A 49,942-nucleotide genomic window follows, 5' to 3' on the forward strand; every position below is an offset into this window, starting at 1 on the left:
CCCACCCCCCCCCCCCCCCCCCACAAGCTTTTTCTTAGTACTGCTCGGTCTCGACGAAACCGGCGTCCGCGTCGTCGTCGGCGCCGAAGGCGTCGGCGGCGGCGGTCGGGTCGAATCCGGGCGGGCTGTCCTTGAGGGCCAGGCCCATGCCGGCCAGCTTCGCCTTGACCTCGTCGATCGACTTCGCACCGAAGTTGCGGATGTCGAGCAGGTCGGCCTCGGAGCGGGCGACGAGCTCACCCACGGAGTGGATGCCCTCGCGCTTGAGGCAGTTGTACGAGCGGACCGTGAGCTCGAGCTCCTCGATCGGCAGCGCCAGATCGGCGGCCAGGGCCGCGTCCGTCGGCGAGGGGCCCATGTCGATGCCCTCGGCGTCGATGTTGAGCTCGCGGGCCAGACCGAACAGCTCGACCAGGGTCTTACCGGCGGACGCCATGGCGTCGCGCGGGCGCATGGCCTGCTTGGTCTCGACGTCGACGATCAGCTTGTCGAAGTCGGTGCGCTGCTCGACTCGGGTCGCCTCGACCTTGTAGGTGACCTTGAGGACCGGGCTGTAGATGGAGTCGATCGGGATGCGACCGATCTCCTGGCCCAGCTGCTTGTTCTGGACGGCGGAGACGTAGCCGCGACCGCGCTCGACGGTCAGCTCCATCTCCAGCTTGCCCTTGCCGTTGAGCGTGGCGAGGACCAGGTCCGGGTTGTGCACCTCGACACCGGCCGGGGGCGCGATGTCGGCAGCGGTGACCAGGCCGGGACCCTGCTTGCGCAGGTACATCACGACCGGCTCGTCGTGCTCCGAGGAGACGACCAGCTGCTTGATGTTGAGGATGATGTCGGTGACGTCTTCCTTGACACCCGGCACGGTGGTGAACTCGTGCAGGACGCCGTCCACGCGGATGCTGGTGACAGCGGCACCCGGGATCGAGGACAGGAGCGTGCGGCGGAGCGAGTTGCCGAGGGTGTAGCCGAAGCCCGGCTCCAGCGGCTCGATCACGAACCGCGAGCGGTACTCGTCGACGACCTCTTCGGTCAGCGAAGGACGCTGAGCGATAAGCATGTCTGTGTTCCTTCATTCGTGGACGCCCACTATTTGACGCCCGACGGGTGCAGCTTGCGCTGCGGACTACAAGGGTACGGGCGGTACGTCCCCCGCGAGGGGTTCGTACCGCCCGGACACTCAAAGACGCACAAGTGCGTCCGCTGCGCATACGCGGCGGCGCGGTTCAGCCCCGCGGTGGCGGGGAGGGGCGCCGCCCCGGATCAGACGCGGCGGCGCTTCGGCGGACGGCAGCCGTTGTGCGGGGTGGGGGTGACGTCCTGGATCGAGCCGACCTCAAGGCCAGTGGCCTGGAGGGAGCGGATCGCGGTCTCACGGCCGGAGCCGGGACCCTTGACGAAGACGTCGACCTTGCGCATGCCGTGCTCCTGCGCGCGACGGGCGGCCGACTCGGCGGCCATCTGCGCGGCGAAGGGGGTGGACTTGCGCGAGCCCTTGAAGCCGACGTGGCCGGCGGAGGCCCAGGAGATCACGTTGCCCGCGGGGTCCGTGATCGAGACGATCGTGTTGTTGAACGTGCTCTTGATGTGGGCGTGCCCATGAGCGACGTTCTTCTTTTCCTTGCGGCGCACCTTCTTGGCAGCGCCCTGACGACCCTTGGGGGGCATCTAAATCTCCTACGGGAGGTGGTCGGTCCTACAGCGCAAGACCGCTGAACAGGACTACTTCTTGCCCGGCTTCTTCTTACCGGCGATCGCGCGACGCGGACCCTTGCGGGTACGGGCGTTCGTGCTGGTGCGCTGACCGTGCACGGGCAGGCCGCGACGGTGACGGACACCCTGGTAGCACTGGATCTCGACCTTGCGGCGGATGTCGGCCTGGATCTCGCGGCGGAGGTCACCCTCGGTGCGGAGGTTGGCGTCCACGTACTCGCGGATCTTGACCAGGTCCTCTTCGGCCAGGTCACGAACGCGGGTGTCCGGGTTCACACCGGTGGCCGCAAGGATTTCCTTGGACCGGGTGCGACCGACACCGAAGACGTAGGTAAGTGCGATCTCCACACGCTTTTCGCGCGGGATGTCAACACCGGAAACGCGTGCCATTCAATGGCTCCTGTGTGTTCGGGGGTCTTCAGCAGAACCGAACCCCGGCCGCCGACCACACCTGATGGGTGGTGGTACGTCCGGGTCCCCGGCCCCCGCCGGAGGTGCCGCCGGCCCTGGTCGGGGCTAGGCGGGTTCTGCGTATGTACGTTTTCTTACGTCGCGCGAAGAACTGCGTAGTGCAGGTCGGTCGGCGTGCGTCAGCCCTGGCGCTGCTTGTGGCGCAGGTTGTCGCAGATGACCATGACCCGACCGTGACGGCGGATCACCTTGCACTTGTCGCAGATCTTCTTGACGCTCGGCTTGACCTTCATGTTGGTGAGGTTCTCCGGGTCAGTGCCACCACCCGCGCCGGGACAAGACGTCCGGACGGGAGTGAAGACAAGATCTACTTGTATCGGTAGACGATCCGGCCACGCGTCAGGTCGTACGGAGACAGCTCCACGACGACCCGGTCATCAGGGAGGATGCGGATGTAGTGCATGCGCATCTTGCCGCTGATGTGCGCGAGGACCTTGTGACCGTTCTGGAGTTCCACCTTGAACATCGCGTTCGGGAGGGACTCGATCACGGTGCCCTCGATTTCGATGGCACCTTGCTTCTTGGCCACGCTTCGCCTTTCGAATCGGCTACCTTGATCAGCTCCCCGCCTTCGCATGAGGACATGCGGGTGCAAAGGAGCCGACGAGTCAGTCTACGTCAGGGCCCACCGAAAGACGAATCCGGAAAGTGTGCCCTACAGGATAGATCATCAATCCTGGTCAGCGGGGTCGACCGGCCGGGCCCACCGGCCGCCCGGCTCAGCCCAGCGGGTCGGGCGCGGTGGTGATGCCGTACTCCGCCAGCTTCGCCTTGCCGCAGTCCGGGGAGGTCAGCACGATCGGGCCCTCCTCGGTCAGGGCGATGGAGTGCTCCCAGTGCGAGGACCAGGTGCCGTCCGTGGTGATGACCGTCCAGTCGTCGGCCAGGACCTCCGTCTGGGCGGTGCCCAGGGAGACCATCGGCTCGATCGCCAGGCACAGGCCCGGGACCAGCTTGATCCCCTTGCCGCGCTTGCGGGAGACGTAGTTCAGCAGGTGGGGGTCCATGTGCATCTCGGAACCGATGCCGTGGCCGCCGTAGTCCTCGATGATCCCGAACTTGCCGAGGCTGTGCTCGCCCGTGCTGGGGCGGGGCTGGCGCTTGATGTACGTCTCGATCGCCTTCGAGATGTCCACGAGGCGGTTGCCGAGCTTCATGGCGGCGATCCCGGCCCACATGGACTCCTCGGTCACCCGGGAGAGCTCCAGCAGCTCAGGCGCGTGCCCAGTGCCCACGAAGGCGGTGTACGCGGCGTCGCCGTGCCAGCCGTCGACGATCGCGCCGGCGTCGATCGAGATGATGTCGCCGTCCTTGAGGACGGTCTTGTCGTCCGGGATGCCGTGGACGACGACCTCGTTGGCCGAGGTGCAGATGGTCGCGGGGAAGCCCCCGTAGCCGAGGAAGTTCGACTTGGCGCCGGCGTCCGCGATGACCTTGCGGGCCACCATGTCCAGATCCCGCGTCGTGGCGCCGGGCACGGCCGCCTCACGGGTCGCCGCGTGGATCGCGGCGACGACCAGTCCCGCCTCGCGCATCTTCGCGATCTGCTCGGGGGTCTTGATCTGGACCATGGGAATTGCCTTCCACCTTCGGTTCGACGGTCGCGTCAACAGTACGGCCGCGGCGTCCTGAGGACACCGCGGCCGTGGCTGCACTACTGGGGAACTACTTCTTGAGGGCGTCCATCGCGCGCTGCGTGACGTCCTTGACCTCGCCCAGCGCCGGGATCGTCGACACGAGGCCCTGGGCCTTGTAGTAGTCGATGATCGGCTCGGTCTGGGTGTGGTAGACCTCGAGGCGGTTGCGGACCGCGTCCTCGGACTGGTCCTCACGGACGTACAGCTCGCCGCCGCAGATGTCGCAGACACCCTCGGTCTTCGGCGGGGCGTACGCGACGTGGAACACGTGCGAGCCGTCGTTGCGGCAGGTGCGCCGCCCGGCGAGACGCTTGACGACCTCGTCCTCCTCGACCTCCAGGTCGAGTACGGCGTCGAGGTTCATGCCCTCGGCCTTCAGCATCACGTCGAGGGCCTCGGCCTGCGACACGTTGCGCGGGAAGCCGTCGAGCAGGAAACCGCCGGCGGCGTCCGCCTGCTCCATGCGGTCCTTGGCCATGCCGATGGTGATCTCGTCCGGGACGAGGTCGCCGGCGTCCATGAACGCCTTCGCACGGCGGCCCAGCTCGGTGCCCTGGCTGATGTTGGCCCGGAACAGGTCACCCGTGGAGATGTGCGGGATCGACAGGGTCTTGGCAAGCACGGCCGCCTGCGTTCCCTTGCCCGCACCGGGCGGTCCGACGAGAACGATTCGCATCAGCGGAGGAACCCTTCGTAATTGCGCTGCTGGAGCTGGCTCTCGATCTGCTTCACGGTTTCCAGACCCACACCCACGATGATCAGGATGCTCGTCCCGCCGAACGGGAAGTTCTGGTTCGCTCCGAAGCCCGCCAACGCCATCGTCGGCACGAGAGCAATGAGACCCAGGTACAGCGACCCCGGCCAGGTGATCCGGTTGAGTACGTAGCTCAGGTACTCGGCGGTCGGTCGACCGGCGCGGATGCCCGGGATGAAGCCACCATACTTCTTCATGTTGTCGGCGACTTCCTCGGGGTTGAACGAGATCGCCACGTAGAAGAACGCGAAGAAGACGATCAGGAGGAAGTAGGCGGCGATGTAGTACGGGTGGTCGCCCTTGACGAAGTGCTTCTGGATCCACGTGGCCCAGCCGGCGGTGGAACCGCTGAACTGGACGATCAGTGCCGGGATGTACAGCAGCGACGAGGCGAAGATGACCGGGATGACACCGGCCTGGTTCACCTTGAGCGGGATGTACGTCGAGGTACCGCCGTAGGCGCGGCGGCCGATCATGCGCTTCGCGTACTGGACCGGGATCCGGCGCTGCGCCTGTTCGACGAAGACCACCAGGGCCACCATCGCGAGGCCGACCAGGATGACCACGCCGAACTCGACCCAGCCGTCCGCGATCTTGCCCTGGAGCTTGATCTGCCAGAGGGCGCCGACGAAGCCCGCGGCGATCGAGATGAACATCAGGATCGACATGCCGTTGCCGATACCGCGGTCGGTGATGAGCTCACCGAGCCACATGACGAGGCAGGTACCGGCGGTCATGGTGAGCACCATGACGACGGTGGTGAAGATCGACCGGTCGGGGACGATCTGGTCCTTGACCGCGCAGCCCTGGAAAAGGGCGCCGCTGCGGGCGGTGGCGACGAGGCCGGTGCCCTGCAGGATCGCGAGCGCGACCGTCAGATAGCGCGTGTACTGAGTGATCTTCGACGTGCCGGCCTGACCCTCTTTTTTGAGGTTCTCCAGCTTCGGGATGACCACGGTCAGCAGCTGCAGAATGATGCTCGCCGTGATGTAGGGCATGATGCCGAGCGCGAAGATCGTGATCTGCAGCAGCGCACCGCCGCTGAACATGTTGACGAGACCGAAGAGGCTGTTGCTGCTCCCGGCCGAGTCGACACAGATCTGAACGTTCTTGTAGCTCACACCAGGTACGGGGATATGCGACCCGAGCCGATACAGCACGATGATGCCGAGCGTGAAAAGCAGCTTCTTGCGCAGGTCGGGCGTCTTGAACGCCCGGGCGAACGCGGTGAGCACGGTGCCTCCTGCGACCCCCGCGCTACTGCGTCAGAGGTGACGGTCTGAGGGATCGACGAATACGTACAAGCAAAGGTGCAGGCCACCATACCGGCGTCTGCGCCCCCCGTGGAACGACCAACCGGGGATGCCCCATATGTGAGGCATCCCCGGTCGGGTTTCTAGCTATTTGTCACTGAGTTCGTCTTAGACGAGCTCGGTCACGGTGCCACCAGCGGCGGCAATCTTCTCCTTGGCGGAGCCGGAGACGGCGTCAACCGAAACCTGCAGCGCCACGGAGATCTCGCCCTGGCCCAGGACCTTGACGAGGCTGTTCTTGCGAACCGCGCCCTTGGCGACCAGGTCGGCCACCGTGACCTCTCCACCCTCGGGGTAGAGAGCGCCGAGCTTGTCCAGGTTCACGACCTGGAACTCGGTGCGGAACGGGTTCTTGAAGCCCTTGAGCTTCGGCAGACGCATGTGGAGGGGCATCTGCCCACCCTCGAAGCGCTGCGGGATCTGGTAACGGGCCTTCTGGCCCTTCGTACCACGACCAGCCGTCTTACCCTTCGACGCCTCACCACGACCGACACGGGTCTTCGCGGTCTTGGCACCGGGGGCGGGACGGAGGTTGTGGGCCTTCAGCGGGCTGCTTTCAGCCATGTTAGTCAACCTCCTCAACCGTCACGAGGTGGCGGACGGTGTGAACCATTCCGCGGAACTCGGGGCGGTCCTCCTTGACGACGACGTCGTTCAGGCGCTTGAGCCCGAGCGAACGCAGCGTGTCGCGGTGGTTCTGCTTGCTGCCGATGTACGACTTGATCTGCGTGACCTTGAGGCGAGCCATTACGCACCCGCCCCAGCACGCGCACGGAGCAGAGCCGCGGGGGCGACGTCCTCGAGGGGCAGACCACGGCGAGCCGCGATCTCCTCGGGACGCTGCAGGCCCTTGAGGGCCGCCACGGTCGCGTGCACGATGTTGATCGCGTTGGAAGAGCCGAGCGACTTCGACAGGATGTCGTGAACGCCGGCGCACTCCAGAACGGCGCGCACCGGGCCACCGGCGATAACACCGGTACCAGGGGCGGCCGGCTTCAGCAGCACGACGCCCGCGGCGCGCTCGCCCGTGATCGGGTGAGGAATGGTGCCCTGGATGCGCGGAACCTTGAAGAAGGACTTCTTGGCTTCCTCGACACCCTTGGCGATGGCCGCGGGAACTTCCTTGGCCTTGCCGTAACCGACACCTACAGTGCCGTCACCGTCGCCCACCACGACCAGCGCGGTGAAGCTGAAGCGGCGACCACCCTTGACAACCTTGGCGACGCGGTTGATCGCGACAACGCGCTCAACGTAAGCGGTCTTCTCGGCGGCAGGGCCACCGTCGCGACCCTTCCGGTCCCGCCGCTCGCCGCCACCGGCACCGCTTCCGCGGCGCTGGGGTCCAGCCATTGGATTACCTCTCTCTGTTACGTCCGTGAGTCCCGGAAAACGGGGCTTAGAACTTCAGCCCGGCTTCGCGGGCGGCGTCAGCCAGAGCGGCAATGCGCCCGGCGTATCGGTTGCCACCGCGGTCGAACACGACGGTCTCGACACCCGCGGCCTTGGCGCGCTCGGCGACGAGCGCGCCGACAGCCTGGGCCTGCGAGCTCTTGTCGCCTTCGCCACCACGGATCGAAGCGTCCAGGGTCGACGCCGACGCCAGGGTGTGACCCTGGAGGTCGTCGATGACCTGAGCAACGATGTTGCGGTTGGAACGCGTCACGACGAGGCGCGGACGCTCCGCCGTACCCGAGACGTTCTTGCGGATGCGGATGTGGCGGCGGGCCTTGGCGGCACGCTTGTACGCGTCGCCCTTGGCGATCTTTACACCGTATGCCATGGCTACTTACCAGCCTTTCCGACCTTGCGGCGGATGACTTCGCCGGCGTACTTGACACCCTTGGCCTTGTACGGGTCGGGCTTCCGCAGCTTGCGGATGTTGGCGGCGACCTCGCCGACCTTCTGCTTGTCGATGCCCTCGACCGTGAACTTGGTGGGCGACTCGACCTTGAAGGAGATGCCCTCGGGCGCCTCGATCAGGATCGGGTGGCTGTAACCAAGCTGGAACTCCAGGTTGGAGCCCTTCGCGGCGACGCGGTAACCGACACCGCTGATCTCAAGAGCCTTCACGTAACCCGCGGTCACGCCGGTGATCATGTTCGCCACCAGCGTGCGGGACAGGCCGTGGAGGGCCTTGTTCTGACGCTCGTCGTTGGGGCGGATGACGTTCAGAACGCCGTCCTCACCCTTGACGATCTCGATCGGCGCCTTGACGGTGAGCGCGAGGGAACCCTTGGGGCCCTTCACAGCCACCGACTGGCCGTCGATGGTGACGTCCACACCGGCGGGAACCTGGATGGGGAGCTTGCCGATTCGCGACATTGCTTTTCCTCCGTTCCCGACTACCAGACGTAGGCGAGGACTTCCCCACCTACGCCCTTCTTGCCTGCCTGCTGGCCGGTGAGCAGACCGTGGGACGTGGAGATGATCGCCACGCCCAGGCCGCCGAGCACCTTCGGCAGGTTGGTGGACTTTGCGTACACACGCAGACCGGGCTTCGAGATCCGCTTGATGCCCGCAATGGAGCGCTCACGGTTCGGCCCGAACTTCAGCTCGAGGACGAGGTTCTTGCCGACCTCGGCGTCCTCGACCTTCCAGCCGGTGATGAAACCCTCCTGCTTGAGGATCTCTGCGATGTGCGACTTGATCTTGCTGTGCGGCATCACCACGGTGTCGTGGTACGCCGAGTTAGCGTTACGCAGACGCGTGAGCATGTCTGCGATCGGGTCAGTCATGGTCATGAAGTGGCCTTCGGCCTCTCTCGCCGGGGTTTCCTGTATGCGCCATCCCTCTCCCCGCTCAGTGGCGGGACGGGTGCGGTGCGGGGACCTACGGCGTAGTAAGTCGTTATGGGCGGCGGACGCCCAACCACACAAGCCTAAGGCATGCGCGGCCGGGCATCCGCCGTCCAGATGCTTACCGAGAGTGCCTGGTACCGCTCAAGTCCTTGCGGACGAGAGGGAATTACCAGGAGCTCTTGGTCACGCCCGGCAGCTCGCCACGGTGAGCCATCTCACGAAGGCACACGCGGCACAGGCCGAACTTGCGGTACACGGAGTGGGGGCGACCGCAGCGCTGGCAGCGGGTGTACGCACGCACACCGAACTTGGGCTTGCGGGCAGCCTTCGCGATGAGAGCCTTCTTCGCCATCTCGCTTACGCCTCCTTGAAGGGGAAGCCGAGGTGACGAAGGAGGGCGCGGCCCTCGTCGTCGTTGGTCGCCGTGGTGACCACGGTGATGTCCATACCCCGGGTACGGTCGATCTTGTCCTGGTCGATCTCGTGGAACATGACCTGCTCCGTGAGACCGAAGGTGTAGTTGCCACGGCCGTCGAACTGCTTCGGCGACAGACCACGGAAGTCACGGATACGCGGCAGCGCGAGCGACAGCGTACGGTCCAGGAACTCCCACATGCGGTCACCGCGGAGGGTGACGTGGCAGCCGATCGGCTGACCCTCGCGCAGCTTGAACTGCGCGATGGACTTGCGGGCCTTCGTGACGGCCGGCTTCTGACCGGTGATCGTCGTCAGGTCCTTGATGGCGCCGTCGATCAGCTTGGAGTCGCGGGCGGCGTCGCCCACACCCATGTTGACCACGATCTTCACGAGGCCGGGGATCTGCATGACGTTCTCGTAGGAGAACTCTTCACGCAGCTTGCCCGCGATGTCCTCGCGGTACTTCGTCTTGAGACGCGGAGTGGTAGCCATCAGATGTCCTCACCCGTCCGCTTGGCAACGCGGATCTTGTTGCCCTCGTCGTCGAAGCGGAAGCCGACGCGGGTAACGACCTTCTGGCCGTCCTTCTCCACAACCAGCTGAACGTTGCTGACGTGGATCGGCGCCTCGGTGATCACGATGCCACCGGTCTGCGAACCACCAGCGGTCTGACCGGCCTTGGTGTGCTTCTTGACCCGGTTGACACCCTCGACCAGAACGCGGTTCTCAGTAGGGATGGCCAGAATGACCTTGCCCTGCTTGCCCTTGTCCTTACCGGTGATGACCTGAACCAGGTCGCCCTTCTTGATCTTCATGCTTACAGCACCTCCGGCGCGAGCGAGATGATCTTCATGAACTTCTTCTCGCGCAGCTCACGGCCCACCGGGCCGAAGATACGGGTGCCACGAGGGTCGCCGTCGTTCTTCAGAATGACGGCGGCGTTCTCGTCGAAGCGGATGTACGAGCCGTCCTGGCGGCGGCGTTCCTTCACGGTGCGAACGATGACCGCCTTGACGACGTCACCCTTCTTCACGTTGCCACCGGGGATCGCGTCCTTGACGGTGGCAACGATGACGTCACCGATGCCCGCGTAGCGGCGACCGGAGCCACCGAGAACACGGATGCAAAGGATCTCCTTGGCACCAGTGTTGTCGGCGACACGCAGTCGCGACTCCTGCTGGATCACGTCTATCTCCTGTTTGTCTGCCGGTTCCCGGCGGGGGCATCACTCCGAAGAGCTACCGCCCCCACCGAGCCTGGCGGAACGAACCTGAGGGGCCCCCGGGCTTGATGCCCGGGGCCTCAGATAATTACTTGGCCTTCTCGAGGATCTCGACGATGCGCCAGCGCTTGCTCGCCGACAGCGGACGCGTCTCCATGATGAGGACGCGGTCGCCGACGCCGGCAGCGTTCTGCTCGTCGTGAGCCTTGAGCTTGTTCGTACGGCGGATGACCTTGCCGTACAGGGCGTGCTTCACGCGGTCCTCGACGGCGACGACGACGGTCTTGTCCATCTTGTCGCTGACGACGAGGCCCTCACGGGTCTTGCGGAAGCCGCGGTCCTGGGTCTCAGTCACATTCTTCTCGCTCATCAGGCGCTCTCCACCGTCTCGATGCCGAGCTCGCGCTCGTGCATCAGGGTGTAGATCCGGGCGATGTCCTTGCGGACGGAACGGAGCCGGCCGTTGTTCTCGAGCTGGCCCGTGGCAGCCTGGAAGCGAAGCTTGAACAGCTCTTCCTTGGCCTCGCGCAGCTTGCCAACGAGCTCCTCGTTGCCGAGCTCACGCAGCTCGGACGCCTTGGTTCCCGTCGCCATCACGACTCACCTGCCTCGCGCCGAACAATCCGGCACTTCATCGGAAGCTTGTGAGCAGCGCGGGTGAGCGCCTCACGAGCAATCTTCTCGTTCGGGTAGGACAGCTCGAACATGACCCGGCCCGGGTGCACGTTCGCGATCCACCACTCGGGAGAACCCTTACCGGAACCCATGCGGGTCTCGGCAGGCTTCTTCGTCAGGGGACGGTCCGGGTAGATGTTGATCCAGACCTTGCCGCCACGCTTGATGTGGCGGGTCATCGCGATACGAGCCGCCTCGATCTGGCGGTTCGTCACGTAGGCGGGGGTAAGCGCCTGGATGCCGTACTCGCCGAACGAGACCTCAGTACCGCCCTTGGCCATACCACGGCGCTTCGGGTGGTGCTGCTTGCGGTGCTTGACCCTACGAGGGATCAGCATGTCGGTCAGGCCTCCGTTCCGGTGCTCTCGGCCGGAGCGGCGGCGGGAGCGTCGGCCTTGGGGGCCTCGACACCAGCAGCCTGCTGCGGCTTGCGGCCACCACGGCCGCCGCGCTCGCCACCACGGCCACCACGGCCGGCGGGACGGTCGCTAGCGCCTGCGGCACCACGGGCCGGGCGGTTACCCGCACGGGCCGCGGCGTTCTCGGCGCGAACCTCGGCGATGTTCTTGACGTCGCCCTTGTAGATCCAGACCTTCACACCGATACGGCCGAAGGTGGTCTTGGCCTCGAAGAAGCCGTAGTCCACGTTCGCGCGGAGGGTGTGCAGCGGCACACGGCCTTCGCGGTAGAACTCGGAGCGGGACATCTCGGCGCCGCCGAGACGGCCGCCACACTGGATCTTGATGCCCTTGGCGCCGGCCTTCATCGTGCCCTGCATGCTCTTACGCATGGCGCGACGGAAGGAGACGCGGGAGGAGAGCTGCTCGGCAACGGCCTGGGCAACCAGCTGAGCATCGAGCTCGGGGTTCTTGACCTCGAGGATGTTCAGCTGGACCTGCTTGCCCGTGAGCTTCTCGAGGTCACCGCGGATGCGGTCGGCCTCGGCGCCACGGCGGCCGATGACGATGCCCGGACGAGCGGTGTGGATGTCCACACGCACGCGGTCACGGGTGCGCTCGATCTCAACCTTCGAGATGCCGGCGCGCTCCATGCCGGACGTCATCATCCTGCGGATGGCGACGTCTTCCTTGACGTAGTCCTTGTACAGCTTGTCGGCGTACCAACGCGACTTGAAGTCGGTGGTGATGCCGAGCCGGAACCCGTGCGGGTTTACCTTCTGGCCCATTACCGGGAACCTTCCTTGCTGCTGACGACCACGGTGATGTGGCTGGTCCGCTTGCGGATCCGGTAGGCACGGCCCTGTGCACGCGGACGGAACCGCTTCAGGGTCGGGCCCTCGTCCACGTACGCCTCGCTGATGACCAGCGTGGAGGCGTCCGGGTGGTTGTAGTTGTGTGCGGCGTTGGCAATGGCGCTGTCGAGCACCTTGCCAACCGGCACGCTCGCGGCCTGCGGGGCGAAACGCAGGACCGCCTGAGCCTCCGTGGCATCCATGCCACGGATAAGGTCCACCACTCGGCGGGCCTTCATGGGCGTGACGCGGATGTACCGCGCCTGGGCCCTGGCTTCCATGGTTGTCCCTTCGGTGTAAGTCATAGTCGTAACCACCCCGCCTTTAGCGGCGCTTCGACTTCCGGTCGTCCTTGACGTGGCCGCGGAAGGTGCGAGTCGGCGAGAACTCGCCGAGCTTGTGGCCGACCATCGACTCGGTGACGAACACCGGGACGTGGATCTTGCCGTTGTGCACCGCGATGGTGTGACCCAGCATGGCCGGGATGATCATCGAGCGACGGGACCAGGTCTTGATGACGTTCTTGGTACCGGCTTCGTTCTGTACGTCCACCTTCTTGATGAGGTGTCCGTCGACGAAGGGTCCCTTCTTGAGACTGCGCGGCATCTAAACCCGCTCCTAGCGCTTCTTGTTCGTCTTGCGGCGGCGGACGATGTACTTGCTCGAAGCCTTCTTCGGCGAGCGAGTACGACCCTCCTTCTGACCCCACGGGGAGACCGGGTGGCGACCACCACTGGTCTTACCCTCACCACCACCGTGCGGGTGGTCGACCGGGTTCATCGCGACACCGCGGACGGAGGGGCGAACGCCCTTCCAGCGCATACGGCCGGCCTTGCCCCAGTTGATGTTCGACTGCTCGGCGTTGCCGACCTCGCCGACCGTGGCGCGGCAGCGGGCGTCGACGAGACGGATCTCACCGGACGGCATACGAAGGTGGGCCATGGTGCCCTCCTTCGCCAGCAGCTGCACGGAGGCACCAGCGGAGCGGGCGAACTTCGCGCCACCACCGGGACGGAGCTCGATCGCGTGGATCGTGGTACCGACCGGGATGTTGCGGAGCGCCAGGTTGTTGCCGGGCTTGATGTCGGCCGTCGGGCCGTTCTCAATCCGGTCACCCTGCTTCAGGTTCTTCGGCGCAATGATGTAGCGCTTCTCACCGTCGGCGTAGTGCAGGAGCGCGATGCGCGCCGTGCGGTTGGGGTCGTACTCGATGTGCGCGACCTTCGCCGGCACGCCGTCCTTGTCGTGACGACGGAAGTCGATCACACGGTAGGCGCGCTTGTGGCCGCCACCCTGGTGTCGAACCGTGATCCGACCGGTGTTGTTACGGCCGCCCTTGCTGTGCAGGGGGCGGACCAGCGACTTCTCCGGCGTGGACCGCGTGATCTCGACAAAGTCGGCGACGCTGGAGCCACGACGGCCCGGGGTCGTCGGCTTGTACTTGCGGATACCCATTTCTCAGTCCTCGTCCGATTCCGGACGACTAGACCTCCGTTAGGAGGCCTGGCCGCCGAAGATGTCGATTCGGTCGCCCTCAGCGAGGGTCACGATGGCGCGCTTGGTGTTCGCACGCTTGCCGAAACCGGTCTTGGTGCGCTTGCGCTTACCCTGACGGTTGATCGTGTTGACCCCGGTGACCTTGACCCCGAAGACCGCCTCGACGGCCTGCTTGATCTGAGTCTTGTTGGAGCCGGGCGCGACGATGAACGTGTACTTGTTCTCGTCCAGCAGCGCGTAGCTCTTCTCCGAGACAACCGGCTTGATCAGCAGGTCGCGCGGGTCGGTGAAGGTCTTGCTGGTAACGGTCGCCTCAGACATCAGGCGTCGCTCCCTTCGGTCTCATCGGCCTTGGGGCCAGACACGAAGGACTCGAAAGCGGTCTGAGTGAAGACCACGTCGTCAGAGACGATCACGTCGTACGTGTTCAGCTGGCCCGGCTCCAGGATGTGAACCTGGGGCAGGTTGCGGGCGGACAGCCACGCGGCCTCTTCGGAGCGGTCGACGACCAGGAGCAGGTTCTTGCGCTCCGAGATCTTGCCGAACAGCGTCTTGGCGGCCTTCGTGGAGGCGGCACCCTCGACCACGCCGGTGACGACGTGGATGCGGGAGTGACGCGCACGGTCCGAGAGGGCACCGCGCAGGGCGGCGGCCTTCATCTTCTTCGGGGTCCGCTGCGAGTAGTCACGCGGCTGCGGGCCGTGGACGACGCCACCGCCGACGAACTGCGGAGCGCGGGTCGAACCCTGGCGCGCGCGGCCGGTGCCCTTCTGGCGGTACGGCTTGCGGCCACCACCACGGACTTCGCCACGACGCTTGGTCTTGTGCGTGCCCTGACGGGCAGCAGCCAGCTGAGCGACAACGACCTGGTGGATCAGCGGAACGCTGGTCTTCGCGTCGAAGATCTCCGCGGGGAGCTCGACGGTACCGGCCTTGTCGCCTGCCGGCGAAAGGATGTCAATGGTGCTCATTACCTCAAGCCCCCTTGGCCGCGGTACGGACCAGGACGAGGCCGCCGTTCGGACCGGGGACCGCACCCTTGATCAGGAGCAGACCCTTCTCCGCGTCAACCGCGTGGATGGTCAGGTTCTGGGTGGTGACACGCTCGTTACCCATACGACCGGCCATGCGCATGCCCTTGAAGACACGCCCAGGGGTGGCGCAGCCACCGATCGAACCGGGGGAGCGGTGCTTGCGCTGCACGCCGTGGCCGGCGCCGAGGCCCTTGAAGTTGTGACGCTTCATGACACCGGCGAAGCCCTTGCCCTTGCTGTTGCCCGTGACGTCAACCTTGACGCCGGACTCGAACACAGCGGCGGTGATCTCCTGGCCGAGCGTGTACTCGCTGGCGTCGGAGGTGCGGAGCTCCACCAGGTGGCGGCGCGGGGTTACATCGGCCTTGGCGAAGTGACCCTTGAGGGGCTTGTTCACCTTGCGCGGGTCAATCTCGCCGAAGGCGATCTGGACCGACTCGTAGCCATCGATGTCGTTCTTACGGACCTGGGTAACGACGCAGGGCCCGGCCTTGACGACGGTCACCGGGACGACACGGTTGTTCTCGTCCCAGACCTGGGTCATGCCGAGCTTCTCGCCCAGGACGCCCTTGATCTGCTTTGCCATCTTTTCCGCGCCTCTCAGAGCTTGATCTCGATGTCAACGCCGGCCGGAAGGTCCAGGCGCATCAGCGAGTCAACGGTCTTGGGCGTCGGGTCGAGGATGTCGATCAGGCGCTTGTGAGTGCGCATCTCGAAGTGCTCGCGCGAGTCCTTGTACTTGTGCGGCGACTTGATGACGCAGTACACGTTCTTCTCAGTGGGCAGCGGCACCGGGCCCGCGACCGACGCACCAGTGCGCGTCACCGTCTCGACGATCTTCTTCGCCGACGAATCGATGACCTCGTGGTCGTAGGCCTTGAGCCGGATGCGGATCTTCTGTCCCGCCATGGCTACTCCGTAGTCCTGTCTGTTGTGGAAACGCTCTGGTTCTCGGCCGGCTGCGGATGACTCCGCCGCTTTCCTCCGACCCACGCGGTCGGGCGTGTCGCGCTCCCTCTAGAAAAAATTCCCATACGGAAATTCCCTCATCCAAGGGGGCGCGGTCCCAAGACCGCAGATCGGGGGCAAACACCCACCGAGTACCTGGCAGGCACCGTGCTGACGCTTCCCAGAAGATTCCCGTACGTCCGCCCCATTGCTGCCCCGAGAGGCAGATAGAGCGACGAGTACTGTGGGACTTGCTTCCGGTCCTCCCGGCGGGAGGCGCGCAGCATCGGCACACGGCCGAGCAACTTGAGTAGTCTGCCATACGAGACACGTCCCTGGCCAATCGGGCCGAAGAGAATACCCCGCCACGCTGAGTGGTCAAGCCAGCGCGCGCCCTCTCCCCGCCCGGACCTCTCCCTCAGCCTTTCGGCGGCACTCCCCCGAGGCCGGCGAAGGCCTCCCGGGTGATCGCCTCGGCGAGCTGGACCCGCCACTCGGCCAGCGGCTCCAGTCCGGCCGCCGACCAGCGGTCGTGACCGAGGACGCTGAACACCGGACGGACGGCGGGGCGCGCGAACGCCGAGGAGTCGGTCGGCCGGATCCGCTCGGGGTCCAGACCGCTCAGCCGGTAGGTCTCGCGGGCCAGCCCGAACCAGGTGGTCCGGCCGCTCGCGGTGCCGTGGTAGATCCCGCCGGGGGCCCGGCCCGCCAGCGCGGCCAGGCCGAGCTCCACGAGGCGGCGGGCCAGCGCGTAGGACCAGGTGGGCTGGCCGTGCTGGTCGTCCACGACGTCCAGGGTGTCCCGCTGGGCGGCCAGCCCGAGCATGGTGGCGACGAAGTTCGGCCCGTGCTCTCCGTACAGCCAGGCGGTGCGGACCACGTAGCCGTCCCGGGGCAGCAGCTCGGCCACGGCCCGCTCGCCGGCCAGCTTGGAGCGGCCGTACGCGTTCACCGGGCCGGTCGCGGCGTCCTCGGCGTAGGGCTGCGAGGCGTCTCCGGGCAGCACGTAGTCGGTGGAGACGTGCAGCAGCCGGGCCCCGGCCGCGGCGCAGGCCCCGGCCAGGAGGCGCACACCGGCGCCGTTGACGGCCGTGGCGGCCTCCTCGGCCGTCTCGGCGCCGTCCACGTCGGTCCAGGCGGCGCAGTTCACGACCACGGCCGCGCCCTCCACGGCGGCCCGGACGGCCGCCGGACTGGTGATGTCCAGCTCGGCCCGGCCCAGGCCAGCGGCCTCGATCCCGGCATCCTCCAGGACGGCCAGGACGTCCCGGCCGAGCATCCCGGCGGCGCCGGTGACGAGCCAGCGCCCGCCGGCGGGGCCGCCGGCCACTTCCACGACGCTTGCTTCCGCGCCGGTTGCTTCCACGGCGTTCACTTGCGCAGCTCCGCCTTCGCCTTCAGCGGCTCCCACCAGGCGCGGTTCTCCCGGTACCAGTCCACTGTCGCCGCGATCCCCTCCTCGAAGGTGACCCGCGGCGCGTACCCCAGCTCGGAGCCGATCTTGCCGATGTCGATGGAGTAGCGGAGGTCGTGCCCCTTGCGGTCCTCGACCCGCTCGACCATGTCCCAGCCCAGGCCCGAGGCCTCCAGCAGGACACCGGTGAGCTCCTTGTTGGTGAGCTCGACTCCCCCGCCGATGTTGTAGACCTCGCCGGCGCGGCCCCCGCGCATGACCAGGTCGATGCCGCGGCAGTGGTCCGAGACGTGCAGCCAGTCGCGCACGTTGCCGCCGTCTCCGTACAGCGGGACCTTCCTGCCGTCCATCAGGTTCGAGACGAACAGCGGGATGACCTTCTCCGGGAACTGGTGGTGCCCGTAGTTGTTGGAGCAGCGCGTGACGACCACGTCCATGCCGTGGGTACGTGCGTACGCCAGGGCCAGCAGGTCGGAGGAGGCCTTCGAGGCGGAGTACGGGGAGTTGGGCGCCAGCGGCCACTCCTCGGTCCAGGAGCCCTCGGAGATCGAGCCGTACACCTCGTCGGTGGAGATGTGGACGAAGCGGCCGACTCCGTGCTTGCGGGCGGCGTCCAGGAGGACCTGGGTGCCCACGACGTTGGTCATCACGAAGGGGCCCGCACCGGCGATCGAGCGGTCCACATGGGACTCGGCGGCGAAGTGAACGACGACGTCGTGGCCCGCCATCACCTGGTCGACCGCCCGCGCGTCGCAGATGTCGCCCCTGACGAAGGCGTATCCGGGGTGACCGGCGACCGGCGCCAGATTGGCCTCGACGCCCGAGTAGGTCAGCTTGTCGAAGACCGTGATCCGCGCGGCCCCCGCCCCCAACTGCTGCGTCGCGTCTAACTGCTGCCTGACGAATTCCGAGCCTATGAAACCGGCACCGCCGGTTACGAGGATGCGCATAATCCGAAGAGTAGCCGCCTGTCGAACGCCTCTCGCATAAGTTCTCCTCATGCGAGGAATCCTCTTAGCCGGCGGTACCGGGTCCCGACTCTGGCCGCTCACCCGGGCAGTGTCGAAGCAGCTGCTGCCCGTCTTCGACAAGCCGATGATCTACTACCCGCTCTCCACGCTGGTCATGGCCGGGATCAGCGAGATCCTCGTCGTCACCACCCCGGACGACCGCGACCAGTTCGAGCGGCTGCTCGGCGACGGCTCGCAGTTCGGTCTCCGGCTCGAATACGCCGTCCAGGAACGCCCCGAGGGCATCGCCCAGGCCTTCGTGCTCGGTGCCGAGTTCATCGGCGACGACTCCGTCGCGCTGATCCTCGGCGACAACATCTTCCACGGCAGCGGGCTCGGCACCCGCCTGGCCGAGCACACCGAGGCCAAGGGCGGCCGGGTCTTCGCGTACCCGGTGGCGGACCCCTCGGCGTACGGGGTGGTCGAGTTCGACGCCACGGGGCAGGTCGTCTCCATAGAGGAGAAACCGTCCAGCCCCAAGTCCCGCTACGCCGTGCCGGGCCTCTACTTCTACGACAACCAGGTCGTGGAGATAGCCCGGGGGCTGAAACCCAGCGTCCGCGGCGAGCTGGAGATCACCGCCGTCAACGATGCCTACCTCCAGGCCGGCGAGCTGCACGTCACCATCCTCGACCGCGGCACCGCCTGGCTGGACACCGGCACCTTCGTCGCGATGGTCCAGGCCTCGGAATTCGTACGCGTGATAGAGGAACGGCAGGGCTTCAAGATCGGCTGCATCGAGGAGGCCGCCTGGCGCGCGGGCCTGATCGGCTCCGCGCAGCTGCGCGCGCTGGCCGAGCCGCTCACCAAGAGCGGTTACGGGGACTACCTGCTGGGCCTGCTCGAAGAGGAGGCGACCCGGTGAAGTTCCGCGAGCTCGACATCCGGGGCGCCTACGAGATCGTCCCCCAGCAGCACGGCGATCCGCGCGGCATGTTCATGGAGTGGTACCGCTTCGACCGCCTCGCCGAGGTCGTCGGACACCCGCTGAACCTGGCGCAGGCCAACCTCTCGGTCTCCCAGCGCGGTGTGGTGCGCGGCATCCACTTCGCCGACGTCCCGCGCGGCCAGGCCAAGTACGTCACCTGCGTGCGCGGCGCCGTGCTCGACGTGGTCGTTGACCTGCGGGTCGGCTCTCCGACCTTCGGCCGCTGGGAAGGCGTCCGGCTGGACGACGTGGACCGCCGAGCGGTCTACCTACCCGAGGGCCTCGGCCACGGCTTCTGCGCGCTGAGCGACGACGCCACGCTCTCCTACCTCTGCTCGCAGACGTACAACCCCGCGGCCGAACACGCGGTCCACCCGCTCGACCCCGGCCTGGGCATCGACTGGCCGGCGGAGGTCCCGCTGCTGTCCGCCCGCGACGAGGCGGCCCCCTCGCTGGCCGAGGCGGTCGCGTCCGGGCTGCTCCCCCGCTACGAGGCCTGTCTGGAGTTCACGGATTCCCTGCGGTCGCCGTAGCGCCGCGTACGACGAAGGGCCCCTCCCCCGTCGCGTGAACGACGGGGAAGGGGCCCTCCTGTCAAACTCGGCGCCCGCTCGCGCGGGCTACCAGGTCAGAACACGAATTACTTCGTGATCTTGGTGACCTGGCCGGCGCCCACGGTACGACCACCCTCACGGATGGCGAACTTCAGGCCCTCCTCCATGGCGACCGGCTGGATCAGCGCGACCGTCATCTCGGTGTTGTCGCCCGGCATGACCATCTCCGTGCCGGCCGGCAGGGTGACGACACCCGTGACGTCCGTGGTACGGAAGTAGAACTGCGGACGGTAGTTGTTGAAGAAGGGGGTGTGACGGCCACCCTCGTCCTTCGACAGGATGTAGGCCTGGGCCTCGAACTCGGTGTGCGGCGTGACCGAACCCGGCTTGATGATGACCTGGCCGCGCTCGACGTCCTCGCGCTTGATGCCACGGAGGAGCAGACCGACGTTCTCGCCCGCCTGGCCCTCGTCGAGCAGCTTGCGGAACATCTCGATACCGGTGACCGTGGTGGTGGTCTTGGTCTCCTTGATACCGATGATGTCGACGGTCTCGTTGACCTTCAGGACACCACGCTCGATACGGCCGGTGACGACGGTACCGCGACCGGTGATCGTGAAGACGTCCTCGACGGGCATGAGGAACGGCAGCTCGGTGTCACGCGGCGGGGTCGGGATCGCCTCGTCGACGGCAGCCATGAGGCCGAGAAGCTTCTCGCCCCACTCCTTGTCGCCCTCGAGCGCCTTCAGCGCGGAGACGCGGACGACCGGAAGGTCGTCGCCCGGGAACTCGTAGTCGGAGAGGAGCTCACGAACCTCGAGCTCGACGAGCTCCAGGATCTCCTCGTCGTCCACCATGTCGGCCTTGTTCAGGGCGACGACGATGTACGGAACGCCGACCTGGCGGGCCAGGAGCACGTGCTCCTTGGTCTGCGGCATCGGGCCGTCGGTGGCGGCGACGACGAGGATCGCACCGTCCATCTGCGCGGCACCGGTGATCATGTTCTTGATGTAGTCCGCGTGACCCGGGCAGTCGACGTGGGCGTAGTGACGCGCCTCGGTCTGGTACTCGACGTGCGCGATGGAGATGGTGATACCGCGCTGGCGCTCCTCAGGAGCCTTGTCGATCTGGTCGAAGGCCGAGGCCTCGTTCAGGTCCGGGTACGCGTCGTGCAGCACCTTGGTAATGGCGGCCGTGAGGGTCGTCTTACCGTGGTCAATGTGACCGATGGTGCCGATGTTGACGTGCGGCTTAGTCCGCTCGAACTTCGCCTTCGCCACGGGGTCCTCCTGGAGAGTGGTTCTGTACGCCTTACTCATCGGCGCCAGGTGATCTTTGCTGGAAAGCCGGTTCCCCCGGGGCAACGGGAGGGTTACTCCTGTTGCCCCAGAGGCTCCGGTGACAAGCCTAAAGCGTGTACTCGGAAGAGTTACTCGCCCTTGGCCTTCGCGATGATCTCCTCAGCGACGTTCCGGGGAACCTCGGCGTAGGAGTCGAACTGCATCGAGTAGCTGGCGCGACCCGAGGTCTTGCTGCGGAGGTCTCCGACGTAGCCGAACATCTCCGAGAGGGGCACGAGGCCCTTCACGAGGCGCGCACCGTGACGCTCCTCCATGGCCTGGATCTGGCCACGGCGGGAGTTGATGTCACCGATGACGTCACCCATGGACTCCTCCGGCGTGGTGACCTCGACGGCCATCATCGGCTCGAGGAGCACGGGAGAAGCCTTGCGCGCGGCCTCCTTGAAGGCCTGCGAACCGGCGATCTTGAAGGCGAGCTCGGAGGAGTCGACCTCGTGGTAGCCACCGTCGAGAAGAATGACGCGAACGCCGGTCATCTCGTAGCCGGCCAGGATGCCGAACTTCATGGCTTCCTGCGCACCGGCGTCGACCGAGGGGATGTACTCCCTCGGGATGCGGCCACCGGTGACCTTGTTCACGAACTCGTACGCCGGGCCGTCCGACTCGGTGATCGGCTCGATCGCGATCTGCACCTTGGCGAACTGACCGGTACCACCGGTCTGCTTCTTGTGGGTGTAGTCGTGACGCTCCACCGTCTGGCGGATCGTCTCGCGGTACGCGACCTGCGGCTTGCCGACGTTGGCCTCGACCTTGAACTCGCGCTTCATACGGTCGACCAGCACCTCGAGGTGCAGCTCGCCCATACCACCGAGGATGGTCTGGCCGGTCTCTTCGTCCGAGTGAACGTGGAAGGAGGGGTCCTCCTCCGCGAGAGACTGGATGGCGACACCCAGCTTCTCCTGGTCACCCTTGGACTTGGGCTCGATGGCGACCTGGATGACCGGAGCCGGGAAGTCCATGGACTCCAGGATCACGGGTGCCTTGTCGTCACACAGCGTCTCACCGGTGGTGGTCTGCTTCAGGCCCATGACGGCGACGATGTCACCGGCGCCCACCGCTTCGATCTCTTCACGCTTGTTGGCGTGCATGCGGTAGATCTTGCCGATGCGCTCCTTCTTGCCCTTGACGGAGTTCAGCACCGCAGTGCCGGCCTCCAGGCGGCCCGAGTAAACCCGGACGAAGGTGAGCTTGCCGAGGTGCGGGTCGCGCATGATCTTGAACGCGAGCGCCGCGAGGGGCTCGTCGTCCGAGGGCTTGCGCTTCACGACGACCTCGGCGTCCTTGACGTCGTGGCCTTCGATGGCCTCGACGTCCAGGGGCGACGGGAGGTAGCGGACGACGGCGTCGAGCAGGGGCTGAACGCCCTTGTTCTTGAACGCCGTGCCACAGAACACCGCGGTGACGGTGGCGCCACTCTCACCCTTGGAACCGATGATGATGCGACGCACAGCGGCGTGCAGCTGCTCGACGGTGGGCTCGACGCCCTCCAGGAACAGCTCCATGATCTGGTCGTCGTTCTCGGCGACCGTCTCGACCAGCTTGGCGTGCCACTCTTCAGCGGCTTCCTTGTGGGTGTCCGGGATGTCGACGATGTCGTACATCTCGCCCTTGGTCGCCTCGGCGGACCAGACGAACGCCTTCATGGTGACCAGGTCGACAACGCCCTGGAAGTCCATCTCGGCACCGATGGGGAGCTGCATGACGATCGGAACCGCACCGAGGCGGTCCTTGATCATCTCGACGCAGCGGTGGAACTCGGCGCCGGTGCGGTCCAGCTTGTTGACGAAGCAGATGCGCGGCACGCCGTAGCGGTCCGCCTGACGCCAGACGGTCTCGGACTGCGGCTCAACGCCGGCCACACCGTCGAAGACGGTGACGGCGCCGTCGAGGACGCGGAGCGAACGCTCCACCTCGACGGTGAAGTCGACGTGACCCGGGGTGTCGATGATGTTGATGGTGTGGTCAACATCTTCGAGCGGCCAGTGGCAGGTCGTAGCGGCAGACGTGATGGTGATACCACGCTCCTGCTCCTGCTCCATCCAGTCCATCGTGGCAGCGCCGTCGTGGACCTCACCGATCTTGTACGACACACCGGTGTAGAACAGGATGCGCTCGGTGGTGGTCGTCTTGCCCGCGTCGATGTGGGCCATGATCCCGATGTTGCGGACCTTGGCCAGGTCAAGCGAAGTGGTAGCCATAAGGCTTCGGTCTTCTCTCGGTCTCGATGTGGGGTGGGACTACCAGCGGTAGTGCGCGAAGGCCTTGTTGGACTCGGCCATCTTGTGCGTGTCCTCACGCTTCTTGACGGCCGCACCGAGGCCGTTCGAGGCGTCGAGGAGCTCGTTCATGAGGCGCTCGGTCATGGTCTTCTCGCGACGGGCGCGGGAGTAACCCACGATCCAGCGGAGCGACAGGGTCGAGGCACGACCCGGCTTGACCTCGATCGGCACCTGGTAGGTGGCGCCACCGACACGGCGGGACTTGACCTCAAGCGACGGCTTGACGTTCTCCAGCGCGCGCTTCAGCGTGATGACCGGGTCAGCGCCGGTCTTCTCGCGGAGGCCTTCCATGGCGCCGTAAACGATGCGCTCGGCGGTGGAGCGCTTGCCGTTCAGGAGGATCTTGTTGATGAGCGACGTCACCAGGGGAGATGCGTAGACCGGGTCGATGATGACCGGGCGCTTCGGGGCGGGGCCCTTACGAGGCATTTCTACTTCTCCTTCTTGGCGCCGTAGCGGCTGCGGGCCTGCTTGCGGTTCTTGACAGCCTGGGTGTCAAGCGCACCGCGGATGATCTTGTAACGAACACCCGGCAGGTCCTTCACACGGCCACCACGCACGAGCACGATGGAGTGCTCCTGCAGGTTGTGTCCCTCACCCGGAATGTAAGCGGTGACCTCGATGCCGGAGGTCAGACGCACGCGCGCGACCTTACGGAGCGCCGAGTTCGGCTTCTTCGGGGTGGTCGTGAACACACGCGTGCAGACACCGCGACGCTGGGGCGAGGCCTCAAGCGCGGGGGTCTTTGTCTTCTCGACCTTGTCCTGCCGGCCCTTACGGACCAGCTGCTGGATCGTAGGCACTACTTCTCCGGTTTCTGTGTGCCGTGTAGTGAAGCTAACCTGGAACATTTGCCGACCCACGCGGTCGGGTGTGTCGGATCCGGCGGACCTCCACGCAAGCGTGGAAACGCATGAATCGCGGTGGCCGATACGGCTCAAGTGCGGTTGGTGGACACGCACAGGAGCCCAGGCACACCCCAGGCACAAGGTCTGAGCGTACCTACCGCATCCACTCCGGTCAAAACAAAAGCCCCTGGCCCCGAACGCCGAAGGGCCCACCGGCCAGTCGCCACACGGCCGAGACCCCTGTGTGGCCCCTCCGATGTGCGGTCGTGGTGCGCATGTGCTAAGAGCCGCCGGGCGCCGCGTTACGCGGCTTCGCGCGCCGGCCACCGCCGGGGGCTTCGAACACCCGGTCCGAGCCCCCCAGCGCGAGCGCCGCGCACCCCCGGCGCGCACTCCCCGCCCCGCGCCGGTCCGGGCGGGCCCGGCCCCTCCGGGGCCCTACGCTGCCCAGCAATTCGTCCCAAAGCACACGACGGGACACCATCGCACCAGGGAGCGGGACATTGGGGACGGCCACCACCCAGCCGACGACCACCGACGGTCCACCAGACCTCCTCGACGGCCCGCCCGGCGGCTCACCCAGCGGCCCGCCCGGTGGCGCGCCCGACGCCGCGCCCCGCCCCCCGGCCGCCCGCGGCCGCCGGATCCTGCGGCGGCTCGGCGCCCCCCTGCTGGCCTTCCTCATCGCCGCGGGCGCCCTGACCGCCTCCTGGGCGGCCCGGCGCACGTACCCCTTCGGCCCCACCGGCCGCGCCATCAACGACCAGGCCAACCAGTACGTGCCCTTCCACCAGGCCCTGTGGGACCTGGTGCACGGCCAGGCGGCCGGCGACCTCCTCTTCACCTGGCGCGGCGGCTTCGGCGAACCGTTCCTGTCCGAGTACTACACCTACCTCGGCAACCCCTTCTCCTGGCTGACCGTCCTGGTCCCCCGCGACCGGGTCGACCTCGCCGTCTTCGCGATCACCCCCCTCACGATGGGCGCCGCCGCCGCCCTGATGGCCGGCTACCTCGGCAGGCTGCACTCCGGCCCCTGGTGGCAGCGGGGCGTCCTCGGAGCCGTGTACGGGCTGTGCGGCTGGGCGCTCAGCGACGCCTCGTACATCCCCATGTGGCTGTGGGGCCTGGCCGCGCTCCCCCTCCTCGGCACCGCCGTGGAGTGGTGCCTGGAGGAACGCCGCTGGCCCGGCGCGGCCCTGCTGGTGGCGCTCGCCTGGTTCGGGAACTTCTACACGGCGATGATGGCCACGATGGCCGCCTGCGTGCTGCTCGCCATCCGCCTGACCGTCCTCGACCTGACCGGCGCGCAGCGGCTGCGCGCCCTGGGACGGGCCGCGACCGCCGCCGCCACGGGCATCCTGCTCACCCTGCCGCTGCTACTGCCGTCGTTCCTGTCCAGCGGGGCCGCGCAGCCGACCGGGGCGGGCGCGTTCGATCCGGTGCGGATCGACGTGTTCCTGGCGGGCATGCTCCCCGCCACCCACCTGTGGGGCGGCCGGCCCCGGCTGTACGTGGCCTCGCTCGGGCTGATCCTCGCCGGGTCCTTCCTCCTCAACAAGGCCGTCGCCAAGAAGACCCGCCTGGTGTGGGCGGCGGCGACGGTGCTGGTGGCGGCCTCCTTCCAGTTCCCGCCCACCCAGTACGCGTGGCACGGCCTGGCGGTGCCCAACGGCAACCCCTACCGCGAGGCCTTCGTCTTCAGCGGGATGGTCGTGATCGTCGGCTGGCTCTCGCTGGCCGCCCGGCCGCGCCCCCCGCACCTGGTGCTGAGCGCCGGCCTGCTGGTCGCCGCCACCTTCCTGCTCAGCGGCACCGACGACTTCGGCGGCGCCACCTGGGCCGCCGTCCTCGGCGGCGGAGCGGTGTCCCTGCTGGCCCTGGTCCTGCTGGCGCTGGGCGAGAAGCACCGGGTACTGGTCCCGCTGGCCGCCGTCCTGATGGTCGGCGTGGTCTTCGCCGAGTCCGCGGCCGCCGCCGCCAACGCCGACGCCCGCCGGGCCCGCGAGCGCTGGGCGACGCCCGCGGTCACCTCCAGCCCGTCGATCACCCACCGCTTCGAAGCCGCCCGGGGCGTGCACGGCTGGCCCGCGTACCGGACCGACTCGGGCTCCCCGCAGAGCTCGTACAACGACGCGCTCGCGCTGCGGACGGAAGGCCCGCAGTACTACAGCAGCTACCTGCCCGAAGCCACGTACAAGGCCCTCGAACCCCTCGGCTTCGGCTACAAGAACGACGGCCGGACCTTCTTCGGCGACGACAACCCCGTCCTCGACGCCATCTTCTCGATCGGCGCCCGGGTCCGCCCCGGAACCGCTCCGGGCACCTGGACCGGCTCCCGGTTCCCCGCCCCGCCCCTGGTCACCGTCCGCAGCGCCCCCTACTCCTCCCCCAACCCGGCGGGCAGCGTCTACGCCCGCCAGGAGAACCTGCTCGGGGCCACCGTCTACCGGGTCCCGCCGGTCACCCGCGGCGGCACCGCCACCGAGCGGACGTACGCCGCCCGGTGCGCCCCCGGCTCCGAGGCCTTCTGGTACTCCCCCGGGCTCTACGGCACCGTCACCTCCGGCGGGGTGGAGAAGCGGCTGGCGGGCCGGACCGCCGGCGTGCTGCCGCTCGGCGAGATCCCCGCGAACGGCAGGGGCGACTTCACCGTGAAGACCCGCACCCGCTCCCGCGGCGCCGACGCCGGCCGCCACCCCGTCGGCTGCCTCGACCGGGCCGAGCTCGCCCGTGCCGTCGCCCGGCTGACCGCCACGGGGGCCACGAAGGTCACCGCGGGCGGCCACACCATCGAGGCCACCCTCCCGGAGGGCGCCTCCGGCACCGCCGTCTTCGCGATGACCGACGTCCCCGGCTGGCGCTGCACGGCCCCGGTGAAGCCCTTCCACGGCCTGGTCTCCATGGACATCCCCACCGGCACCACCCGCCTCTCCTGCACCTTCACCCCGAAGGGCCTCACCCCGGGCCTGGCCGCCGCCACCCTCGCCCTCCTAGCCCTGGCCTCGACCACGGTGACGGGCCTGCGTCGCCGCCGACGCGCTGTGTGATCAAGCACTGCGATTCCTGTATTTACGGAGTTGCGGGAACCCGGTTGTCAGTACATTGACCGCCCTGATGACCGGGGGGCTCACATGGATCTGGCAAACCTCCCGGGTGACGGAGGGCTGGACGACCGCGTCCCCTTCCTCGCCCGGCTCGAAAGCGACGACGGCACGGCGTTACGCTCGCTCGGCCGCGAGCTGACCTTCGCACCCCGGGCTCCCCTGATCCGACAGCACGAACCCGCCACCCATGTCCTGCTGATCCTGCACGGCTGGACCAAGGTGACCGCCTCCGCCGCCAACGGCTACCAGGCTCTGCTCGCCCTTCGCGGCCCCGGCGACATCGTCGGAGAGTCCGCCGCCCTGACCGGGCGCCCCCGCTCCGCCACCGTGACCGCGCTCGAACCCGTGCGCGCCGTGGCCGTCGAGCACGAGCGCTTCCGGGAGTTCCTGAGGCACTGGCCCGCCGCGGCCCTGCAGCTGCTCGCCCTCACCTCCGACCGCACCCGGGCCGCGGACCGTCGACGCCTGGAGTTCGCCTCCCTCAGCGTGCGCGAACGGCTCGCCGTGCTGCTCCTGGACCTGGCCCACACCCACGGCCGGCGCACCGACGGGGGCGTAGAGCTGGCCGTCCCGCTGACCAAACAAGAGCTCGCCGGGGCAGTCGGCGCCTCCCGCGAGATGGTCCAGCGGCAGCTCAAGGACCTCCGCGACCGCGGGGTGGTCCATACGGGCCGCCGCGCGCTGGTGATCGTACGACCGGATGTCCTGCGCCGGATCGCGTACGCGCAACCGTCGGCTCCCACGGCCTGACCCTCCCCCCTCAGTGCACGGCGTCACACTCCGGGTGCGTCAACCGACCTCACGGCGCGGCGCCCGCCTGCCCCACTCTCTTGTCACCAGCCGGGAAAAAGCGAGAGGCGATCATGACCGTTCCACTCCCCCGCACCATCTTCATGACCGACACGGAGCGGTTCAGCCACCGCGACGACGTCCAGCAGGCGTACCTGCGCCGGATGCTCAACGGCATCGTCGACCGCACCCTGGAGGCAGCCGGCATCGACCGGACACAGCGGCTGCGCGCCGACCGCGGGGACTCGATCATGGAGCTGATCGACCCCCACGCCCCGCTCACCGCGCTGTTGCGCGCCCTCATCACCGAGGTGCCCGCCCAGCTGCGGGCGGTGAACCGGATGGCGGCCAGTTCGGCGCAGATCCGGCTGCGGGCGGTCCTGGCCACCGGATACGTGGCCATCGACGAGTACGACGGGTGGGTCGGCACCGACCTCAACGAGACCTGCCGCCTGCTCGACGGCGCCGTACTGCGGGCCGCACTGCGCGAGCGGACGGACGACTACGCCCTCTGCGTCTCCCCTCAGGTGTACGCGGGCATCGTGCGCCACAACCACATGGGCATACCGGCCGAGGAATTCACCGAGATCGCCGTGGACAGCAAGAACGGCCGCCTGAACGCATGGCTGTACGGCCCCCTGCCGCAAGGGACGCCCGCCCCGGAGCCCGAGGGGATCCCGCACTCCGGACCGGGGGCGGCTCCCGAAGCCCGATCCGCCGCGGTACAGCCGACGTTCCGCTTCGAGGGCCCGGTGACCGGCGGGGTCTTCGGCGGCACGAACCACGGCGTCGCGGGCAACGTCCACTGGGGCGGTGACCACCGGTGACGGCCACCACCCCGGAAGCTCCGGCGGCCGCTCCGGCCACGCCGGGGCCGGCTGACCCCGGAGCACCCCAGCCGGACAGCGCCGGCGAGGAGACCCAGGGCGCCCCCCAGGAACCCGAACAGCCGCAGAACGCCTGGGCCGCCCGGGAGGATCTGCGCCGCCATGTCCCCCCGAGCATGGACATCGAGGGCGGCGCCCACGGTGGAGTCTTCGGCGGCACCAACTTCGGCGTCGCGGGCGACGTCCACCACCACTACAGCCTGGGCTGGGGCGGTGCCGCCACCTCCACCTCCGGCGAGATACCACGGCAGCGGCTGGAGCGGCTGGCAGACGGGTTCGTGTCCGAGGGCACCTCCTTCGACGCCCTGCTCGACCGGCTGCGCGAAGAGCGAGTGCTGGTCCTCACCGGACGGCACACCACCGGCCGCCGCGCCGCCGCCTCCATGCTGGTGCACAAGCTCGGCGCAGACTCGGTGCACGCCCTGGAACGCGACTGCTCCCCCGCCGACCTGGTCCGCACGATCAGCCGCCTCGACGAGGAGTCCGCCGGCGACGGCGCCACCGGCCTGCGGGGATACGTACTGTCCGATCTCGTCACCCGCCGCGACCGCCCGCTGTCCGAAGCCCACGTCCTTGCCCTGCGCTCCCAGCTGGGTTCCAACGGAGCCCTGGTGATCACCACCGATCAGGACGCCTACCTGGAGGACCACCTGCCGGTGCACGAATGGGAACCGCCCACCGCCGAAATGATCCTCAACGCCCGGCTGACCCGGCTCGTGGGCGAGGACGCCACCGGCCGACTGCTCGCCCTGCCCGCTGTGAACGAGTTCCTCCTCCGCGGCCACCACCTCCACGAGACCCTCGGCCTCGTACCCGTCCTCCTACGGCAGGCACTGCACGACCCCGCCGCCGAACCGCAGCTGCTCGGGTACTCCCTCACCTCTCTGGAACGCCAGGTTCAGCAATGGCTGGAGGAGGACGAAAGCACCCTGCACTTACGCGACAAGGCCTTCCTGCTGGCCCTCGCCGCCTTCGACGGATCCCCGTACGCCCTGACCGCGGAACTCGGCGACCTCCTCTACGGCCACTTGCAGCGCACCGAGCACCCGGGGCTGCACCCGGTCATCCCCGTCTTCGGCACCAACGTCCGCAAACGCCTCCAGTTGGCCCGCGCCCTGCGCTATCCCGAGGACGAGCAAACTGAATGGGGCCCGGTCACCCAGCTCAAGGCCCGCTTCCAGGACGACCGCACCGCGCATGTCCTGTTGCGCGAGGTGTGGACCGGACACCCCTCCGCCCGGCCCGCGCTGATCGGCTGGCTGCTCCAGCTCTCCGACGACGGCCGGCCGCTGGTCCGCACCCGAGCCGCCTCCACGGCCGCGCTGCTCGCGCGTGACGACCTTCCCTCGGCGCTGGCCCTGATCATCGAACCGTGGGCGCACTCGGACCGGGCCCGGCGCCGGCTCAGCGCCGTCAACGCGCTCGCGCTGGCACACATCATCGGGACTCCGAACATCCCCCGCATCATCGACGGCTGGTGCACGGACGACGAACACCCCGAGCTGTGCTGGGCCGCCATCCGCGTGCACGGGCTGATCGGACCGGAACGCCCCGCGGAGACCCTGGCCGCGCTGCGCGCCTCCTACCGCCGACAGCTGCTCCTGGACGATTCGCCCCTGCTCGACGAGCTCGGTCAGGCCGTTGCGCTGCTCCTGCACTCCGGCTCCCGTGATCAGGTGCTGGCTGAGCTCCGCGCCCATGCCGACGCCGACCCCGTCGCCCTCGATCTGGCGCTACGGGGCTTCCTCGACGCCTGTGAGCACTCGGCGGACGGGATCCCGTACGGGCGGCCCCTGGTCCTGGACTGGTATGCGCGATCCTCCGTCGCCCGTTCTCCCGCCGCCCCTGCGATCGCCGCCCTCTGGCGCGCCGTACTGGCCGACCCCGAACGCACTCCGATGGCACTCGACGTCCTTCACGACTGGCTCGTGGCCGCCGAATCCGACACCGACACCGAGTGGGCGCTGGCCTCGCTGCTCCCCGCTCTGGTCACGACCCCCGAGGAGTACCACCGCCTGTCCCACCTGCTGCGCGAGCGGCCTGCCGCCGACGGCTCACCGCCGCCCCCGGTCGGCCGCCGCCTGGTGACCGTACTGCCGTCCCCCTGATCCGAGGAGAAACCGCACGATGTCCGAATTCCGGCGCCGACCCGACTGGGAGCAGCATGCCGATCGGCACACCACGCTGATCGATCCCGTCCTCACCGTCCACCAGCTCGGCGGTCTGCTGGGCGGCGGGTCCTTCCGCAGGCTGCAGACCCGTATCGTCCACGCCCTCGTCTTCTCTACCTCCAAGGGCGGATACGTCGCCTATCCGCCGCCGCAGCGGCCCGGCTCCACCCGGGGCTACACCGCGGTGTACGAGGTGGACATGGGCGTCCATCCGCTCACGGCGGAGCTCAGGCTGCCCAGCGACAACGACGCCTACGAGTTCGAGGCCGTCCTCGACATCGCCTGGCAGGTGGTCGACCCCGCGCTCTTCGTCAGCAGCCAGCACCGCGATGTACCCCGCCTGCTCCTGGGCGAACTGGAGCGGGCCGCTCGGCCCGTCGCCCGCGGCTTCGCCATCGCCGACAGCGCCGCGGCGGAGTCCGAGCTGCTGAGCGCCCTGCCTCCGTCCGGCAGCCTCGGGCGAGTGGCCGGCATCAGCGCGGCCTGGTCCATCTCACTGCGGCGCGACCAGGACAACATCGAACACCAGCGGCGCATGCAGGCGATTGCTCACGCGAGCAGGGAAGGGACCTACGCCGAGCAGGTCGCCATGGAGTACGACGCCCAGCTCGACCAGCGGGTACGCGCGCAGGACACCCTTGCCGCAGGACGGGCCCTCGCCTACGGCGTCCAGCAACACGAGCTCGCCATCCAGACGAGCCGTCAGCAGGCGGAGCTCCAGCGCGTGGACGCCGAGAAGATCGAGTTCTACGCGTGGCACCTTCAGCAGGGCGGGGTACACCAGTGGGCCCTCCACCTCGCCCAGCACCCGGAGGACTCCCAGCTGGTCATACGCACGATGCGGGAGGACCAGCTCCAGAAGATCCGCGACGAGATGGATCTGGTGGCCCGGGTCCTCGGCGGCACCGACGCACGCAGCCACGAGATGGAGGAACCGAAGAGGCTCGCGCTGAGCTACCTGAAGGACATGCTCAACCAGCGACTCCCGGGCGTCCCGCAGGATCCGCGGCAGCAACCCGGGCTTCCTCCGGGCGACACCCCCCTGCCCGGGCCCGCCGGGCAGCAGCCCGGTCCCCACGTGCCTCCGCCTGCCTTCCCGGGCTGGCAGCCTCCGGCCGGATACGGGCAGGCCCCCATGGCTCCCGAGCCGGAACCGGCCGACGAAGACCCAGGAAGCCCGCGGTGACCGCTCCCGACGAGGCGGCCGTCAGGCTGCTGGCCGATCTGCGGAGCGAGATCGCCCGGGCCGACAGCAAGGCCTCCGTCCTGGTCGGAGCCCTCGGGATAACAGCCGGGCTGATCACCGCCCTGCTCGCGGGCAGGCGCTGGCAGCCCGGCTCGCTCTCCGCGTTCGGAACCGTCGTCTGGTGGGCCGGTGCGGCATCGCTCGCGCTCGCCCTGCCCGCGCTGCTACTGGCCGTTCTGCCCAGGTACGGGGCCACCGCGTGGCAGCCCGGCCGGCCGCTCACCTACTTCGGGGACATCCGCTCGGCGGACCGTCGGGGGCTGCTCGCCGAGGCCCTCGCGGACACCGAACGGGACCCCTCCGGGTTCCTCATGGCGGCACTGGCCGAGAACAGCCGGATCGCCGCCCGCAAGCACCAGTGGATCAGGACCGGCCTGCTGGCCTTCTGCACCGGCGCGGTACTGCTTCCCGCTTCCCTGCTCCTCGGCTGAGGCCCAGACCCGAAGGACCGTCATGACCCAGGCACCAGATCCGCGGTACCCCGAGTACCCGCAGCAGGCTGCTCCTCCGCATGCTCAGCCTCCGCAGCCCTCGTACCCGCATGCGCAAGCGCCGTATCCGGCCACCCCGCAGTACCCCCAGGCCCAGGCCCAGGCCCAGCCCCCGTACCCCCAGCCCGCGCACCCTCAGCCGCCCGCCCCTCCCCGGCCGGTCCAGGCTCCGCTGATACCGGCGCAGCGGACCGACGACCTGACGTACCAGAACGCCCCCGGCACCCGGGTCCACTACCGCGCTCAGCAGCGCTCCGCCGACGCCACCGCCTTCGGCCGGCTCGCCCTGCTCGTCCCCGGATTCCTGATGAGCCTGATCGTGGTCCTCCTGCTCTCCATGCTCCTGGAGGCCCTGACCGGGCTGCCGTACTGGGTACCCGCCATCCTCTGGATCGGCTCGGGCGCCCTCGCCTTCCACCGGCCCAGCGAGGGCTTCTTCGCCCGGTACCTGCTCGGCTTCAAGCGGCCTCTGCAGCACGAGCTCGACCTGCTCGATCCGATCTGGCGCGAGGTCACGGCACGCGGCGAGGTCGACGGCAGTCAGTACGAGCTGTGGATCGAAGAGAGCGACGACCTCAACGCCTACGCGGCAGCCGGTCACATCGTCGGAGTCACCCGCAACGCCCTGGAGAACCTGCCCACGGCCCAGCTGGCAGCCGTACTCGCCCACGAGCTCGGACACCACACCGGCGGACACGCCTGGGCCGGCCTGCTCGGCTGGTGGTACGGGTTGCCTGGGCGGCTCGCCTGGCTGGGCATCACGAGGGTGACCGTGCTCCTGATCCGCTTCGCCAGCTTCTTCTCCTACCTGGCTGCGGGCATCCTGATCACCGTCATCGGCCTGGTCACGATCCTTACGGTTACGGCGACGTACGGGCTCCCGCTGCTCCTGGTCGTCATGCCGTACCTAATGGCCGCAGTGGGGCGGCGTGCCGAACTACGAGCCGACGGGCATGCGGCCGCGCTGGGCTTCGGACCGGCTCTCGCTCAGATGCTGACCGACGTGATGAACGAAGAGGAGCAGGCCAAGCGGGAGCTGGCCGCCGAGGCCGGGAGCGCGTTCTCCGAGCCCGGGCCCATGTCCCGCCTGCTGTCCACCCATCCCGATTACCGGACCCGGCTGCACCATCTCCGGCCCTACCTCGCACCGGCCCGCTGAAACGCCGCAGGGCGGCCACCCTCTCGGGTGACCGCCCTGCGGTTGCTGCTCTTGTCCGACTTAGCCGTTGTACGGGCCGTAGTCGTAGTCCTCCAGCGGGACAGCCTGGCCGGAGCCGGTGCCGAAGGGCGAGTAGTCGATGTCGTCGTAGCCGACGGCCGAGTACATCGCGGCCTTGGCTTCCTCGGTCGGCTCGACCCGGATGTTGCGGTAGCGGGCGAGGCCCGTACCGGCCGGGATGAGCTTACCGATGATGACGTTCTCCTTGAGGCCGATCAGGGAGTCGGACTTGGCGTTGATCGCCGCGTCCGTCAGAACCCTGGTCGTCTCCTGGAAGGACGCCGCCGACAGCCAGGACTCGGTCGCGAGCGAGGCCTTGGTGATACCCATCAGCTGCGGACGGCCGGAGGCGGGGTGACCGCCCTCGGTGACCACACGACGGTTCTCGGTCTCGAACTTCGACCGCTCGACGAGCTCGCCCGGCAGGAGCTCCGCGTCGCCGGACTCGATGATCGTCACGCGGCGGAGCATCTGCCGGATGATGATCTCGATGTGCTTGTCGTGGATCGACACGCCCTGCGAGTTGTAGACCTTCTGGACTTCGCCGACCAGGTGGACCTGGACCGCACGCTGGCCGAGGATGCGCAGCACGTCGTGCGGGTTGGTCGCACCCATGGTGAGCTTCTGGCCGACCTCGACGTGGTCACCCTCGCTGACGATGACCTTGGCGCGCTTGGAGATCGGGAAGGGCGTCTCCTCGCTGCCGTCGTCGGGCGTGATGACGATCTTCTTCGTCTTCTCGGTCTCCTCGATCCGCACGCGGCCGGCGGCCTCGGAGATCGGGGCGACACCCTTCGGGGTACGGGCCTCGAAGAGCTCGACGACACGCGGCAGACCCTGCGTGATGTCGTCACCGGCCACACCACCGGTGTGGAAGGTACGCATCGTCAGCTGGGTACCGGGCTCACCGATGGACTGGGCGGCGATGATGCCGACCGCCTCACCGATGTCGACCAGCTTGCCGGTGGCGAGCGAGCGTCCGTAGCAGAAGGCACAGGTGCCGACCGCGGACTCACAGGTCAGGACCGAGCGGGTCTTGACCTCCTCGACGCCGTTCGCGATGAGGGCGTCGATGAGCACGTCACCGAGGTCCACGTTGGCCGGCGCGATGACCTTGCCGTCGATGACGACGTCCTCGGCCAGCATGCGGGCGTAGATGGAGGTCTCGACGTCGTCGGCCTTGCGCAGAACGCCGGTCTCGTCCTTGACACCGATCTTCAGCTTCAGGCCGCGCTCGGTACCGCAGTCCTCCTCGCGGATGATCACGTCCTGCGAGACGTCCACCAGACGACGGGTCAGGTAACCCGAGTCGGCGGTACGCAGGGCGGTGTCCGCCAGACCCTTACGGGCACCGTGCGTGGAGATGAAGTACTCCAGAACGGTGAGGCCCTCACGGAAGGACGCCTTGATCGGACGCGGGATGGTCTCGTTCTTCGCGTTCGACACCAGACCACGCATACCGGCGATCTGTCGCATCTGCATCATGTTTCCTCGGGCACCCGAGTCAACCATCATGAAGATGGGGTTCGTCTTGGGGAAGTTCGCGTTCATCGCCTCGGCAACCTCGTTGGTCGCCTTGGTCCAGATCGCGATGAGCTCCTGCGTGCGCTCGTCCTTGGTGATCAGACCGCGCTCGTACTGCTTCTGGACCTTCTCGTCCATCGCCTCGTAGCCCGCGACGATGGCCTTCTTGGCCTCGGGCACGACGACGTCGGAGATGGCCACGGTGACGCCCGAACGGGTCGCCCAGTGGAAGCCGGCCGCCTTCAGGTTGTCGAGCGTCGCCGCCACGATGACCTTGGGGTAGCGCTCGGCCAGGTCGTTGACGATCTCGGAGAGCTGCTTCTTGCCCACCGAGTAGTCGACGAACGGGTAGTCCTCGGGCAGCAGCTCGTTGAAGAGCGCGCGGCCCAGGGTCGTGCGCAGCCGGAAGCTGTCGCCCGGCTGGAACTCCTGCTCGCCCTCTTCGGCGACCGGGGCCACCCAGCCGCGCGGCGGGATGGTGCCCACCGGGAAGCGGATGTCGACGGCCGACTGGAGCGCCAGCTCACCGTTGTCGAACGCCATGGTCGCCTCGGCGGTCGAGCCGAACGCGCGGCCCTCGCCCTTGACGTCACGGAGCTCGCCGTCGGTGGTCAGGAAGAACAGACCCAGCACCATGTCCTGGGTCGGCATGGTGACGGGACGACCGTCTGCCGGCTTCAGGATGTTGTTCGAGGACAGCATCAGGATGCGGGCCTCGGCCTGCGCCTCTGCCGAAAGCGGCAGGTGCACGGCCATCTGGTCACCGTCGAAGTCCGCGTTGAACGCGGTGCAGACGAGCGGGTGGATCTGGATGGCCTTGCCTTCGACCAGCTGGGGCTCGAAGGCCTGGATGCCGAGGCGGTGCAGCGTGGGCGCACGGTTCAGGAGAACCGGGTGCTCGGCGATGACCTCTTCGAGCACGTCGTAGACGACCGTGCGGCCGCGCTCGACCATGCGCTTCGCCGACTTGATGTTCTGCGCGTGGTTCAGGTCGACCAGGCGCTTCATCACGAACGGCTTGAAGAGCTCCAGCGCCATGGCCTTGGGCAGACCACACTGGTGCAGCTTCAGCTGCGGGCCGACGACGATCACGGAACGCGCGGAGTAGTCCACGCGCTTGCCGAGGAGGTTCTGACGGAATCGACCCTGCTTGCCCTTGAGCATGTCGCTCAGGGACTTCAGCGGACGGTTACCGGGACCGGTCACCGGACGACCACGACGACCGTTGTCGAAGAGGGCGTCCACGGCCTCCTGAAGCATGCGCTTCTCGTTGTTCACGATGATCTCGGGGGCACCGAGGTCGAGGAGACGCTTCAGACGGTTGTTGCGGTTGATCACGCGGCGGTACAGGTCGTTCAGGTCGGAGGTCGCGAAGCGGCCACCGTCCAGCTGCACCATCGGACGCAGGTCCGGCGGGATGACCGGGACGCAGTCCAGAACCATGCCCTTGGGCTTGTTGCTGGTCTGCAGGAACGCGGAGACGACCTTGAGGCGCTTGAGCGCACGGGTCTTCTTCTGGCCCTTGCCGGTACGGATGATCTCGCGGAGGCGCTCGGCCTCTTCGTCGAGGTCGAAGGACTCCAGACGCTTCTGGAGCGCCGCGGCGCCCATGCAGCCGTCGAAGTACGTACCGAAGCGGTCGCGCAGCTCGCGGTAGAGCAGCTCGTCGCCCTCAAGGTCCTGGACCTTGAGGTTCTTGAAGCGCGCCCAGACCTCGTCGAGACGGTCGATCTCGCGCTGAGCGCGGTCACGGAGCTGCTTCATCTCGCGCTCGGCACCTTCGCGCACCTTGCGGCGTACGTCGGCCTTCGCGCCCTCGGCCTCAAGCTCGGCCAGGTCGGTCTCGAGCTTCTTGGCACGGCCTTCGAGGTCCGCGTCGCGGCGGTTCTCGATCTGCTGGCGCTCGATGGAGACGTGCGCCTCCAGGGACGGGAGGTCGCGGGTGCGGCGCTCGTCGTCCACGAACGTGATCATGTACGCGGCGAAGTAGATGACCTTTTCGAGGTCCTTCGGCGCGAGGTCCAGCAGGTAGCCAAGGCGCGACGGGACGCCCTTGAAGTACCAGATGTGGGTGACGGGAGCGGCAAGCTCGATGTGGCCCATCCGCTCGCGGCGCACCTTGGCGCGCGTGACTTCGACGCCACAACGCTCACAGATGATGCCCTTGAAGCGGACACGCTTGTACTTGCCGCAGTAGCACTCCCAGTCCCGGGTCGGACCGAAGATCTTCTCGCAGAAGAGTCCGTCCTTCTCGGGCTTGAGCGTGCGGTAGTTGATGGTCTCCGGCTTCTTGACCTCGCCGTGGGACCAGGTTCGGATGTCGTCCGCGGTGGCAAGGCCGATCCGCAGCTCGTCGAAGAAGTTGACGTCGAGCACTGTGCGTCAATCCCTCTTTCGGGGTCGAGTCTCAATCATGGTCTGAACGGTCCCGGGGATGACGGGGGGCTCTTGAGCGAGCCCCCCGTCAGGCCCGTCAGACCTCTTCGACGCTGCTCGGCTCGCGCCGGGACAGGTCGATACCGAGCTCCTCCGCCGCGCGGAAGACGTCCTCGTCGGTGTCGCGCATCTCGATGGACATGCCGTCCGAGGACAGCACCTCCACGTTGAGGCAGAGCGACTGCATTTCCTTGATGAGCACCTTGAAGGACTCGGGAATGCCCGGCTCGGGGATGTTCTCGCCCTTGACGATGGCCTCGTAGACCTTCACGCGGCCGGTTACGTCATCGGACTTGATGGTCAGGAGCTCCTGGAGGGCGTAAGCGGCGCCATAAGCCTCGAGCGCCCACACCTCCATCTCACCGAAGCGCTGGCCACCGAACTGCGCCTTACCACCCAGCGGCTGCTGCGTGATCATCGAGTACGGACCGGTCGACCGCGCGTGGAGCTTGTCGTCGACCAGGTGGTGCAGCTTGAGGATGTACATGTAGCCGATGGAGACCGGCTCCGGGAACGGCTCGCCGGAGCGGCCGTCGAACAGGTGCGCCTTACCGGTCGGAAGGACCAGGCGGTCCCCGTCGCGGTTCGGGATGGTGTGCTCGAAGAGGCCGGCGAGTTCGTCCTCGCGGGCACCGTCGAACACCGGGGTGGCGACGTTGGTACCGGGCTCGACGCGGTCGGCGCCGATGACCTTCAGTCGCTCGGCCCACTCCTCGGCGACACCGGAGACGTCCCAGCCGCGGCTGGCGAGCCAGCCGAGGTGGATCTCCAGGACCTGTCCCGGGTTCATTCGGGACGGGACACCGAGGGGGTTCAGGATGATGTCGACCGGCGTGCCGTCTTCAAGGAAGGGCATGTCCTCGATCGGAAGGATCTTGGAGATGACACCCTTGTTGCCGTGGCGGCCGGCGAGCTTGTCACCGTCGGTGATCTTGCGCTTCTGGGCGACGTAGACGCGGACCAGCTGGTTCACGCCCGGGGGAAGCTCGTCGCCCTCTTCGCGGTCGAAGACGCGGACGCCGATGACCTTGCCGATCTCACCGTGAGGAACCTTGAGCGAGGTGTCACGCACCTCGCGGGCCTTCTCACCGAAGATCGCGCGGAGCAGACGCTCTTCCGGGGTCAGCTCGGTCTCGCCCTTGGGCGTGACCTTTCCGACCAGGATGTCGCCGGCGACCACGTCCGCACCGATGCGGATGATGCCGCGCTCGTCGAGGTCCGCGAGGACCTCCTCGGAGACGTTCGGGATGTCCCGGGTGATCTCCTCGGGGCCCAGCTTGGTGTCACGGGCGTCGACCTCGTGCTCCTCGATGTGGATCGAGGAGAGGACGTCGTCCTGTACGAGGCGCTGCGACAGGATGATCGCGTCCTCGTAGTTGTGACCTTCCCAGGGCATGAACGCGACGAGCAGGTTCTTGCCGAGGGCCATTTCGCCCTCTTCGGTCGCGGGACCGTCGGCGAGGACCTGGGACTCGATGATCCGGTCACCCTCGTTGACGATGACCTTCTGGTTGACCGAGGTGCCCTGGTTCGAGCGGGAGAACTTCGCGACGCGGTACGTGGTGTACGTGCCGTCGTCGTTGGCGACGGTGATGTAGTCGGCCGAGACCTCCTGGACGACACCGTCCTTCTCCGCACGGATCGAGTCACCGGCGTCGACCGCACAGCGGTACTCCATGCCGGTGCCGACGAGCGGCGCCTCCGCCTTGATGAGCGGAACGGCCTGGCGCATCATGTTCGCGCCCATGAGGGCACGGTTGGCGTCGTCGTGCTCCAGGAAGGGGATCATCGCGGTCGCGACGGACACCATCTGGCGCGGGGAGACGTCCATGTAGTCGACGTCGTCGCCGGCGATGTAGTCGATCTCGCCGCCACGACGGCGGACCAGCACGCGGTTCTCGGTGAAGCGCATGTCGTCGGACAGGCCGGCGTTGGCCTGGGCGATGACGAAGCGGTCTTCCTCGTCGGCGGTCAGGTAGTCGACGTCGTCCGTGACGACACCGTCGATGACCTTGCGGTACGGGGTCTCGACGAAGCCGAACGCGTTGACGCGACCGTAGGAGGCGAGCGAGCCGATCAGACCGATGTTCGGGCCTTCAGGGGTCTCGATCGGGCACATGCGGCCGTAGTGCGACGGGTGAACGTCTCGGACCTCGAAGCCGGCCCGCTCACGGGACAGACCACCCGGGCCGAGCGCCGACAGACGGCGCTTGTGGGTGAGACCCGACAGCGGGTTGTTCTGGTCCATGAACTGCGACAGCTGGCTGGTGCCGAAGAACTCCTTGATGGAGGCGACGACCGGCCGGATGTTGATCAGGGTCTGCGGCGTGATCGCCTCGACGTCCTGGGTCGTCATCCGCTCGCGGACGACGCGCTCCATACGAGCCAGACCCGTACGGACCTGGTTCTGGATGAGCTCGCCGACGTTGCGCAGACGACGGTTGCCGAAGTGGTCGATGTCGTCGGTCTCGACGACGATCGAACGACCCGACTCACCGATGGTCTCGGTCTCACCGGCGTGCAGCTTGACCAGGTACTTGATGGTCGCGATGACGTCGTCGGTGGTGAGCACGCCGGCGTCCAGCGGCTCGTCCGCGCCGAGCTTCTTGTTCACCTTGTAGCGGCCGACCTTCGCGAGGTCGTAGCGCTTCGGGTTGAAGTAGAGGTTCTCGAGCAGCGTCTGAGCGGCCTCGCGGGTCGGCGGTTCGCCCGGACGCAGCTTGCGGTAGATGTCGAGCAGCGCGTCGTCCTGGCCCTGGGTGTGGTCCTTCTCCAGGGTGGCGCGCATGGACTCGTACTCGCCGAACTCCTCGAGGATCTGCTCGGTGGTCCAGCCGAGAGCCTTCAGGAGGACGGTGACGGACTGCTTGCGCTTGCGGTCGATGCGAACGCCGACCATGTCGCGCTTGTCGATCTCCATCTCCAGCCAGGCACCCCGGGACGGGATGATCTTGGCCGCGAAGATGTCCTTGTCGGACGTCTTGTCGATGGAGGAGTCGAAGTAGACACCGGGGGAACGGACGAGCTGCGACACCACGACACGCTCGGTGCCGTTGATGACGAAGGTGCCCTTGTTGGTCATGAGCGGGAAATCGCCCATGAAGACCGTCTGAGACTTGATCTCTCCGGTCTCGTTGTTCGTGAACTCGGCGGTGACGAAAAGCGGCGCCGCGAACGTGAAGTCGCGGTCCTTGCACTCGTCGACCGAGTTCTTCGCCGGCTCGAAACGGTGGTCGCGGAACGTCAGCGACATCGACCCGGAGAAGTCCTCGATCGGCGAGATCTCCTCGAAGATCTCTTCCAGACCGGACTTGGTGGGAACGTCCTGTCCGCTCTCAAGCGCCGACTCGACGCGAGACTTCCAGGCGGCGTTGCCGAGCAGCCAGTCAAAGCTCTCGGTCTGCAGCGCCAGGAGGTTCGGAACCTCGAGGGGCTCCTTGATCTTTGCAAAGGAGATGCGCAGCGGGGCGGTGCTGGCACCGTTGTTCGTATTGGTCGAGGCGTTGCGCGAGGCGGCCAAGAGGGGGTCCTTCCGAGGGCTCGGACTCACTACGCGCGTACCGGTCCCAGCTGACACAGAAGACAAGCGCCCCCCATCTGGTCAAAAGGACCAGCTCAGGGCCGTTCAATCAAGTGTGCTCATGCGTGGGCATGCCCCTGGCGACGGGCAGGGGGCAGCTAACAGGCAGCGCAAAGGGTCAGTGTAGCCACTCGGCTCACTGATGTCCAGACCAGGTTTCCGGAAACCGGCAACAGGCCTTCCCCATGTCGTTTAAACGGACCAACCCTGCGTCCTACGGTGTGCTCCACGCCGTGGCTCTCGCACACGGAGCGCGTAACAGTACTGCCCTCTTCGTAGTCAATCCATGCCCGATGCGGGCGAGATCCATGCCTCGGATCTCGGATCGAACGAGCCCATCTCGCGACGGGTCTGAGAATTGCGCGCCGCGTCCCGTTCGTCAAGGCCCCCTGCTCCGTGCGGATCATCTCAGGACCCTGCCGAGGAGCAACGATGATCACCCTACTCCCCAACGAGACGGGGGCAAATCAGGCACTCCGGGTACGCCAAAGGGCGACCACCCTTACGGGTGATCGCCCTTTGATTGGGGCCCAGAAGGGTCCCAGAGGTGTTACTTGACGGTCACAGACGCGCCGGCAGCCTTGAGGGACTCGGCAGCCTTGTCAGCGGCCTCCTTGGCGACCTTCTCGAGGATCGGCTTCGGGGCGCCGTCAACGAGGTCCTTGGCCTCCTTGAGGCCCAGGGAGGTGAGCTCGCGCACGACCTTGATGACCTGGATCTTCTTGTCGCCGGCACCCTCGAGGATGACGTCGAACTCGTCCTGCTCCTCAGCGGCCTCGGCGGCGACCGGGGCACCCGGACCGGCAACGGCGACGGCCGCGGCGGCGGTGACGTCGAACTTGTCCTCGAACGCCTTAACGAACTCGGAGAGCTCGATGAGGGTCATCTCCTCGAACTGGGCGAGGAGGTCGTCCTGAGAGAGCTTCGCCATGATGGGCGATCCTTCCACTAAATCGGCAGGTGCCGGATGTATAGAGAGGCGGGCGTAACGGCCCGCTGCGACCCGCGCACTAGGCGGCGCGGATCAATGCGCGAGCCGAATTACTCGGCACCGCCCTGCTCGGCGAGCTTGACGCGAAGCGCTTCCGCAGTGCGGACGAACTTCGACGGCAGCGCCTGGAAGAGCGAGGCAGCCTGAGACTGCTTGCCCTTGAACGCGCCGGCCAGCTTGCTGAGCAGAACCTCGCGGGACTCGAGGTCCGCAAGCTTCTTGATGTCATCGGCGGAGAGCGCCTTACCATCAAGGACACCCGCCTTGATGATCAGGTTGGGGTTTTCCTTGGCGAAGTCACGCAGGCTCTTCGCCGACTCCACCGGGTCACCGGTGATGAAGGCGACCGCGGTGGGACCAGCGAAGTGCTCGTCCAGCGCGGTGATCCCGGCCTGGTTGGCCGCAATCTTGGTCAGCGTGTTCTTCACCACGGCGTACTGGGCGTTCTCACCGAGGGAACGACGCAGCGTCTTGAGCTGCGCGACGGTGAGACCCCGGTACTCGGTCAGCACGGCGGCGTTCGAGCTCTGGAACGCGTCCGTGAGCTCGGCTACCGCGGCAGCCTTGTTGGGCGTCGGCATAGTGCGTCGGCCTCCTTCCGGGTGATGAGGACCGCTCAGAAGGGGCATAAATACGAAACGCCCCGGCGCAGGCGCCAGGGCGTAGCTCAACCGGAACGAGTCCGGGAACTTTCCTTGAACACCTGCGCAGGACGTCCGTGGTTAGCGGATCCTTCGGCCACCGCCCCCTTGCGGGCACGGCAACGACCAGCGGTCTTTGGCTTCTCCGGAATCGTACGTGAACCAGTCGATGTCAAGCAAATCCGCCCTCAAACACCCCCGCGGGCCAGACGCGCCAAGGCCTCCGGTGGCTCAGTGACCGAGGCCCTTGAGCTTGGCGTCGGTCTCCGCGAGGGACTTCTCCGTCTCGGCGAGGCTCTTGTCGACCCCCTTGAGCTGGTCGTCGACCCCCTTCATGACCTCGTCGAACTCCACCGTGTCCTCGGCCGGCGGCGGGGCGACGGCCGGCGTCGTACCGAAGGCGGAGAACTTCGCCGTGGTCTGGAGCGGGCCGTCGGCGGTCCCGCTCCGCGTGGACTCGTAGCGGACGGGATAGCCGTCCTTGCCGATCCACAGGTCGACCGTGAGCTTCTCGATGCCCTTGACGGCCTCGTGGAGGTACTGGCGGTTCTTCTCCTCCATGACCTTCGTGGAGTCGTCCGCCTTCAGCAGTTCCGCGCCCGTGAGGATGGCCTTGTAGTGCTCGGCCTCGATCCCGTCGGTCTGCTCCGCGCCCACGTGCCGGACGGTGTCCTGTCCGAGGAGCATCGCGAGGTACTCGGCCGGGTCGTCGTTCAGCCGGACGCCCGGCTTGCCGTCCTTGGCCAGGTTCATCTTCATCCAGGACTTGCCCTTCAGTGGCTTGTCCATCTTGGTCCAGACGAGGTCGCCGATCATGACCGAGCGCGTGTCCGGCTTGTCGCCCTTGAGCACCAAGTCGTGGCTGGACGGGTACCAGCCCTTGGAGCCGGACTGGCCCGAGGCCTTGCCGGCCGGGTCGGTGGTCGTCACCTCGGCCTTGGCGAACTTGGCGGCCACCGTCTTCAGGTAGGCCGCCTTCACCGCCTGCTCCGGCGTCGGAGCCTTGGCCGCGGCCCCCTTCGCCCCGGGCTTCTCGCCCTTGCCCGCGTCGGCCTCGTCGCCGCCGCAGGCCGTGAGGCCGCCCACGAGTAGTGCGGCGCCCGCCAGGGCGGCGCCGGTTCGTGTCCAGACAGCCTTGTTCATCTCGTACTCCCCCATGAAAAAAGATCTACGTCGTGCACGCCGGACCGGCGGTCAGCCGGTCCCGGCGCCCTTCATCATCTCGGCGAGGTCGACGACCTGGTCGGCGGGCGGCGCCGCCACCTCGACCGGCTTGTTGTAGTCCAGGAACTTGATGGTCGTGTCCACCGGACCCTTGGCGGCCTCACCGCGGGTGCGGACCTGCTTGGTGTGGTCCGACTCGTCGATCCACATGTCCACGGTCAGGCTCTTGACGCCCTGCGCCTCCAGGCCCTTGAGGGAATCCTCCTGGCGCTTCTTGGCCTCGGGGGTCGCCGAGTCGAGCGCGGCCCGCATCTCGTCGAGGCCGACCGTGCCGCTGAGGTGCTTGGTCTTCACCCCGTCGACGGTCTCTTCGCCGACCAGCTTGAGGTCCTTGGCCCTGAGCAGCTCGCCCGCCCGGTCGCCGGGGTTCTCGCCGGTCTTGTTCGCCGAGCCGCCCGCGTCGTTCAGCTTCTGCGCGGTGGCCGCGTCCAGGCTCTTGAGGTCGAACTTGAGCCACTTGCCCTCGGCCCCGATGAACATGGCCCCGTCGACGAGGCGGATCTCGGCCGTCTTGCCGCCCTCCCCCGAGGTGCCGATCTTCATCGCCATCTCCATCGCGGGCTTGAGCCGCATGGAGACGTCCCCCGAGAACTGCTCGCCCTCCGCCGTACCCGTCATCGAGTAGTGCAGGGAGGTGATCTCCTCCGACTTCGCCTTGACCTTCTCCAGGTAGGCGGCCGGAGCGGCCTCCGCCGCGCCCTTCCCGGCGCCCTGGGCCGTCGGGGCGGCGGACGGGTCCCCGGCCTTGCCCGCCCCGTCCTTCTGTCCGCCCTCGCACGCGGTGGCCCCGCCCACGAGCAGTACGGCGGCCAGTGCGGCCCCGGCGGCCTTCTTGCGGTTCCGGTACACGGACAAGAGTCCCCACCCCTGATGTGATCGCTTGATTGAATCTTTACCCTACTGGCTGGTTCGCCGATCACTTCGTGATTTTTCGGGGCGAAACGCAAGAACGGGCCTTGGTCCCCCCAAGAGGGGGCCAAGGCCCGTTCGGGCAACTCAGCGGGCCGTCAGGCCCGGCTCAGTCAGACCGCGGCCGGGTCTTCCTCGACGAGGAGGTTCCGGGTGCGGTTGGAGTCCAGCGCGATGCCGGGGCCCATCGTGGTGCTGAGGGCGGCCTTCTTGATGTAGCGGCCCTTCGCGGCGGACGGCTTCAGACGAAGGATCTCGTCCAGGGCCGCGCCGTAGTTCTCGACCAGCTGCTCATCGGTGAAGGAGACCTTGCCGATGATGAAGTGCAGGTTCGAGTGCTTGTCGACGCGGAACTCGATCTTGCCACCCTTGATCTCGGTGACAGCCTTCGCGACGTCCATCGTGACGGTGCCGGTCTTCGGGTTCGGCATCAGGCCACGGGGACCGAGCACGCGGCCGAGGCGGCCGACCTTGCCCATGAGGTCCGGGGTGGACACAACGGCGTCGAACTCGTTCAGGCGGTTGCCCTTGGCGATCTCGTTGATGAGCTCGTCGTCGCCGACGATGTCGGCGCCGGCGGCTTCCGCGGCCGCAGCACGGTCACCGGTCGCGAAGACCAGGACCCGGGCGGTCTTGCCGGTGCCGTGCGGGAGGTTCACGGTGCCGCGGACCATCTGGTCGGCCTTGCGCGGGTCTACACCCAGGCGGAAGGCGACCTCGACGGTGCTGTCGAACTTGGTCGTGGAGGTCTCCTTGGCGAGACGGACGGCCTCGAGCGGGGCGTACTGCTTCTCCCGGTCGACCTTCGCGTCCGCAGCGCGGAGAGTCTTGCTGCGCTTCACTTCTGCTCCTGTGTTGTGACTTCAGGGGTGGAGTCGTGGTGCGGACCAGCGCTTGGTCCTACCACTGTCGTGCTGGGTGGCTGAATCAGCCTTCGACCGTGATGCCCATCGAACGCGCGGTGCCGGCGATGATCTTCTCGGCCGCGTCGATGTCGTTGGCGTTCAGGTCAGGCATCTTGAGCGCGGCGATCTCACGGACCTGGTCACGCGTGAGCTTCGCGACCTTGGTCTTGTGCGGCTCGCCAGAGCCCTTCTCCACGCCAGCGCTCTTCAGAATGAGGCGCGCGGCCGGCGGGGTCTTGGTGATGAAGGTGAAGGAACGGTCGTCGTAGACCGTGATCTCCACCGGCACGACCATGCCACGCTGCGACTCGGTCGCGGCGTTGTAGGCCTTGCAGAACTCCATGATGTTGACGCCGTGCTGACCGAGCGCGGGGCCGACCGGCGGAGCCGGGTTGGCCGCACCGGCCTTGATCTGGAGCTTGATAAGCCCCGTGATCTTCTTCTTCTTGGGAGGCATTGCTCTCTCCGGGTCCTAGTGAGAGTTTTTCGCCGCCAATCCGGTCATCCGGATGGAGGCATACCGCACCACGATAACGGGTATCGGCGCGGGGCTGAAAACCGAGCAGGTCAGACCGCCCGCAAGCGGGCAATCTGACCTGTCCGGAAGCGTGTGCCAGAAGGCTGTGGATCAGTTCTTCTGGATCTGGTCGAAGCTCAGCTCGACCGGGGTCTCGCGGCCGAAGATCTCGACGAGACCCTTGACCTTCTTCGAGTCCGGGTTGATCTCGTTGATGGTCGCCTGCAGCGTCGCGAACGGGCCGTCGGTGACGGTGACCGAGTCGCCGACCTCGAAGTCCAGGACCTCGATGGTGCGCTTGACGGCGGGCGCCGGCAGGCCGGCCTCTTCCGCTGCCAGCTTGGCGGCCTTCTCCTGCGCCTCGGGAGCGAGCATCTTGACGATCTCGTCCAGGGTCAGCGGGTACGGGTCGTACGCGTTGCCCACGAAGCCGGTGACGCCGGGGGTGTTGCGGACGACGCCCCAGGACTCGTTCGTCAGGTCCATGCGGACGAGAACGTAACCGGGCAGCTTGTTCTGCCGGACGTTCTTGCGCTCGCCGTTCTTGATCTGGACGATCTCTTCCTCGGGCACCTCGGCCGAGTAGATGAAGTCCTCGACGTTGAGCGAGACGGCGCGCTGTTCGAGGTTCGCCTTCACGCGCTTCTCGTAGCCGGCGTAGGTGTGGATGACGTACCACTCGCCGGGCAGGCTGCGCAGTTCCTCGCGCAGAGCCTGGATGGGGTCGACGGGCTCGGCGGGCTCGGCGTCGGCGGCCTCTACGGCCTCCGCGTCGTCCTCGTCCTCGGCGGCTTCGTCGTCGTCCTCGTCGGACTCCGCGTCGTCGGCCTCTTCGGCTTCGGCGTCGTCGTCGGCCTCTTCGGCTTCGGCGTCGTCCTCAGCCTCCGCGTCGACCTCTTCCTCGACGTGCAGCGCGGCCTCTTCGGCGGCGACACCCGCCTCGGCGTCGGCGAGCTCGGCCTCGTCGGGGTCCACAGCGTCTGCCGCCTCGACGATGTCGAGCGCGTCCTCGACGGACTCGACGGAGTCGGGGCTCGCGTTCAGGTTCGGGTCAGACACGGTGGCTGCTTCTTCCTGGATACAAAAGGTGGTCGAACATGCGAAAACGGGCGGCAGCCATCAAGGCGCCGCCCTCCGCGGGGATCAGCCGAAGACGAACTTGGTGGCTTCCTGGAACCCATAGTCAATCACGGTCACCAGACCGATCATGATGACGACGAAGACAATCACCACGGAGGTGTACGTCGTCAGTTGGTTACGAGTGGGCCAGACGACCTTGCGGAGTTCCGCGACGATCTGGCGGTAGAAGAGCGCGAGACGGCCGAGAGGGCCCTTCTTGCCGCGCTTGCCGCCCTTGCGGGCCTTCTTCTCGCGAGTGTCATCCTCGGCGTCAGGCATGTCGATGGAGCCCAGGGCGTCCGTCACGTCTCTCACCTGAATCCGGGTCGTGGCCGTAGCCGCGCCCGGTTGCGCCGCACGGCATTGCATCAAGTACGTACCTGCGCACACATCCGAGAAGGAGTGTGGAGCAGGGCCGGAGGGACTCGAACCCCCAACCGCTGGTTTTGGAGACCAGTGCTCTACCAATTGAGCTACGACCCTTTGCGTCCCCCAACCTACCGCATCCGGGCGAGTGCACGGAGTGCTCACGCTCTGCAGCGATCGGCGAGGGCCAACGACGGTTGAGTGTACGTGGTCCGGGCCCTGACGTCGAACAGCATGGGCCGAGGACGCTCCGTCCGGTGACTGAAACGGCGTGCGGCGCTTCTCCGCCGTCTGGGACGATTGGCCGCATGACCTCTGAAACGCCTTCCGCCGAGCGCCGCGTCTCCGCCCGTATCGGTGCCATCTCCGAGTCCGCCACCCTCGCCGTGGATGCCAAGGCCAAGGCCCTCAAGGCCGCCGGGCGCCCGGTGATCGGTTTCGGCGCGGGCGAGCCCGATTTCCCGACGCCGGACTACATCGTCGACGCCGCCGTGGAGGCCTGCCGCAACCCGAAGTACCACCGCTACACCCCGGCCGGCGGCCTCCCCGAGCTGAAGGCGGCCATCGCCGCGAAGACGCTGCGCGACTCCGGCTACGAGGTCGACGCCTCCCAGGTCCTGGTGACCAACGGTGGCAAGCAGGCGATCTACGAGGCCTTCGCGGCCATCCTGGACCCGGGTGACGAGGTCATCGTCCCGGCCCCGTACTGGACCACGTACCCGGAGTCGATCCGCCTCGCCGGCGGCGTCCCGGTCGAGGTGGTCGCCGACGAGACCACCGGCTACCGGGTCTCCGTCGAGCAGCTCGAAGCGGCCCGCACCGAGCGCACGAAGGTCGTCCTCTTCGTCTCCCCGTCGAACCCGACCGGCGCCGTGTACTCCGAGGCCGACGCCGAGGCGATCGGCCGCTGGGCCGTCGAGCACGGCCTGTGGGTCCTGACCGACGAGATCTACGAGCACCTCGTCTACGGCGACGCGAAGTTCGTCTCGCTCCCGGCGATCGTTCCCGAGCTGGCCGACAAGTGCATCATCGTCAACGGCGTCGCCAAGACGTACGCGATGACCGGCTGGCGCGTGGGCTGGGTCATCGGCCCGAAGGACGTGGTCAAGGCCGCGACCAACCTCCAGTCGCACGCCACCTCCAACGTCTCCAACGTGGCCCAGGTCGCGGCGCTGGCCGCCGTCTCCGGCAACCTGGACGCCGTCCACGAGATGCGCACCGCCTTCGACCGCCGCCGCCAGACGATGGTGCGGATGCTCAACGAGATCGACGGCGTCTTCTGCCCGACCCCCGAGGGCGCGTTCTACGTGTACCCGGCGGTCAAGGACGTGCTCGGCAAGGAGATCCGCGGCAAGCGCCCGCAGAGCTCCGTCGAGCTGGCCGCGCTGATCCTGGACGAGGCCGAGGTCGCCGTCGTCCCCGGTGAGGCCTTCGGCACCCCCGGCTACCTGCGTCTCTCCTACGCCCTGGGCGACGAGGACCTGGTCGAGGGCGTCTCCCGCATCCAGAAGCTCCTGGCGGAGGCCAAGGCCTGATCCGGCCCGCAGCAAGGTCCGAGCGGCGGTTCCCCCACCCCGGGGGAGCCGCCGCTCGGGCGTTTCCTGGGGCTGCCGCTGCGCGGTGCCGTCCCCTACCCGCCCTTCCACCGTTCCCTGGGGCTCCGCCCCAGACCCCGCTCCTCAAACGCCGGAGGGGCTGGAT

The 49,942-nt window shown here is 67.5% G+C and carries 55 protein-coding genes and 1 tRNA gene; 10 read left to right on the forward strand and 46 right to left on the reverse strand.

The window, feature by feature from the left end:
• Positions 1-34: 34 nt before the first annotated feature.
• The 31 genes from ACFXDJ_RS30155 to rfbB all read right to left on the reverse strand — a co-directional run bounded on the left by ACFXDJ_RS30155 (position 35) and on the right by rfbB (position 18,092).
• Positions 35-1,057 carry a DNA-directed RNA polymerase subunit alpha gene (locus tag ACFXDJ_RS30155; RefSeq protein ID WP_008739666.1) on the reverse strand — a complete coding sequence of 341 codons (1,023 nt, stop codon included), beginning with the start codon at positions 1,055-1,057 and terminating at the stop codon, positions 35-37.
• Positions 1,058-1,260: 203 nt separating this feature from the next.
• Positions 1,261-1,665, reverse strand: a complete 405-nt coding sequence (rpsK, locus tag ACFXDJ_RS30160) for a 30S ribosomal protein S11 (protein WP_006376016.1) — start codon at positions 1,663-1,665, stop codon at positions 1,261-1,263.
• Between the two features lie 54 nt (positions 1,666-1,719).
• Positions 1,720-2,100, reverse strand: coding sequence for a 30S ribosomal protein S13 (rpsM, locus tag ACFXDJ_RS30165; RefSeq protein WP_053682609.1), 381 nt, complete (start codon positions 2,098-2,100; stop codon positions 1,720-1,722).
• Between the two features lie 200 nt (positions 2,101-2,300).
• Complete coding sequence (rpmJ, locus tag ACFXDJ_RS30170) at positions 2,301-2,414, reverse strand: 50S ribosomal protein L36 (RefSeq protein WP_003956441.1); 114 nt, start codon at positions 2,412-2,414, stop codon at positions 2,301-2,303.
• A 74-nt stretch (positions 2,415-2,488) separates the two neighbouring features.
• Entirely contained in the window at positions 2,489-2,710 is a 222-nt protein-coding gene (gene infA / locus ACFXDJ_RS30175) for a translation initiation factor IF-1 (protein WP_003956442.1), read from the reverse strand.
• A gap of 190 nt (positions 2,711-2,900) precedes the next feature.
• Complete coding sequence (gene map, locus ACFXDJ_RS30180; RefSeq protein ID WP_330298083.1) at positions 2,901-3,752, reverse strand: type I methionyl aminopeptidase; 852 nt, start codon at positions 3,750-3,752, stop codon at positions 2,901-2,903.
• 94 nt (positions 3,753-3,846) lie between these two features.
• Positions 3,847-4,494 (reverse strand): adenylate kinase, encoded by a 648-nt coding sequence (locus ACFXDJ_RS30185; RefSeq protein ID WP_384663807.1) that lies wholly within the window; start codon positions 4,492-4,494, stop codon positions 3,847-3,849.
• Positions 4,494-5,807 carry a preprotein translocase subunit SecY gene (gene secY, locus ACFXDJ_RS30190; protein WP_384663805.1) on the reverse strand — a complete coding sequence of 438 codons (1,314 nt, stop codon included), beginning with the start codon at positions 5,805-5,807 and terminating at the stop codon, positions 4,494-4,496. The genes ACFXDJ_RS30185 and secY overlap by 1 nt, the downstream gene beginning before the upstream one ends.
• A gap of 186 nt (positions 5,808-5,993) precedes the next feature.
• A complete protein-coding gene (gene rplO / locus ACFXDJ_RS30195; protein WP_330298080.1) occupies positions 5,994-6,449 on the reverse strand; it encodes a 50S ribosomal protein L15 in 456 nt (151 codons plus the stop codon).
• 1 nt (position 6,450) lies between these two features.
• Positions 6,451-6,633: a 50S ribosomal protein L30 gene (gene rpmD, locus ACFXDJ_RS30200; RefSeq protein WP_112447741.1), complete on the reverse strand. Its 183-nt coding sequence runs from the start codon at positions 6,631-6,633 to the stop codon at positions 6,451-6,453.
• The gene (rpsE, locus tag ACFXDJ_RS30205; protein ID WP_008739695.1) at positions 6,633-7,235 is read right to left on the reverse strand and encodes a 30S ribosomal protein S5; all 603 of its coding nucleotides are present in this window, start codon (positions 7,233-7,235) and stop codon (positions 6,633-6,635) included. Before rpsE ends, rpmD begins: the two co-directional genes overlap by 1 nt.
• 46 nt (positions 7,236-7,281) lie before the next feature.
• A complete protein-coding gene (gene rplR / locus ACFXDJ_RS30210) occupies positions 7,282-7,665 on the reverse strand; it encodes a 50S ribosomal protein L18 (RefSeq protein WP_030008471.1) in 384 nt (127 codons plus the stop codon).
• A gap of 2 nt (positions 7,666-7,667) precedes the next feature.
• Positions 7,668-8,207 (reverse strand): 50S ribosomal protein L6, encoded by a 540-nt coding sequence (gene rplF, locus ACFXDJ_RS30215; protein WP_384651652.1) that lies wholly within the window; start codon positions 8,205-8,207, stop codon positions 7,668-7,670.
• 20 nt (positions 8,208-8,227) lie between these two features.
• Positions 8,228-8,626 carry a 30S ribosomal protein S8 gene (gene rpsH, locus ACFXDJ_RS30220; protein WP_007265911.1) on the reverse strand — a complete coding sequence of 133 codons (399 nt, stop codon included), beginning with the start codon at positions 8,624-8,626 and terminating at the stop codon, positions 8,228-8,230.
• 223 nt (positions 8,627-8,849) lie between these two features.
• A complete protein-coding gene (locus ACFXDJ_RS30225) occupies positions 8,850-9,035 on the reverse strand; it encodes a type Z 30S ribosomal protein S14 (RefSeq protein WP_003956452.1) in 186 nt (61 codons plus the stop codon).
• A gap of 5 nt (positions 9,036-9,040) precedes the next feature.
• Complete coding sequence (gene rplE / locus ACFXDJ_RS30230; RefSeq protein ID WP_030388859.1) at positions 9,041-9,592, reverse strand: 50S ribosomal protein L5; 552 nt, start codon at positions 9,590-9,592, stop codon at positions 9,041-9,043.
• Positions 9,592-9,915, reverse strand: coding sequence for a 50S ribosomal protein L24 (gene rplX, locus ACFXDJ_RS30235; protein ID WP_215023444.1), 324 nt, complete (start codon positions 9,913-9,915; stop codon positions 9,592-9,594). The genes rplE and rplX overlap by 1 nt, the downstream gene beginning before the upstream one ends.
• Positions 9,916-9,917: 2 nt before the next feature.
• Complete coding sequence (gene rplN / locus ACFXDJ_RS30240; RefSeq protein ID WP_003956455.1) at positions 9,918-10,286, reverse strand: 50S ribosomal protein L14; 369 nt, start codon at positions 10,284-10,286, stop codon at positions 9,918-9,920.
• A 124-nt stretch (positions 10,287-10,410) separates the two neighbouring features.
• Positions 10,411-10,692 carry a 30S ribosomal protein S17 gene (gene rpsQ, locus ACFXDJ_RS30245; protein ID WP_053682619.1) on the reverse strand — a complete coding sequence of 94 codons (282 nt, stop codon included), beginning with the start codon at positions 10,690-10,692 and terminating at the stop codon, positions 10,411-10,413.
• On the reverse strand, positions 10,692-10,916 hold the full coding sequence (gene rpmC, locus ACFXDJ_RS30250; protein ID WP_073912892.1) for a 50S ribosomal protein L29: 225 nt from the start codon (positions 10,914-10,916) through the stop codon (positions 10,692-10,694). Before rpmC ends, rpsQ begins: the two co-directional genes overlap by 1 nt.
• Positions 10,916-11,335, reverse strand: a complete 420-nt coding sequence (gene rplP / locus ACFXDJ_RS30255; RefSeq protein ID WP_030026326.1) for a 50S ribosomal protein L16 — start codon at positions 11,333-11,335, stop codon at positions 10,916-10,918. Before rplP ends, rpmC begins: the two co-directional genes overlap by 1 nt.
• Before the next feature lie 5 nt (positions 11,336-11,340).
• Entirely contained in the window at positions 11,341-12,183 is an 843-nt protein-coding gene (gene rpsC / locus ACFXDJ_RS30260) for a 30S ribosomal protein S3 (RefSeq protein ID WP_215023442.1), read from the reverse strand.
• A complete protein-coding gene (gene rplV / locus ACFXDJ_RS30265) occupies positions 12,183-12,530 on the reverse strand; it encodes a 50S ribosomal protein L22 (RefSeq protein WP_007265904.1) in 348 nt (115 codons plus the stop codon). The genes rpsC and rplV overlap by 1 nt, the downstream gene beginning before the upstream one ends.
• Before the next feature lie 43 nt (positions 12,531-12,573).
• On the reverse strand, positions 12,574-12,855 hold the full coding sequence (gene rpsS, locus ACFXDJ_RS30270; RefSeq protein WP_023539342.1) for a 30S ribosomal protein S19: 282 nt from the start codon (positions 12,853-12,855) through the stop codon (positions 12,574-12,576).
• Between the two features lie 12 nt (positions 12,856-12,867).
• Complete coding sequence (gene rplB, locus ACFXDJ_RS30275) at positions 12,868-13,704, reverse strand: 50S ribosomal protein L2 (RefSeq protein WP_112447748.1); 837 nt, start codon at positions 13,702-13,704, stop codon at positions 12,868-12,870.
• A gap of 39 nt (positions 13,705-13,743) precedes the next feature.
• Entirely contained in the window at positions 13,744-14,067 is a 324-nt protein-coding gene (gene rplW, locus ACFXDJ_RS30280; RefSeq protein ID WP_384651649.1) for a 50S ribosomal protein L23, read from the reverse strand.
• Entirely contained in the window at positions 14,067-14,717 is a 651-nt protein-coding gene (gene rplD / locus ACFXDJ_RS30285) for a 50S ribosomal protein L4 (protein ID WP_254387363.1), read from the reverse strand. Before rplD ends, rplW begins: the two co-directional genes overlap by 1 nt.
• Before the next feature lie 4 nt (positions 14,718-14,721).
• Positions 14,722-15,366 (reverse strand): 50S ribosomal protein L3, encoded by a 645-nt coding sequence (gene rplC / locus ACFXDJ_RS30290; RefSeq protein WP_215015311.1) that lies wholly within the window; start codon positions 15,364-15,366, stop codon positions 14,722-14,724.
• Between the two features lie 14 nt (positions 15,367-15,380).
• On the reverse strand, positions 15,381-15,689 hold the full coding sequence (rpsJ, locus tag ACFXDJ_RS30295) for a 30S ribosomal protein S10 (protein ID WP_003948644.1): 309 nt from the start codon (positions 15,687-15,689) through the stop codon (positions 15,381-15,383).
• A gap of 457 nt (positions 15,690-16,146) precedes the next feature.
• Positions 16,147-17,058, reverse strand: a complete 912-nt coding sequence (gene rfbD / locus ACFXDJ_RS30300; protein ID WP_384651654.1) for a dTDP-4-dehydrorhamnose reductase — start codon at positions 17,056-17,058, stop codon at positions 16,147-16,149.
• A gap of 41 nt (positions 17,059-17,099) precedes the next feature.
• Positions 17,100-18,092, reverse strand: coding sequence for a dTDP-glucose 4,6-dehydratase (rfbB, locus tag ACFXDJ_RS30305; RefSeq protein WP_384651647.1), 993 nt, complete (start codon positions 18,090-18,092; stop codon positions 17,100-17,102).
• Between the two features lie 49 nt (positions 18,093-18,141).
• On the opposite strand from rfbB, the gene rfbA reads away from it, so the two are divergent.
• On the forward strand, positions 18,142-19,017 hold the full coding sequence (gene rfbA / locus ACFXDJ_RS30310) for a glucose-1-phosphate thymidylyltransferase RfbA (RefSeq protein WP_384651645.1): 876 nt from the start codon (positions 18,142-18,144) through the stop codon (positions 19,015-19,017).
• Complete coding sequence (gene rfbC, locus ACFXDJ_RS30315; protein WP_384651643.1) at positions 19,014-19,613, forward strand: dTDP-4-dehydrorhamnose 3,5-epimerase; 600 nt, start codon at positions 19,014-19,016, stop codon at positions 19,611-19,613. The genes rfbA and rfbC overlap by 4 nt, the downstream gene beginning before the upstream one ends.
• A 107-nt stretch (positions 19,614-19,720) precedes the next feature.
• On the opposite strand, the gene tuf is transcribed toward rfbC, so the two are convergent.
• The 4 genes from tuf to rpsL all read right to left on the reverse strand — a co-directional run bounded on the left by tuf (position 19,721) and on the right by rpsL (position 24,077).
• Positions 19,721-20,914, reverse strand: coding sequence for an elongation factor Tu (gene tuf / locus ACFXDJ_RS30320; protein ID WP_266912806.1), 1,194 nt, complete (start codon positions 20,912-20,914; stop codon positions 19,721-19,723).
• A 149-nt stretch (positions 20,915-21,063) separates the two neighbouring features.
• Positions 21,064-23,193 carry an elongation factor G gene (fusA, locus tag ACFXDJ_RS30325; RefSeq protein WP_384651641.1) on the reverse strand — a complete coding sequence of 710 codons (2,130 nt, stop codon included), beginning with the start codon at positions 23,191-23,193 and terminating at the stop codon, positions 21,064-21,066.
• A 39-nt stretch (positions 23,194-23,232) separates the two neighbouring features.
• Positions 23,233-23,703, reverse strand: a complete 471-nt coding sequence (rpsG, locus tag ACFXDJ_RS30330) for a 30S ribosomal protein S7 (protein WP_266626462.1) — start codon at positions 23,701-23,703, stop codon at positions 23,233-23,235.
• Between the two features lie 2 nt (positions 23,704-23,705).
• Positions 23,706-24,077, reverse strand: coding sequence for a 30S ribosomal protein S12 (gene rpsL, locus ACFXDJ_RS30335; RefSeq protein ID WP_007265893.1), 372 nt, complete (start codon positions 24,075-24,077; stop codon positions 23,706-23,708).
• Positions 24,078-24,625: 548 nt separating this feature from the next.
• Between rpsL and ACFXDJ_RS30340 the strand changes: the two genes are divergently transcribed.
• The 7 genes from ACFXDJ_RS30340 to ACFXDJ_RS30370 all read left to right on the forward strand — a co-directional run bounded on the left by ACFXDJ_RS30340 (position 24,626) and on the right by ACFXDJ_RS30370 (position 33,969).
• Complete coding sequence (locus ACFXDJ_RS30340; protein ID WP_384850917.1) at positions 24,626-27,169, forward strand: YfhO family protein; 2,544 nt, start codon at positions 24,626-24,628, stop codon at positions 27,167-27,169.
• A gap of 84 nt (positions 27,170-27,253) precedes the next feature.
• Positions 27,254-27,976 carry a Crp/Fnr family transcriptional regulator gene (locus ACFXDJ_RS30345; RefSeq protein ID WP_384651638.1) on the forward strand — a complete coding sequence of 241 codons (723 nt, stop codon included), beginning with the start codon at positions 27,254-27,256 and terminating at the stop codon, positions 27,974-27,976.
• Between the two features lie 113 nt (positions 27,977-28,089).
• Positions 28,090-28,842 carry a hypothetical protein gene (locus tag ACFXDJ_RS30350; RefSeq protein ID WP_384651636.1) on the forward strand — a complete coding sequence of 251 codons (753 nt, stop codon included), beginning with the start codon at positions 28,090-28,092 and terminating at the stop codon, positions 28,840-28,842.
• Positions 28,839-31,010 carry a hypothetical protein gene (locus ACFXDJ_RS30355; RefSeq protein WP_384651634.1) on the forward strand — a complete coding sequence of 724 codons (2,172 nt, stop codon included), beginning with the start codon at positions 28,839-28,841 and terminating at the stop codon, positions 31,008-31,010. The genes ACFXDJ_RS30350 and ACFXDJ_RS30355 overlap by 4 nt, the downstream gene beginning before the upstream one ends.
• Before the next feature lie 19 nt (positions 31,011-31,029).
• Positions 31,030-32,259: a hypothetical protein gene (locus ACFXDJ_RS30360; protein ID WP_384651632.1), complete on the forward strand. Its 1,230-nt coding sequence runs from the start codon at positions 31,030-31,032 to the stop codon at positions 32,257-32,259.
• Positions 32,256-32,750, forward strand: a complete 495-nt coding sequence (locus ACFXDJ_RS30365; RefSeq protein ID WP_384651630.1) for a Pycsar system effector family protein — start codon at positions 32,256-32,258, stop codon at positions 32,748-32,750. The genes ACFXDJ_RS30360 and ACFXDJ_RS30365 overlap by 4 nt, the downstream gene beginning before the upstream one ends.
• 22 nt (positions 32,751-32,772) lie before the next feature.
• Complete coding sequence (locus tag ACFXDJ_RS30370; RefSeq protein ID WP_384651628.1) at positions 32,773-33,969, forward strand: M48 family metalloprotease; 1,197 nt, start codon at positions 32,773-32,775, stop codon at positions 33,967-33,969.
• 60 nt (positions 33,970-34,029) lie between these two features.
• Here the strand turns inward: ACFXDJ_RS30370 and ACFXDJ_RS30375 are convergent, their stop codons facing one another.
• From ACFXDJ_RS30375 to ACFXDJ_RS30425, 11 genes are all read right to left on the reverse strand, one after another.
• Positions 34,030-37,929 (reverse strand): DNA-directed RNA polymerase subunit beta', encoded by a 3,900-nt coding sequence (locus tag ACFXDJ_RS30375; protein ID WP_384651626.1) that lies wholly within the window; start codon positions 37,927-37,929, stop codon positions 34,030-34,032.
• 97 nt (positions 37,930-38,026) lie between these two features.
• A complete protein-coding gene (rpoB, locus tag ACFXDJ_RS30380) occupies positions 38,027-41,509 on the reverse strand; it encodes a DNA-directed RNA polymerase subunit beta (RefSeq protein ID WP_384651624.1) in 3,483 nt (1,160 codons plus the stop codon).
• A gap of 610 nt (positions 41,510-42,119) precedes the next feature.
• On the reverse strand, positions 42,120-42,500 hold the full coding sequence (gene rplL / locus ACFXDJ_RS30385) for a 50S ribosomal protein L7/L12 (protein WP_384651622.1): 381 nt from the start codon (positions 42,498-42,500) through the stop codon (positions 42,120-42,122).
• Between the two features lie 110 nt (positions 42,501-42,610).
• On the reverse strand, positions 42,611-43,141 hold the full coding sequence (rplJ, locus tag ACFXDJ_RS30390) for a 50S ribosomal protein L10 (RefSeq protein ID WP_254387398.1): 531 nt from the start codon (positions 43,139-43,141) through the stop codon (positions 42,611-42,613).
• A gap of 291 nt (positions 43,142-43,432) precedes the next feature.
• Positions 43,433-44,344 carry a hypothetical protein gene (locus tag ACFXDJ_RS30395; RefSeq protein ID WP_384651620.1) on the reverse strand — a complete coding sequence of 304 codons (912 nt, stop codon included), beginning with the start codon at positions 44,342-44,344 and terminating at the stop codon, positions 43,433-43,435.
• A gap of 51 nt (positions 44,345-44,395) precedes the next feature.
• Positions 44,396-45,274, reverse strand: a complete 879-nt coding sequence (locus ACFXDJ_RS30400; RefSeq protein ID WP_384850923.1) for an LppX_LprAFG lipoprotein — start codon at positions 45,272-45,274, stop codon at positions 44,396-44,398.
• A 173-nt stretch (positions 45,275-45,447) separates the two neighbouring features.
• The gene (gene rplA, locus ACFXDJ_RS30405) at positions 45,448-46,176 is read right to left on the reverse strand and encodes a 50S ribosomal protein L1 (RefSeq protein WP_384663448.1); all 729 of its coding nucleotides are present in this window, start codon (positions 46,174-46,176) and stop codon (positions 45,448-45,450) included.
• Between the two features lie 85 nt (positions 46,177-46,261).
• Positions 46,262-46,696, reverse strand: a complete 435-nt coding sequence (gene rplK / locus ACFXDJ_RS30410; RefSeq protein WP_214946888.1) for a 50S ribosomal protein L11 — start codon at positions 46,694-46,696, stop codon at positions 46,262-46,264.
• A gap of 171 nt (positions 46,697-46,867) precedes the next feature.
• The gene (nusG, locus tag ACFXDJ_RS30415) at positions 46,868-47,815 is read right to left on the reverse strand and encodes a transcription termination/antitermination protein NusG (RefSeq protein WP_384663446.1); all 948 of its coding nucleotides are present in this window, start codon (positions 47,813-47,815) and stop codon (positions 46,868-46,870) included.
• Positions 47,816-47,899: 84 nt separating this feature from the next.
• Complete coding sequence (gene secE / locus ACFXDJ_RS30420; protein WP_384663444.1) at positions 47,900-48,181, reverse strand: preprotein translocase subunit SecE; 282 nt, start codon at positions 48,179-48,181, stop codon at positions 47,900-47,902.
• A 104-nt stretch (positions 48,182-48,285) separates the two neighbouring features.
• Positions 48,286-48,358, reverse strand: a tRNA-Trp gene (locus ACFXDJ_RS30425).
• Between the two features lie 191 nt (positions 48,359-48,549).
• On the opposite strand from ACFXDJ_RS30425, the gene ACFXDJ_RS30430 reads away from it, so the two are divergent.
• Positions 48,550-49,776, forward strand: coding sequence for a pyridoxal phosphate-dependent aminotransferase (locus ACFXDJ_RS30430; protein ID WP_384663442.1), 1,227 nt, complete (start codon positions 48,550-48,552; stop codon positions 49,774-49,776).
• Positions 49,777-49,942: the final 166 nt, after the last annotated feature.

It is taken from the genome of Streptomyces sp. NPDC059443 (assembly GCF_042750105.1).
Lineage (GTDB): Bacteria > Actinomycetota > Actinomycetes > Streptomycetales > Streptomycetaceae > Streptomyces.

Coding starts and splice junctions, on each gene's coding strand:
- rplD (WP_254387363.1), bottom strand. CDS start 14,717: ATGAGCACCATTGACATCCTTTCGCCGGCAGGCGACAAGGCCGGTACC.
- rplV (WP_007265904.1), bottom strand. CDS start 12,530: ATGGAAGCCAGGGCCCAGGCGCGGTACATCCGCGTCACGCCCATGAAG.
- ACFXDJ_RS30225 (WP_003956452.1), bottom strand. CDS start 9,035: ATGGCGAAGAAGGCTCTCATCGCGAAGGCTGCCCGCAAGCCCAAGTTC.
- rpsE (WP_008739695.1), bottom strand. CDS start 7,235: ATGGCTGGACCCCAGCGCCGCGGAAGCGGTGCCGGTGGCGGCGAGCGG.
- rplE (WP_030388859.1), bottom strand. CDS start 9,592: ATGGCTACCACTCCGCGTCTCAAGACGAAGTACCGCGAGGACATCGCG.
- rpsQ (WP_053682619.1), bottom strand. CDS start 10,692: ATGAGCGAGAAGAATGTGACTGAGACCCAGGACCGCGGCTTCCGCAAG.
- rplX (WP_215023444.1), bottom strand. CDS start 9,915: ATGAAGATCAAGAAGGGCGACCTGGTTCAGGTCATCACCGGTAAGGAC.
- rplP (WP_030026326.1), bottom strand. CDS start 11,335: ATGCTGATCCCTCGTAGGGTCAAGCACCGCAAGCAGCACCACCCGAAG.
- rpsM (WP_053682609.1), bottom strand. CDS start 2,100: ATGGCACGCGTTTCCGGTGTTGACATCCCGCGCGAAAAGCGTGTGGAG.
- rpsJ (WP_003948644.1), bottom strand. CDS start 15,689: ATGGCGGGACAGAAGATCCGCATCCGGCTCAAGGCCTACGACCACGAG.
- rplW (WP_384651649.1), bottom strand. CDS start 14,067: ATGTCTGAGGCGACCGTTACCAGCAAGACCTTCACCGACCCGCGCGAC.
- ACFXDJ_RS30395 (WP_384651620.1), bottom strand. CDS start 44,344: ATGAACAAGGCTGTCTGGACACGAACCGGCGCCGCCCTGGCGGGCGCC.
- rpsG (WP_266626462.1), bottom strand. CDS start 23,703: ATGCCTCGTAAGGGCCCCGCCCCGAAGCGCCCGGTCATCATCGACCCG.
- rpsH (WP_007265911.1), bottom strand. CDS start 8,626: ATGACCATGACTGACCCGATCGCAGACATGCTCACGCGTCTGCGTAAC.
- rplL (WP_384651622.1), bottom strand. CDS start 42,500: ATGGCGAAGCTCTCTCAGGACGACCTCCTCGCCCAGTTCGAGGAGATG.
- rplJ (WP_254387398.1), bottom strand. CDS start 43,141: ATGCCGACGCCCAACAAGGCTGCCGCGGTAGCCGAGCTCACGGACGCG.
- rpmC (WP_073912892.1), bottom strand. CDS start 10,916: ATGGCGACGGGAACCAAGGCGTCCGAGCTGCGTGAGCTCGGCAACGAG.
- rplC (WP_215015311.1), bottom strand. CDS start 15,366: ATGGCAAAGCAGATCAAGGGCGTCCTGGGCGAGAAGCTCGGCATGACC.
- rplK (WP_214946888.1), bottom strand. CDS start 46,696: ATGCCTCCCAAGAAGAAGAAGATCACGGGGCTTATCAAGCTCCAGATC.
- ACFXDJ_RS30430 (WP_384663442.1), top strand. CDS start 48,550: ATGACCTCTGAAACGCCTTCCGCCGAGCGCCGCGTCTCCGCCCGTATC.
- rpmD (WP_112447741.1), bottom strand. CDS start 6,633: ATGGCTCGCCTCAAGGTCACGCAGATCAAGTCGTACATCGGCAGCAAG.
- ACFXDJ_RS30345 (WP_384651638.1), top strand. CDS start 27,254: ATGGATCTGGCAAACCTCCCGGGTGACGGAGGGCTGGACGACCGCGTC.
- rplB (WP_112447748.1), bottom strand. CDS start 13,704: ATGGGTATCCGCAAGTACAAGCCGACGACCCCGGGCCGTCGTGGCTCC.
- rpmJ (WP_003956441.1), bottom strand. CDS start 2,414: ATGAAGGTCAAGCCGAGCGTCAAGAAGATCTGCGACAAGTGCAAGGTG.
- ACFXDJ_RS30155 (WP_008739666.1), bottom strand. CDS start 1,057: ATGCTTATCGCTCAGCGTCCTTCGCTGACCGAAGAGGTCGTCGACGAG.
- ACFXDJ_RS30350 (WP_384651636.1), top strand. CDS start 28,090: ATGACCGTTCCACTCCCCCGCACCATCTTCATGACCGACACGGAGCGG.
- ACFXDJ_RS30370 (WP_384651628.1), top strand. CDS start 32,773: ATGACCCAGGCACCAGATCCGCGGTACCCCGAGTACCCGCAGCAGGCT.
- rfbA (WP_384651645.1), top strand. CDS start 18,142: ATGCGAGGAATCCTCTTAGCCGGCGGTACCGGGTCCCGACTCTGGCCG.
- map (WP_330298083.1), bottom strand. CDS start 3,752: ATGGTCCAGATCAAGACCCCCGAGCAGATCGCGAAGATGCGCGAGGCG.
- rfbB (WP_384651647.1), bottom strand. CDS start 18,092: ATGCGCATCCTCGTAACCGGCGGTGCCGGTTTCATAGGCTCGGAATTC.
- fusA (WP_384651641.1), bottom strand. CDS start 23,193: ATGGCTACCACTTCGCTTGACCTGGCCAAGGTCCGCAACATCGGGATC.
- rplR (WP_030008471.1), bottom strand. CDS start 7,665: ATGGCATACGGTGTAAAGATCGCCAAGGGCGACGCGTACAAGCGTGCC.
- rplO (WP_330298080.1), bottom strand. CDS start 6,449: ATGGCTGAAAGCAGCCCGCTGAAGGCCCACAACCTCCGTCCCGCCCCC.
- ACFXDJ_RS30360 (WP_384651632.1), top strand. CDS start 31,030: ATGTCCGAATTCCGGCGCCGACCCGACTGGGAGCAGCATGCCGATCGG.
- ACFXDJ_RS30185 (WP_384663807.1), bottom strand. CDS start 4,494: ATGCGAATCGTTCTCGTCGGACCGCCCGGTGCGGGCAAGGGAACGCAG.
- rpsK (WP_006376016.1), bottom strand. CDS start 1,665: ATGCCCCCCAAGGGTCGTCAGGGCGCTGCCAAGAAGGTGCGCCGCAAG.
- rpsC (WP_215023442.1), bottom strand. CDS start 12,183: ATGGGCCAGAAGGTAAACCCGCACGGGTTCCGGCTCGGCATCACCACC.
- rpsS (WP_023539342.1), bottom strand. CDS start 12,855: ATGCCGCGCAGTCTCAAGAAGGGACCCTTCGTCGACGGACACCTCATC.
- rplF (WP_384651652.1), bottom strand. CDS start 8,207: ATGTCGCGAATCGGCAAGCTCCCCATCCAGGTTCCCGCCGGTGTGGAC.